This window comes from Polaromonas sp. YR568 (assembly GCF_943369675.1).
GTDB lineage: Bacteria > Pseudomonadota > Gammaproteobacteria > Burkholderiales > Burkholderiaceae_C > Polaromonas.
In genome coordinates this window covers 112,538-166,045 of record NZ_CALROB020000004.1, presented here as the reverse complement: position 1 = coordinate 166,045, position 53,508 = coordinate 112,538, and the positions used below count along the sequence as shown (strand labels likewise).

General features: G+C 65.9%; 58 protein-coding genes (1 of these 58 running past the window's edge). 34 read left to right on the top strand and 24 right to left on the bottom strand.

Going from position 1 to position 53,508, the window contains the following annotated elements; all coding sequences use genetic code 11:
* Positions 1-355: HAD-IB family phosphatase (locus ACLV8F_RS03555; protein ID WP_411882863.1), on the top strand; the 355-nt coding region annotated here is incomplete at its 5' end.
* 65 nt (positions 356-420) lie between these two features.
* Here ACLV8F_RS03555 and ACLV8F_RS03550 read toward each other — a convergent pair.
* Both ACLV8F_RS03550 and ACLV8F_RS03545 read right to left on the bottom strand, forming a co-directional pair.
* Positions 421-1,344 (bottom strand): N-carbamoyl-D-amino-acid hydrolase, encoded by a 924-nt coding sequence (locus ACLV8F_RS03550; protein ID WP_411882862.1) that lies wholly within the window; start codon positions 1,342-1,344, stop codon positions 421-423.
* Between the two features lie 15 nt (positions 1,345-1,359).
* Positions 1,360-1,752: a RidA family protein gene (locus tag ACLV8F_RS03545; RefSeq protein ID WP_411882861.1), complete on the bottom strand. Its 393-nt coding sequence runs from the start codon at positions 1,750-1,752 to the stop codon at positions 1,360-1,362.
* Between the two features lie 267 nt (positions 1,753-2,019).
* Here ACLV8F_RS03545 and ACLV8F_RS03540 point away from each other — a divergent pair, with 267 nt between their 5' ends.
* The 8 genes from ACLV8F_RS03540 (at position 2,020) to ACLV8F_RS03505 (ending at position 11,381) form a co-directional block, all read left to right on the top strand.
* Complete coding sequence (locus ACLV8F_RS03540) at positions 2,020-3,579, top strand: ABC transporter substrate-binding protein (RefSeq protein ID WP_411882860.1); 1,560 nt, start codon at positions 2,020-2,022, stop codon at positions 3,577-3,579.
* Between the two features lie 34 nt (positions 3,580-3,613).
* Entirely contained in the window at positions 3,614-4,555 is a 942-nt protein-coding gene (locus ACLV8F_RS03535) for an ABC transporter permease (RefSeq protein ID WP_411882859.1), read from the top strand.
* A gap of 2 nt (positions 4,556-4,557) precedes the next feature.
* Positions 4,558-5,397, top strand: a complete 840-nt coding sequence (locus ACLV8F_RS03530; RefSeq protein WP_411881047.1) for an ABC transporter permease — start codon at positions 4,558-4,560, stop codon at positions 5,395-5,397.
* A 166-nt stretch (positions 5,398-5,563) separates the two neighbouring features.
* The gene (locus ACLV8F_RS03525; RefSeq protein ID WP_411882858.1) at positions 5,564-6,628 is read left to right on the top strand and encodes an ABC transporter ATP-binding protein; all 1,065 of its coding nucleotides are present in this window, start codon (positions 5,564-5,566) and stop codon (positions 6,626-6,628) included.
* Complete coding sequence (locus ACLV8F_RS03520; RefSeq protein WP_411882857.1) at positions 6,625-7,617, top strand: ABC transporter ATP-binding protein; 993 nt, start codon at positions 6,625-6,627, stop codon at positions 7,615-7,617. The genes ACLV8F_RS03525 and ACLV8F_RS03520 overlap by 4 nt, the downstream gene beginning before the upstream one ends.
* Positions 7,618-7,644: 27 nt before the next feature.
* Positions 7,645-8,937, top strand: coding sequence for an amino acid deaminase (locus tag ACLV8F_RS03515; protein ID WP_411882856.1), 1,293 nt, complete (start codon positions 7,645-7,647; stop codon positions 8,935-8,937).
* A gap of 60 nt (positions 8,938-8,997) precedes the next feature.
* The gene (locus ACLV8F_RS03510; RefSeq protein WP_411882855.1) at positions 8,998-9,909 is read left to right on the top strand and encodes a MurR/RpiR family transcriptional regulator; all 912 of its coding nucleotides are present in this window, start codon (positions 8,998-9,000) and stop codon (positions 9,907-9,909) included.
* A complete protein-coding gene (locus ACLV8F_RS03505; RefSeq protein WP_411882854.1) occupies positions 9,906-11,381 on the top strand; it encodes an N-acyl-D-amino-acid deacylase family protein in 1,476 nt (491 codons plus the stop codon). Before ACLV8F_RS03510 ends, ACLV8F_RS03505 begins: the two co-directional genes overlap by 4 nt.
* Before the next feature lie 135 nt (positions 11,382-11,516).
* Here ACLV8F_RS03505 and ACLV8F_RS03500 read toward each other — a convergent pair whose 3' ends face one another.
* Positions 11,517-12,500: a LysR substrate-binding domain-containing protein gene (locus ACLV8F_RS03500; protein WP_411882853.1), complete on the bottom strand. Its 984-nt coding sequence runs from the start codon at positions 12,498-12,500 to the stop codon at positions 11,517-11,519.
* Between the two features lie 150 nt (positions 12,501-12,650).
* On the opposite strand from ACLV8F_RS03500, the gene ACLV8F_RS03495 reads away from it, so the two are divergent.
* Positions 12,651-13,286, top strand: coding sequence for a DUF2917 domain-containing protein (locus ACLV8F_RS03495; protein WP_411882852.1), 636 nt, complete (start codon positions 12,651-12,653; stop codon positions 13,284-13,286).
* Positions 13,287-13,375: 89 nt separating this feature from the next.
* Here ACLV8F_RS03495 and ACLV8F_RS03490 read toward each other — a convergent pair whose 3' ends face one another.
* Entirely contained in the window at positions 13,376-13,804 is a 429-nt protein-coding gene (locus ACLV8F_RS03490) for a TfoX/Sxy family protein (protein WP_411882851.1), read from the bottom strand.
* Positions 13,805-13,906: 102 nt separating this feature from the next.
* Here ACLV8F_RS03490 and ACLV8F_RS03485 point away from each other — a divergent pair, with 102 nt between their 5' ends.
* Positions 13,907-14,461, top strand: coding sequence for a gluconokinase (locus ACLV8F_RS03485; protein WP_411882850.1), 555 nt, complete (start codon positions 13,907-13,909; stop codon positions 14,459-14,461).
* 13 nt (positions 14,462-14,474) lie between these two features.
* Here ACLV8F_RS03485 and ACLV8F_RS03480 read toward each other — a convergent pair whose 3' ends face one another.
* Positions 14,475-15,377, bottom strand: coding sequence for a LysR family transcriptional regulator (locus ACLV8F_RS03480; protein ID WP_411882849.1), 903 nt, complete (start codon positions 15,375-15,377; stop codon positions 14,475-14,477).
* Positions 15,378-15,466: 89 nt separating this feature from the next.
* On the opposite strand from ACLV8F_RS03480, the gene ACLV8F_RS03475 reads away from it, so the two are divergent.
* The 4 genes from ACLV8F_RS03475 (at position 15,467) to ACLV8F_RS03460 (ending at position 19,347) form a co-directional block, all read left to right on the top strand.
* Positions 15,467-16,840 (top strand): acyclic terpene utilization AtuA family protein, encoded by a 1,374-nt coding sequence (locus tag ACLV8F_RS03475; protein WP_411882848.1) that lies wholly within the window; start codon positions 15,467-15,469, stop codon positions 16,838-16,840.
* Positions 16,837-17,214 (top strand): hypothetical protein, encoded by a 378-nt coding sequence (locus ACLV8F_RS03470; protein WP_411882847.1) that lies wholly within the window; start codon positions 16,837-16,839, stop codon positions 17,212-17,214. The genes ACLV8F_RS03475 and ACLV8F_RS03470 overlap by 4 nt, the downstream gene beginning before the upstream one ends.
* Before the next feature lie 25 nt (positions 17,215-17,239).
* Positions 17,240-18,235, top strand: a complete 996-nt coding sequence (locus ACLV8F_RS03465) for a Bug family tripartite tricarboxylate transporter substrate binding protein (protein ID WP_411882846.1) — start codon at positions 17,240-17,242, stop codon at positions 18,233-18,235.
* 122 nt (positions 18,236-18,357) lie between these two features.
* A complete protein-coding gene (locus tag ACLV8F_RS03460) occupies positions 18,358-19,347 on the top strand; it encodes an MBL fold metallo-hydrolase (RefSeq protein WP_411882845.1) in 990 nt (329 codons plus the stop codon).
* Between the two features lie 10 nt (positions 19,348-19,357).
* Here ACLV8F_RS03460 and ACLV8F_RS03455 read toward each other — a convergent pair whose 3' ends face one another.
* Positions 19,358-19,765, bottom strand: coding sequence for a BLUF domain-containing protein (locus ACLV8F_RS03455; RefSeq protein ID WP_411882844.1), 408 nt, complete (start codon positions 19,763-19,765; stop codon positions 19,358-19,360).
* A 77-nt stretch (positions 19,766-19,842) separates the two neighbouring features.
* On the opposite strand from ACLV8F_RS03455, the gene ACLV8F_RS03450 reads away from it, so the two are divergent.
* On the top strand, positions 19,843-20,601 hold the full coding sequence (locus ACLV8F_RS03450; RefSeq protein WP_411882843.1) for a Crp/Fnr family transcriptional regulator: 759 nt from the start codon (positions 19,843-19,845) through the stop codon (positions 20,599-20,601).
* Between the two features lie 164 nt (positions 20,602-20,765).
* Complete coding sequence (locus tag ACLV8F_RS03445) at positions 20,766-21,086, top strand: hypothetical protein (protein ID WP_411882842.1); 321 nt, start codon at positions 20,766-20,768, stop codon at positions 21,084-21,086.
* 22 nt (positions 21,087-21,108) lie between these two features.
* Here ACLV8F_RS03445 and ACLV8F_RS03440 read toward each other — a convergent pair whose 3' ends face one another.
* Positions 21,109-22,041: a DUF6279 family lipoprotein gene (locus tag ACLV8F_RS03440; RefSeq protein WP_411882841.1), complete on the bottom strand. Its 933-nt coding sequence runs from the start codon at positions 22,039-22,041 to the stop codon at positions 21,109-21,111.
* Between ACLV8F_RS03440 and glmU the strand changes: the two genes are divergently transcribed.
* Entirely contained in the window at positions 22,040-23,488 is a 1,449-nt protein-coding gene (gene glmU, locus ACLV8F_RS03435) for a bifunctional UDP-N-acetylglucosamine diphosphorylase/glucosamine-1-phosphate N-acetyltransferase GlmU (protein ID WP_411882840.1), read from the top strand. The two genes, ACLV8F_RS03440 and glmU, sit on opposite strands and share 2 nt — an antisense overlap.
* A 199-nt stretch (positions 23,489-23,687) precedes the next feature.
* Here glmU and ACLV8F_RS03430 read toward each other — a convergent pair whose 3' ends face one another.
* The 3 genes from ACLV8F_RS03430 to ACLV8F_RS03420 all read right to left on the bottom strand — a co-directional run bounded on the left by ACLV8F_RS03430 (position 23,688) and on the right by ACLV8F_RS03420 (position 26,202).
* Positions 23,688-24,650, bottom strand: a complete 963-nt coding sequence (locus ACLV8F_RS03430; RefSeq protein WP_411882839.1) for an ROK family protein — start codon at positions 24,648-24,650, stop codon at positions 23,688-23,690.
* Positions 24,651-24,664: 14 nt separating this feature from the next.
* Entirely contained in the window at positions 24,665-24,859 is a 195-nt protein-coding gene (locus ACLV8F_RS03425) for a DUF2905 domain-containing protein (protein ID WP_411881018.1), read from the bottom strand.
* Positions 24,860-25,095: 236 nt separating this feature from the next.
* The gene (locus ACLV8F_RS03420; RefSeq protein WP_411882868.1) at positions 25,096-26,202 is read right to left on the bottom strand and encodes a class I SAM-dependent methyltransferase; all 1,107 of its coding nucleotides are present in this window, start codon (positions 26,200-26,202) and stop codon (positions 25,096-25,098) included.
* A gap of 96 nt (positions 26,203-26,298) precedes the next feature.
* Between ACLV8F_RS03420 and ACLV8F_RS03415 the strand changes: the two genes are divergently transcribed.
* Genes ACLV8F_RS03415 through ACLV8F_RS03390 form a run of 6 tightly spaced genes read left to right on the top strand, consistent with a single transcriptional unit; the run spans position 26,299 to position 31,045 of the window.
* On the top strand, positions 26,299-27,069 hold the full coding sequence (locus ACLV8F_RS03415) for an SDR family oxidoreductase (RefSeq protein WP_411882838.1): 771 nt from the start codon (positions 26,299-26,301) through the stop codon (positions 27,067-27,069).
* Between the two features lie 53 nt (positions 27,070-27,122).
* The gene (locus ACLV8F_RS03410; RefSeq protein WP_411881021.1) at positions 27,123-27,494 is read left to right on the top strand and encodes a dihydroneopterin aldolase; all 372 of its coding nucleotides are present in this window, start codon (positions 27,123-27,125) and stop codon (positions 27,492-27,494) included.
* A gap of 20 nt (positions 27,495-27,514) precedes the next feature.
* The gene (ttcA, locus tag ACLV8F_RS03405) at positions 27,515-28,465 is read left to right on the top strand and encodes a tRNA 2-thiocytidine(32) synthetase TtcA (protein ID WP_411881022.1); all 951 of its coding nucleotides are present in this window, start codon (positions 27,515-27,517) and stop codon (positions 28,463-28,465) included.
* Between the two features lie 32 nt (positions 28,466-28,497).
* The gene (locus ACLV8F_RS03400; protein ID WP_411882837.1) at positions 28,498-29,121 is read left to right on the top strand and encodes a DUF4136 domain-containing protein; all 624 of its coding nucleotides are present in this window, start codon (positions 28,498-28,500) and stop codon (positions 29,119-29,121) included.
* A 2-nt stretch (positions 29,122-29,123) separates the two neighbouring features.
* Positions 29,124-29,819, top strand: coding sequence for a histidine phosphatase family protein (locus ACLV8F_RS03395; RefSeq protein WP_411882836.1), 696 nt, complete (start codon positions 29,124-29,126; stop codon positions 29,817-29,819).
* A gap of 26 nt (positions 29,820-29,845) precedes the next feature.
* Positions 29,846-31,045, top strand: a complete 1,200-nt coding sequence (locus tag ACLV8F_RS03390) for a DSD1 family PLP-dependent enzyme (RefSeq protein WP_411882835.1) — start codon at positions 29,846-29,848, stop codon at positions 31,043-31,045.
* A gap of 56 nt (positions 31,046-31,101) precedes the next feature.
* Here ACLV8F_RS03390 and ACLV8F_RS03385 read toward each other — a convergent pair whose 3' ends face one another.
* From ACLV8F_RS03385 to ruvA, 4 genes are read right to left on the bottom strand one after another with little or no spacing between them, the layout of a single operon-like run.
* A complete protein-coding gene (locus ACLV8F_RS03385) occupies positions 31,102-31,596 on the bottom strand; it encodes a TonB family protein (RefSeq protein WP_411882834.1) in 495 nt (164 codons plus the stop codon).
* The gene (locus ACLV8F_RS03380; protein WP_411882833.1) at positions 31,593-32,423 is read right to left on the bottom strand and encodes a hypothetical protein; all 831 of its coding nucleotides are present in this window, start codon (positions 32,421-32,423) and stop codon (positions 31,593-31,595) included. The genes ACLV8F_RS03385 and ACLV8F_RS03380 overlap by 4 nt, the downstream gene beginning before the upstream one ends.
* A 2-nt stretch (positions 32,424-32,425) precedes the next feature.
* Positions 32,426-33,493: a Holliday junction branch migration DNA helicase RuvB gene (ruvB, locus tag ACLV8F_RS03375; protein ID WP_411882832.1), complete on the bottom strand. Its 1,068-nt coding sequence runs from the start codon at positions 33,491-33,493 to the stop codon at positions 32,426-32,428.
* Positions 33,494-33,501: 8 nt separating this feature from the next.
* Complete coding sequence (gene ruvA / locus ACLV8F_RS03370; RefSeq protein ID WP_411882831.1) at positions 33,502-34,074, bottom strand: Holliday junction branch migration protein RuvA; 573 nt, start codon at positions 34,072-34,074, stop codon at positions 33,502-33,504.
* Positions 34,075-34,169: 95 nt separating this feature from the next.
* On the opposite strand from ruvA, the gene ACLV8F_RS03365 reads away from it, so the two are divergent.
* Both ACLV8F_RS03365 and ybeY read left to right on the top strand, forming a co-directional pair.
* Positions 34,170-35,177: a PhoH family protein gene (locus ACLV8F_RS03365; protein WP_411882830.1), complete on the top strand. Its 1,008-nt coding sequence runs from the start codon at positions 34,170-34,172 to the stop codon at positions 35,175-35,177.
* A complete protein-coding gene (gene ybeY / locus ACLV8F_RS03360) occupies positions 35,167-35,622 on the top strand; it encodes an rRNA maturation RNase YbeY (protein WP_411882829.1) in 456 nt (151 codons plus the stop codon). The genes ACLV8F_RS03365 and ybeY overlap by 11 nt, the downstream gene beginning before the upstream one ends.
* A gap of 10 nt (positions 35,623-35,632) precedes the next feature.
* On the opposite strand, the gene ACLV8F_RS03355 is transcribed toward ybeY, so the two are convergent.
* From ACLV8F_RS03355 to ACLV8F_RS03340, 4 genes are all read right to left on the bottom strand, one after another.
* Positions 35,633-36,313, bottom strand: coding sequence for a glycosyltransferase (locus ACLV8F_RS03355; RefSeq protein WP_411882828.1), 681 nt, complete (start codon positions 36,311-36,313; stop codon positions 35,633-35,635).
* An 89-nt stretch (positions 36,314-36,402) separates the two neighbouring features.
* A complete protein-coding gene (gene dtd, locus ACLV8F_RS03350) occupies positions 36,403-36,855 on the bottom strand; it encodes a D-aminoacyl-tRNA deacylase (RefSeq protein WP_411882827.1) in 453 nt (150 codons plus the stop codon).
* Positions 36,855-37,622, bottom strand: coding sequence for a substrate-binding domain-containing protein (locus ACLV8F_RS03345; protein ID WP_411882826.1), 768 nt, complete (start codon positions 37,620-37,622; stop codon positions 36,855-36,857). Before ACLV8F_RS03345 ends, dtd begins: the two co-directional genes overlap by 1 nt.
* A 69-nt stretch (positions 37,623-37,691) precedes the next feature.
* Positions 37,692-38,606 (bottom strand): cation diffusion facilitator family transporter, encoded by a 915-nt coding sequence (locus tag ACLV8F_RS03340; RefSeq protein ID WP_411882825.1) that lies wholly within the window; start codon positions 38,604-38,606, stop codon positions 37,692-37,694.
* A 148-nt stretch (positions 38,607-38,754) separates the two neighbouring features.
* On the opposite strand from ACLV8F_RS03340, the gene ACLV8F_RS03335 reads away from it, so the two are divergent.
* The 3 genes from ACLV8F_RS03335 to ACLV8F_RS03325 all read left to right on the top strand — a co-directional run bounded on the left by ACLV8F_RS03335 (position 38,755) and on the right by ACLV8F_RS03325 (position 40,385).
* Positions 38,755-39,156, top strand: coding sequence for a cupin domain-containing protein (locus tag ACLV8F_RS03335; protein ID WP_411882824.1), 402 nt, complete (start codon positions 38,755-38,757; stop codon positions 39,154-39,156).
* A gap of 87 nt (positions 39,157-39,243) precedes the next feature.
* Positions 39,244-39,774: a FecR domain-containing protein gene (locus tag ACLV8F_RS03330; RefSeq protein ID WP_411882823.1), complete on the top strand. Its 531-nt coding sequence runs from the start codon at positions 39,244-39,246 to the stop codon at positions 39,772-39,774.
* The gene (locus ACLV8F_RS03325; protein WP_411882822.1) at positions 39,771-40,385 is read left to right on the top strand and encodes an OmpA family protein; all 615 of its coding nucleotides are present in this window, start codon (positions 39,771-39,773) and stop codon (positions 40,383-40,385) included. The genes ACLV8F_RS03330 and ACLV8F_RS03325 overlap by 4 nt, the downstream gene beginning before the upstream one ends.
* Positions 40,386-40,415: 30 nt before the next feature.
* On the opposite strand, the gene tyrS is transcribed toward ACLV8F_RS03325, so the two are convergent.
* Positions 40,416-41,648: a tyrosine--tRNA ligase gene (gene tyrS / locus ACLV8F_RS03320; protein ID WP_411882821.1), complete on the bottom strand. Its 1,233-nt coding sequence runs from the start codon at positions 41,646-41,648 to the stop codon at positions 40,416-40,418.
* A 225-nt stretch (positions 41,649-41,873) separates the two neighbouring features.
* Between tyrS and ACLV8F_RS03315 the strand changes: the two genes are divergently transcribed.
* Both ACLV8F_RS03315 and ACLV8F_RS03310 read left to right on the top strand, forming a co-directional pair.
* Positions 41,874-43,238: a peptidoglycan DD-metalloendopeptidase family protein gene (locus tag ACLV8F_RS03315; protein ID WP_411882820.1), complete on the top strand. Its 1,365-nt coding sequence runs from the start codon at positions 41,874-41,876 to the stop codon at positions 43,236-43,238.
* A 105-nt stretch (positions 43,239-43,343) separates the two neighbouring features.
* Complete coding sequence (locus ACLV8F_RS03310) at positions 43,344-44,480, top strand: anhydro-N-acetylmuramic acid kinase (RefSeq protein ID WP_411882819.1); 1,137 nt, start codon at positions 43,344-43,346, stop codon at positions 44,478-44,480.
* Positions 44,481-44,489: 9 nt separating this feature from the next.
* On the opposite strand, the gene ACLV8F_RS03305 is transcribed toward ACLV8F_RS03310, so the two are convergent.
* Complete coding sequence (locus tag ACLV8F_RS03305; protein ID WP_411882867.1) at positions 44,490-46,604, bottom strand: transglycosylase SLT domain-containing protein; 2,115 nt, start codon at positions 46,602-46,604, stop codon at positions 44,490-44,492.
* A 10-nt stretch (positions 46,605-46,614) separates the two neighbouring features.
* On the opposite strand from ACLV8F_RS03305, the gene ACLV8F_RS03300 reads away from it, so the two are divergent.
* The gene (locus ACLV8F_RS03300; RefSeq protein WP_411881042.1) at positions 46,615-47,253 is read left to right on the top strand and encodes a 5-formyltetrahydrofolate cyclo-ligase; all 639 of its coding nucleotides are present in this window, start codon (positions 46,615-46,617) and stop codon (positions 47,251-47,253) included.
* A gap of 207 nt (positions 47,254-47,460) precedes the next feature.
* Here ACLV8F_RS03300 and ACLV8F_RS03295 read toward each other — a convergent pair whose 3' ends face one another.
* The 4 genes from ACLV8F_RS03295 to ACLV8F_RS03280 all read right to left on the bottom strand — a co-directional run bounded on the left by ACLV8F_RS03295 (position 47,461) and on the right by ACLV8F_RS03280 (position 50,997).
* Complete coding sequence (locus ACLV8F_RS03295; protein ID WP_411882818.1) at positions 47,461-48,234, bottom strand: hypothetical protein; 774 nt, start codon at positions 48,232-48,234, stop codon at positions 47,461-47,463.
* A gap of 65 nt (positions 48,235-48,299) precedes the next feature.
* Entirely contained in the window at positions 48,300-48,959 is a 660-nt protein-coding gene (locus tag ACLV8F_RS03290) for a TetR/AcrR family transcriptional regulator (RefSeq protein ID WP_411882817.1), read from the bottom strand.
* A gap of 119 nt (positions 48,960-49,078) precedes the next feature.
* Positions 49,079-50,362, bottom strand: a complete 1,284-nt coding sequence (locus tag ACLV8F_RS03285; protein ID WP_411882816.1) for a patatin-like phospholipase family protein — start codon at positions 50,360-50,362, stop codon at positions 49,079-49,081.
* A gap of 128 nt (positions 50,363-50,490) precedes the next feature.
* Positions 50,491-50,997: a phasin family protein gene (locus ACLV8F_RS03280; RefSeq protein ID WP_411882815.1), complete on the bottom strand. Its 507-nt coding sequence runs from the start codon at positions 50,995-50,997 to the stop codon at positions 50,491-50,493.
* A gap of 215 nt (positions 50,998-51,212) precedes the next feature.
* Here ACLV8F_RS03280 and ACLV8F_RS03275 point away from each other — a divergent pair, with 215 nt between their 5' ends.
* Both ACLV8F_RS03275 and rfbB read left to right on the top strand, forming a co-directional pair.
* Positions 51,213-53,198 carry an SDR family oxidoreductase gene (locus ACLV8F_RS03275; RefSeq protein ID WP_411882814.1) on the top strand — a complete coding sequence of 662 codons (1,986 nt, stop codon included), beginning with the start codon at positions 51,213-51,215 and terminating at the stop codon, positions 53,196-53,198.
* 146 nt (positions 53,199-53,344) lie between these two features.
* On the top strand, positions 53,345-53,508 hold the beginning of the coding sequence (rfbB, locus tag ACLV8F_RS03270; RefSeq protein ID WP_411882813.1) for a dTDP-glucose 4,6-dehydratase. Its footprint extends 901 nt past the window's final position; the window shows 164 of its 1,065 coding nt (coding positions 1-164); its start codon is at positions 53,345-53,347; the stop codon falls past the right edge of the window.

Here is a 53,508-nt window from a genome sequence, read left to right as displayed (position 1 = left end):
CATGGCGCGCCTGGCCTGGCACCGCGAAGCCGGGCATTGCTGTGTGATGGTGAGCGCCTCGCCCGACATCTACCTGCCGCAAGTGGCGCGGCAACTGGGCTTTGACGCGCTGATCTGCACCGAAATGGAAGTGGTGGGCGAGGGCGAGGCCGGGCGCCTCACGGGCACCATGCGCACGCCGAATTGCCACGGTGAGCAAAAGGTCGTCAGGTTGCGCACCTGGGCGGCTGGGCGGTTTGGCGCCGCCGGGCTGGAAGGGGTGACGCTGTATGCCTATGGGGATACTTCGGGTGACAAACCCATGCTGCGGTTGGCGCGGTATGCGTGGTATCGGGGAGAGCCTTGGACCGAATGACCGGGTCTTGCGCCGGCCAGCAAGCCCATGCAAAGGGCGAGGCGCGCCGCCGGCGCAAGACCAGGCTAAGAAGCCTCTACCAACAACCCATAAAACTCAGGCCGCCGATTAAGCGCCAAATCAAACTCCCCCCGTTTGCCGGGCGTACAAGCATCCAGATCGCAGTCGGCAACCGCCAGCTCATCCCCCAGTGTCCGCGTCCCGGCAACAATCTCACCGGTGGGCGCCACGATGCAGGTCCCCGCCATCATCTCGCAGCCTTCCTCGACACCGGCCTTGGCCACGCCCACCACCCAGCTGCTGTTCTGGTAGGCGCCGGCCTGCATGCACAGGTGGTTGTGGAAGCGCCGTTGCTCGGGGCTCTGGCCCGTGTCCTGGCCGGGGTTGTGCAGCGGCGTGTTGTAGCCCAGCGTGATCAGCTCGGCGCCTTGCAGCGCCAGCAGGCGGTAGGTCTCGGGCCAGCGCCTGTCGTTGCAGATGCACATGCCCAGCGTGCCGCCGAAAGCCTCGAACACCGGAAAGCCCAGGTCGCCGACTTCAAAGTACATTTTTTCGAGGTTCTGGAAGGGGTGCTCGGGATGGATTTCGGCGTAACCCGGCAAATGGATCTTGCGGTACTTGCCGATGATGCGGCCGTCCTTGCCGACCAGCACCGAGCTGTTGAAGTGGCGCGGCGTGTCCGCCGTGCCGGCCAGCTCCGCGTAGCCCAATGAAAAACCGATCTTCAGCCGCGCGGCTTCTTCAAACAGGCGCGTTACCGGCCCGTCGGGCATGGCTTTTTCGTAATAGCTTTCGAGTTCGGCCGGGTCAGTGACTTCCCAATGCGGGAAGAAGGTGGTCAGCGCCATCTCGGGGTAGACCACCAGGTCGCAGCCGTCCGCCGCGGCCTGGCGCAGCAGGGCGACCAGGCGGGTGACCACCTGTTCACGGTTTTCGGTGCGGGCGATAGGCCCCAGCTGGGCGGCGGCGACGCGGACGATTCGGGTCATGTGCCTGGGGTCCCCTCAGGCTTTGGGTTTGTAGGCCACCACGTCGATCTCCACCCGCGCGTCCACCATCAGGCGCGCTTCGGTCGTCGAGCGGGCCGGCTTGCCGTTCGCGAAGTAACTCATATAGACGCGGTTGAAGCTGCCGAAGTCGCGCGCGTCCTGCAGCCATACGGTGGTCTTGCAGACGTCGTCCAGCGTGCAGCCGGCCAGGGCCAGCGCGGCCTGGATGTTTTTCATGACCTGGCGCGTCTGCACCTCGATGCCGCCCTGCACGATCTCGCCTTTTTCGTCGCCGGGCACCTGGCCGGAGACATAAACGAAGTCGCCGGCGCGCACGGCGGGCGAAAACGGGCGGGGCTGGTGGTCGGAAGCGATGGGCGGGTTGCCCAGGTATTCAAGTGCGGACATTGCGAAGACTCCTTATTAGGTAAACAATGGACAGCTTGCCGGGCAGCGACCGGCAAGGCAGGGCAAACGGCCCCCGCACCCAAGCTGGTGCAAATGGCCGCGACATCAGGGGTGCAATGCCCCAAAGCCATGCAGCATAACCCCCTAAACTGAAATATATTTTCAGTTTAGGTGCTCAAAACCTAGGGTTTGTACCAATTTATAGGGTTTTTTGGGTGGCATATTCTTTGCAAGTTGAAAATTACTTTCACTTTTAAGGAGATCGGCATGCTGCAAAAATTCCTGCTCAACCGTCGCACGGCGGTTGCTTTGGCCCTGGTGGCGAGTGGTTCGGCGCTGTTGCCGATGGCCGCGCAAGCCCAGGCGCTTTCCAAATCGGCGCTCAACCTGGCGATGATCGCCGAGCCCGCCACGCTGGACCCGATGGCGACCACCGCCGACCTGACGGCCACCATCATGCAGCACGTGTACGAGCCGCTCTATACGTTTGATGCCAACTGGAAGATGGTCCCCATGCTGGCCGAAAGCCTGCCCAAGGTCTCGGCCGACGGCAAGCGCTACAGCATTCCCCTGCGCAAGGGCGTGATGCTGCACAACGGCCGCGAACTCAACTCCGAAGACGTGGTGCTCAGCCTGAAGCGCTGGATGGACGTCTCGCCGCGCGGCAAGGCGCTGGCCAAGGAAATCGACAGCCTGACGGCCAGCGGCGCCAACGGCATTGAAATCGTCCTCAAGGCCCCCTACGCCCCGCTGCTGCCGCAGCTGGCGCTGCCTTCCGGCATGGCCGCCATCATGGCCAAGGAATCGATTGCCACGCCGCTGAAAGAATTCATCGGCACCGGCCCTTACAAGTTCAAGGAGCGCCGCCCCGACCAATATGTGCTGCTCAGCAAGTTCGACCAGTACTCGGCCCGCAAGGAAGCCGCCAGCGGCTACGGCGGCAAGAAGGTCGCGATTGCCGAAGAGCTGCGCTTCATCCCCGTGCCCAACGCCAACACGCGCGTTGAAGGCTCGCTGGCCGGCCAGTACCACTTCGCCGACCTGCTGCCCACCGAAGCGCTCGGACGCCTGGAAAAATCCGGCGGCAAGACCGTGCCCATCCTCACGCCGTCCTTCGGCTTCCCGTACTTCGTGTTCAACACCAAGGAAGGCGTGATGGCCTCGCTGCCGCTGCGCAAGGCCGTGCAGACCAGCTTTGGCGAAGGTGAAATGCTGGCCGCCGGTTTCGGCGACACGCGCTTCTTCACGGCCGAGCCGAATCACTTCCCCAAGGGCACGCCGTTCTACTCGGCCGCCGGTTCGGCGCTGTACAACGAACGCGACGCCGCCAAGGCCAAGGGCCAGTCGGCCGCCGCCGGCTACAAGGGCGAGACCATCCGCATCCTGACCAGCCGCCAGTACGACTTCCACTACAACATGGCGCTGATCATGGCCGAGCAGCTCAAGCGCGCCGGCTTCAAGGCCGAGCTCAACGTCGTCGACTGGGCCACCCTGGTGCAGCGCCGCGGCGACTCCAAGCTGTGGGACATCTACATCACCCACTCGGGCCAGTTCCCCGAGCCCATGCTGTCGCCGCCGCAACTGGGCGACGGCGCGCCGGGCTGGTGGTCGTCACCGGCCAAGCAGTCCACGCTGGCCGCGCTGAACCAGGAAACCAACCCCGCCAAGCGCGGCGCCCTCTGGGGTGCGGTGCAGCAGGTGGTGTACGACGAAGTGCCTTACATCAACGTCGGCAAGTTCAACAGCCTGTCGGCCAAGTCGCCCGCGCTGCAGGGCTATGTGCCTTCCACCTGGCCGTTCTTCTGGAACGCAGGCCTGAAGAACTAAAACCGATTGTTGAGTTGAGCGAAGAAGGACAGGCATGACCCGTTATCTCTTGTCACGCGTCATGGGCATGCTGGTGGTGATGGCCATTGTGGCCGTCATCGTCTTTGTGCTCACGCGCGCCGCCTCGGGCGACCCGATCGCGGTGCTGCTGGGCGACCAGGCCACGGCCGAGGACATCGCCAGCGCGCAAAAGCTCTACGGGCTGGACAAGCCGCTGCCCGTGCAGTTCGGCTACTGGCTCAAGGAACTGTCCCACGGCAACCTGGGCCAGTCCATCTTTTTGCAGCGTCCGGTGACCCAGGCGCTGTGGGAGCGGGCCGAGCCCACGACTTTGCTGGCACTTCTGTCGGTTTTTATCGCGGCGCTGATCGGCGTGCCCTGCGGCATCGTCTCGGCGGTGTTTCGCGGCAAGTTCATCGACCAGCTCTTCACCGGTTTTGCCATGCTGGGCGCCAGCGTGCCCAGCTTCTGGTTCGGCCTGGTGCTGATGCAGATTTTTGCGGTCTCCATGGGCTGGTTCCCCGTCTCCGGTTACGGCGACCCGGGCGCCACGCTAATGGAGCGCGTGCACTATTTGATCCTGCCCTCGGTGGTGCTGGGCGTGCTCAATTCCGCGCTCATCATCCGTTTCACGCGCGCCTCCATGCTGGACGTGCTCGGTGAAGACTATGTGCGCACCGCGCGCGCCAAGGGCCTGTCTGAAAACGTGGTGGTGCTCAAGCACGCGCTGCGCAACGCGCTGGTGCCCATCGTCACCGTGCTGGGGCTGACGGTGGCGCTCATGATTGGCGGCGCCGTCGTCACGGAAACCGTGTTCGGCCTGCCCGGCGTCGGCAACCTGGTCGTCAGCGCGGTGCTGCGCCGCGACTACCCGGTGATCCAGGGCGCGCTGCTGGTGATCGCCATGATTTACGTGGTGATCAATTTCCTGACCGACCTGCTCTACATGCTTGTCGATCCCCGCGTGAAATATTAAGTATGAAAATCCCCCTCACGCTGAAAAAGCTGTTCCGCCGCCGCATCGTGCTGGCGGCCGGTATCTGCCTGCTGATCGTGGTCATCGTCGCGCTGCTGGCCAACGTCGTCAGCGGCTACGACCCCAACGACACGGCGGTGCGCGAGCGCCTCTCGGCGCCCACGGCCAAACACCTGCTGGGCACCGACGAGCTGGGCCGCGACCTGTTTGCGCGCATCGCTTTCGGCGCGCGTTATTCGCTGACCATCGCGGCGCTCACGGCCATTGGCTCCATCGTGCTGGGCACGCTGTTCGGCCTGGTCGCCGGTTTCTTCCGCCGGCTCGACGCGCCCATCATGCGCGTGGTCGACGCGATGATGTCCTTCCCCGACATCCTGCTGGCGATCGCGCTGGTCGCCATCCTCGGGCCGTCCATGCTCAACGTGGTGTTCGCGCTGGTGCTGGTCTACACGCCGCGCGTGGCGCGTGTGGTGCGCGCCTCCACACTCGTGGTGCGCGAGCTGCTGTTTGTCGAAGCCGCGCGCGCCGTGGGTGTGTCCACCGGGCGCATTTTGCTGCGCCACATCCTGCCCAATTTGATGTCGCCCATCCTGGTGCAGGCGTCTTTCATCTTTGCCTATGCCATCCTGGCCGAGGCCGCGCTGTCCTTCCTCGGCGTGGGCGTGCCGCCGGAAATCCCGACCTGGGGCACCATGGTCGCCGGCAGCCAGCAGTATGCGCATGAGGCGCTGTGGATCGTGCTGTTCCCGGGCCTGGCCATCATCCTGACGGCCTTGTCGCTGCAGCTGCTGGGCGACGGCGTGCGCGACCTGCTGGACCCGCGGCTCAAAAAATCCATGTGAGAAGGCATGAATAAATCTACTGCGCGCCACAATCCCGGCACTCCGGTCCTCACCGTACCTGTGTACGGCTCCGGCCCTCATGCCGGGCTTGAGGCGCTCGCTACGATTTCTTCACGCCTTCCCGGCACGTTTGAATCACGTGCGCCTTGATAAAAAACGACACCCCATGAATTCCCCCACACCCCTCCCAGCCGGCACACGCCTCGACGTGCGCCACCTGAGCACCTTCTTCGACACCGACGAAGGCCTGATCCGCTCGGTCGCCGACGTGAGCTTCAGCATCCGCCCCGGCAAGACCACCGCGCTGGTCGGCGAGTCCGGCTCCGGCAAGTCGGTGACCAGCCTCACGCTGATGCGCCTCTTGTCGCGCACGGCCTCCACGCAGGTCAGCGGCGAGGCGATGTTCACCAACCGCGCCGGCCAGACGCTGGATTTGCTGTCGCTGCCCGAGGCCGAGATGCGGCGCATACGCGGCAATGAAATCGCGATGATCTTCCAGGAGCCCATGACCAGCCTGAACCCGGTCTTCACCGTGGGCGAACAGATTGCCGAATCGGTGCGCCTGCACATGGGCCTGGACCGCAAGGCCGCGCTGGCCCACGCGCTGCGCATGCTGGAACTCGTGGAGATTCCGGCCGCCGCGCAACGCCTGCACGAATACCCGCACCAGCTCTCGGGCGGCATGCGCCAGCGCGTGATGATCGCGCTGGCCATGGCCTGCAACCCGACGCTGCTGATCGCCGACGAGCCGACCACCGCGCTGGACGTGACCATCCAGGCGCAAATTCTGGAGCTCATGCGCCGCCTGCAAGCCGAGACCGGCATGAGCATTTTGTTCATCACCCACAACCTCGGCGTGGTGGCACACCATGCGGACGACGTGGCCGTCATGTACGCCGGCCGCATCGTGGAAGCCGCACCGGTGCGTGAACTCTTTGCCCAGCCGCGCCACCCCTACACGCAAGGCCTGCTGGCCTGCCTGCCCGCACAGCAGCGCAAGCGCGAACTCGCCAGCGGCCAGACCGGCGCCAAACGCCGGCTCTACGCCATTCGCGGCCAGGTCTCCAGCCCGCTGTCGCCGCCGCCGGGCTGCGCGTTTGAGCCGCGCTGCGACCTGGCGATCCCGCCTTGCCGCGACGCCATGCCCGCCTTGCTGCCGGCAGGCCCGACCCGCAGCGCGCGCTGCATACGCGTGGAAGAAACAGCCACAGCTACGGTGGAGGCTGCATGAGCGCCCCTTTGATCGAAGTTAAAAATTTGCAGCGTTATTTCGGCGCGCCCGCCAAACCGGTGCGCGCGGTCGACGACGTCTCCTTCAGCATCCAGCCCGGCGAGACGCTGGGCCTGGTCGGCGAATCCGGCTCGGGCAAAAGCACCATAGGCCGCACCTTGCTGCGCCTGATCGAGGCCACCTCGGGCCAGGTGCTGTACCGCGGCGAAGACCTGGGCACGGCCTCCAGCGGCCGCATGCGCGCGTTGCGCAGCAAGCTGCAGATGATTTTCCAGGACCCGTACGCCAGCCTGAACCCCAAGATGCGGGTCAAAGACATCCTCGGCGAAGCGCTGCAGGTGCATGGCCTCGCCAAGGGCAAGGCGGCGCGCGAAGAGCGCATCGCCGAGCTGCTGGAACTGGTCGGCCTGCGCGCCGAGCACGCCAGCCGCTACCCGCACGAATTTTCCGGCGGCCAGCGCCAGCGCATCGGCGTGGCGCGGGCGCTCGCGGTCGAGCCCGAGTTCATCGTGGCCGACGAGCCGCTGTCGGCGCTGGACGTGTCCATCCAGGCGCAGGTGGTCAACCTGCTGTGCGACCTGCGCGACCGCCTGTCCCTGACCATGCTCTTCATCTCGCACGACCTCGACGTGGTCGAGTATTTGTGCGACCGCGTGGTCGTGCTGTATCTCGGCCGGGTGATGGAAGTCGCGCCCACGGCCGAGCTGTTCGCCGGGCCGCTGCACCCTTACACGCAGGCGCTGCTGGCCGCATCGCCCAAACCAGACCCCGAGCACAAAAGCGAGCGCATCGCGCTCAAGGGCGACATCCCCAGCCCGGTCAACCCGCCTTCGGGCTGCGTGTTCCGCACGCGCTGCCCGCATGCCATCGATGCCTGCGCCGTCACGCGCCCCGAGCTGCGCGACATGGGCAACGGCCGCTTCAAGGCCTGCATACGCGACGACATCCCCGGCGCCGTGCCCGCGGCGCCCGCGCTGATGGCCGCCTGACACGCCCGACAAATCAAGACACATCCCATGACCACATTGCAAGACCTCCTCGACCCGCAACTCGACCGCTCCTTCAAGGGCTTTCCCCACAACAGCGGGCCGGTGCGCCGCTCCGACATGGGCAAGCAGGGCTGGAACGTGCTCAAGGGCGACCTGCCGCTGCCGCTGGCCGTCGTCAAGCAGTCGGCGATGAAACACAACCTCGGCTGGATGCAGCGCTTTGCCAAAGGCCAGGGCGTGGACATGGCGCCGCACGGCAAGACCACGATGTCGCCGCAATTGCTCAAGCGCCAGCTGGACGAAGGCGCCTGGGGACTGACCTTCGCCACCGTTGCGCAGATGCGCGCCGGCATCACCGCCGGCGCCAGGAACCTTCTTATCGCCAACCAGGTGGTGAACGCCGTCGACCTGGCCGGCATCCAGGGCATGCTGCGCGAATACCCGGGCCTGCGCATCGTCTTCCTGGTGGATTCGCCGGCCCAGCTGGCGCTGATCGAAGCCTGGTCGCAGGCGAACGCCGCCGCCGTGGTGTCGCCGTTTGACGTGCTGCTGGAAATCGGCGTCATGGGCGCGCGCACCGGCGTGCGCAACGAAGCCCAGGCCATGACGCTGGCCGCCGCCATCCACGCCAGCCCGGCTTGCCGCCTGGTCGGCATAGAGACGTATGAAGGGCAGGGCGCCACGGGGGATTCGCTGGCGGACCAGGCTTATGCCGACACCCTGATGGAGCGCGTCTGCGACGTTGCCGTGGCCTGTGACCAGCAGGGTTTGTTCGACAGCCAGGAAGTGCTGATGACCGCCGGCGGCTCGGCCATCTTCGACCTGGTCAGCGGCTGGCTCAAGCCACTTCTCGCGCGGCCGGTGCGCGGCCTGCTGCGTTCGGGCTGCTACATCACGCACGACCACGGCAACTACAAGCGCCTGGTCGGCTCGGTCAATGCCCGCCTGCACGACAGCGACGGCCTGAAACCCGCCATCGAAGTCTGGGCCACGGTGCAGTCCTGCCCCGAGCCGGGCCTCGCCATCCTGGCCGTCGGCCGGCGCGACCTCTCCTACGACCTGGAAATGCCGATACCGCTGTCCTCGGTCAATGCGGCAGGCGGCACGCCCGTGGCCGTGCCCGCGGACTGGAAGATCAGCGCCCTCAACGACCAGCACGCCTATTTGCGCGGCGAAGGGCCTGAACATGCGGCGCTCAAGGTCGGCGACATGGTGGCCCTGGGCATCTCGCATCCCTGCACCACCTTCGACAAATGGCGATGGATGCCGGTTGTCGATGAGAATTACACGGTGTGCGACGCGCTCGTGACCTGCTTTTAAGCGCAACACGCATGCCCCCAGCCCTTACCTTTTACGCATGATTTATTTCATGACCTCTGCATGACGTCCCAAGTACTTGCCAGAATTGCCGACACCATGGCCAGCGCGCCCACTTCCAGGCGCAGCGTGCTGGCCCTGATCCTCGAGGATCCGCAGCGCGTGCTGGACGAAAGTTTTGAGCAGCTGGCGCAGCGCGCGGGCAGCTCCGTGCCCACCATCATGCGCACCTGCCGCGACCTGGGCTATCCGGGCCTGCGCGAATTCAAGCTTGCGCTGGCGCAGGAGATGGCCGTCAGCGGCTCGCCGTTGCACCGCCGCGTGCAATTGCACGACAGCACCGAAGAGGTGATCTCCAAGGTCATCAAGGGCGCGGCCACCTCGGTCAGCGGCGTGCAGTCGCAGCTGGGCGTGGAAGCGGCCGAAGCCGCGGCCGACGCCATCGTGCGCGCCACGCGCGTCGATTGCTACAGCGCGGGCAGCACCTCCAGCTTCATGGCGTCCGACGTGCAGGCCAGGCTGTTCCGCCTGGGCCTGGTGTCCAACGCCTACTTCGACACCCACCTGCAGCTGGTGTCCGCCGCCACCATCGGCAACAAGGGCGTGGTCTTCGCGATCTCGCACGTGGGCGGCATGCCTTCGCTGCTCGAAGCCGTTGAAGTCGCGCATTCGCAGGGCGCCACGGTGATCGCGCTGACGCAGCAGGGCACCGAGCTGGCCAAGCGCGCCGACATCGTGCTCGGCATCCACGTGCCCGACGATCCCGTCATGCACGTGGGCACCGAAGCCTACCTGGTCCACCTCACGGTGATTGAAATCCTCACGGTGCTGGTGGCCCAGCGCCTCGGCGACCTCGCCGTCAAACGCCTGGGCGGCGTGCGCGAAGTGCTCAGCACGCGCGGCGTCGATATGCGCCACTACCCGAAACTCGATTGGGACACGGTCACGGCCGTGAACGAAAGCAAAATTAAATGACGCGTGCGACGCTGCTGGAAAACGGCCTGGTGATTGATGGAACGGGCGCGGCCGGCTTTGCCGGCGACGTGCTGCTTGTGGGCGACCGCATCGCCGCCGTGGGTACGGGCCTCTGGGGCCAGCTACCCGAGGGCCTGGTGCAGGGGGACGTGAAACGCGTCGACTGCACCGGCATGGCGATCACGCCGGGTTTTGTCGACGTGCACACGCACGACGACGCCATCGTGCTCAACCATCCCGAGATGCTGCCCAAGGTCTCGCAGGGCATCACCACCGTGGTGACCGGCAACTGCGGCATTTCGCTGGCGCCCTTTGTGGTGCAAAAGCCCGAGCCGCCGCTGAACCTGTTGGGCGCCGACTCCTTCCGTTTTGATTCGGTCGACGCGTATGAGCGTGCCGTGGTCGCCGCGCAGCCGGCCGTCAACGTCGCGGTGCTCATAGGCCACACGACCTTGCGTTTTGCCTGCATGGACGACCTCGAGCGCGCCGCCACACCCGACGAAGTGGCGGCCATGTGCGCGCTGCTGGAAAAGTGCATGGAAGGCGGCGCCGCCGGCATGTCATCCGGCCTCTTTTACGAGCCGGCTTTTGCCGCGCCCGCCGATGAGGTGGTGGCCCTGGCCCGCGTGGTGTCGCGCTTCGGCGGCGTCTACAGCACGCACCTGCGCGATGAAATGGCGACCATCGTCGAAGCCCTGCACGAGGCCGGCGACACCGCCTTCAGCGCCGGCGTGCCGCTTATCGTTTCGCACCACAAATGCGCCGGCCCCGCCAACTGGGGCCGCACGAAGCAGACCCTGCCGCTGATCGAATCGCTGGCCGCGCGCCAGCCGGTGGCCATGGACGTCTATCCCTACGTCGCCGGCTCCACCGTGCTGCGCGAAGACCTGGTCGACGGCGTCATCGACATCCTCGTGAGCTGGTCCACCCCGCACCCCGAGATGACCGGCCGCACGCTGGCTTCCATCGCCGAGGAGTGGGGCGTGGACCAGAAAGCCGCCTGCCGCCGCCTGCAACCCGGCGGCGCCTGCTACTTCCAGATGCACGAGGACGACGTCAAACGTGTCATCGCGCATCCGCTGACCATGATCGGCTCCGACGGCCTGCCGCACGACCAGCACCCGCACCCACGCCTGTGGGGCGCCTTCCCGCGTGTGCTGGCGCGCTACTGGCGCGAGCAGAAGCTGTTCTCGCTGGAAACCGCCATCTACAAGATGACCGGCATGTCGGCCCGCAACTTCCGCCTGCACCAGCGCGGCCAGCTGCAGCCCGGCTGGCACGCCGACGTGGTGGTGCTGGACCCGGCCCGCGTGCGCGACGTGGCGACTTACGAAGACCCGATCGCACTCTCCGAGGGCATCGAGAAGGTGTTTGTGAACGGCGAGCTGGCCTATGTGGCCGGCACTGCCGATGCGGCGCATGCCAAGGTGCAGGCCAGGGCTGGTCGGCTGTTGAAACGCGGCGTGGCCTGATACCCGCTTCCAGTTCCCTCTCCCTCTGGGAGAGGGCTAGGGTGAGGGTGTCCCCGTTTTTGATGGGTCCTGCCTTTCATACGCCGCCAGCCCTCACCCCACCCTCTCCCAGGGGGAGAGGGTGTAAGACAGAGGCTAATCCAGCGAGTCGACCGTATCCGGATCAGGCACATCCCCAATCGCCTCGCGCGTCAGCGCCGCCTGGTTCTTGAGCCAGTCGCAAAACGCCAGCACCTCGGGCCTGGCCACATTACGCGGCCCAATGATCAGCCAGTAGCTCATGGGCGACTCCATGCGCGTCTGTGGCAGGGGCTCGACCAGGTCGCCTGAGGCCAGGCTTTCGGCGATCAGCGGCAAGCGGGCCAGCACCACGCCCTGGCCCGTCAGCGTCGCCTGCACCATCTGGTAGGCGTAATTGAAGTACAGCCAGCGCTTGGCCTCCAGCTTGGGGCTGGCGTGTTCGTCCAGCCAGCGCCGCCAGGTCAGCCATTCCAGGTGCGTCTGGTGGGCGTCGCCGGCCTCGATCAGCGTGAACTGCGCCAGGTCGTCGGGTTTTTTCAGGCGCGGCCCGCTTTTGAGCAACCAGGGGCTGATCACCGGCGTGATCTGCTCGCCGAAAAGGCGTATCGCGTTCGGCGGCATGTGGCTGGCCGGGGCGTAGCGCAAGGCCAGGTCCAGGTCCGAAATGTCCAGGTCCACCGCGACGTCCGACGCATCAATCCGGATGTCGATGTCGGGGTTGTCGCGCTGGAATCCCTCAAGCCGCGGAATCAGCCACATCGACGCGAAGGAGGCGAAGGTGGTGAGCGACACGCTCTTGCGCCCGGCCGTCTGGCGTATCTGCCGCACCGCGTTGTCGATGCGCTCCAGCGAGGGCGTGACGGCCCGCAGCAGGATGCCGCCGGCGGTGGTCAGCTCCACCGCGCGGGTATGGCGGTGAAAGAGGCTGACGCCCACGTCCTCCTCCAGGCCCTGGATCTGGCGGCTCACGGCCGACTGGGTCAGGGCCAGTTCTTCCGAGGCGGCGCGGAAGTTGAGGTGGCGCGCCACGGCCTCGAAGGCCCGCAGCTGGCCCGCCGATATCGGCCGGGAACGCAAATGGGTTTGTGAATGCAGCATGACAGTTCGAGGGTATTAGGGCAATTACAGCCTAATTGATTGATGCGAATATGGAATGAATAGCTTAACTCGATTTCATTGGACCGCGCAAGCCCGTGGCGAGATGATTCAACCCTCATCACTCACTTTGTGCCTTTTTTGGAGAACACCATGGACCACTCAGCTTCTCACGCAGGCGACCGCTTTTTGCAACAGGCTACCGATGCCACCACCGGCCAGGTTGACGGGTTGGCGGGCTTCTGGAAGCTGGGCGCGGGACGGGCGCTGACCCTGCACGCCGCCCAGGCCGGTGTATTGCGCATTGCGCATGGCCGGGTCTGGGCCACCTTCGACTTCGCCAGCCAGGACGCCGAAGTGCGCGCCGGCGACCATTTCCTGAGCCGGGGCGAAAGCCTGACGCTCAAGGCCGGTGAGTCGCTGGTGATGGAATCCTTCAGCACGGGTGTTGGCGCATCGGCCTATTTCAGCTGGGAGCCCGTCGCCGCGGGTGCCGCCGTCCGGCAGCCCGCCGCCGAGGAAGCCGGCTGGCGTGTCGGTGTGCTGCAGCCGCTTAGCGACCTGCGCGCCGCCTTCGGCCTGGCCGCCGGCGCCCTGGGCCGCTTGGCCCGCGGCCTGGTGCTGGGTGCGGCAGCCGCTGCGCAAGCGCTGCTGACCCCTTTTGCCATGATCTTCCTCACGGCCCGCGCCCGCCCCATGGCGGCCGGCCACGACTTTGATGTCTACAGGGACGACCAGCGCCGGCACCCGCACAACTACAACGTGCTGGCGATGTCCAACCTGGTTTAGTCAGTTCGCTCTCCGATTGATACCGTTCTAGTCAGTGGCTCCTTCCGCAAGGGAGCTTTGAACCCGCGGCTGCAAGGCTGCGGGTTTTTTTATGCGCGGCTTTTGGCTTTTTTGGCGGGCGGCGCTTTGGTTTTGACTTTCGGTTTCTTGACCGGCTTGGCCGCCCGCGCCTTGAGCGCGCAGTCCAGCGCCAGCCGCGCCCACGGCAGCATCAGGGCTGCTGATTCCATGGCCTCTTCAGGAGCACTGTAGTAGTTGAGGCTGTGCGCGGCGCGTTCGCCGTTGCGGGTGATCTCATAGGTGAAGCGCCCGCAGCCCTGGGCTTCAAACAGGCCGCGCGTGCCCTCATCGGCCTTGAGCCACAGGATCTCGCCGCCGCCCAGGTCGGCCACCAGCGCGAAGGTCAGGCCACTGGTGCTGATGCCAAAACCGCCGAACATGCGTTTGGCCGTGCAAGGGCCCACGCCCGACAGCAGCTCGCAGCAGTACATCGCAAAATCGTTCTTCGCAGAAGCCATGCCGCGACCATACCAAAGCACAAGCAGGCGCGCCAAGCCCCTCCTTTTCATCCCTCGCAAGGCTTTTGGGCGTAAGCCCCGGCGGGCCGCGATAATTTGCGCATGAGCGCCACACCCCAGACCCTTTCCCCTCCCGCCGCCACACCCCAAGCCGCGGTGCGCGTGGTGGTGATGGGCGTGGCCGGCTGCGGCAAGTCGGCGGTGGGGCGCCTGGTGGCCGGGCAACTGGGCCTGCCGCTGATCGAAGGCGACGACTTTCACCCGCCCGGCAACATCGCCAAAATGCAGCAGGGCATCGCCCTGGCCGACGAAGACCGCGCCGGCTGGCTGCGGCAACTGGGCGCCGAACTGGCGCGCCACCCCCAGGGCGTGGTGCTGACCTGCTCGGCCCTCAAGGCGGCTTACCGCAACAGTCTGCGCAGCGCGGCCCCCGGGCTGCAGTTTGTGCACCTGGCCATCAGCCCGGCCGAGTCGCTGCGCCGCGTGGGCCAGCGGGCCGGGCATTTTTACCCGCCCAGCCTGGTCGCCAGCCAGTTCGAGGCCTTGCAGGATCCGTCGGCGGAACCGGGTGTGCTGACCTTGGCCGGCGATGCGCCGCTGGAATCACTGGCGCAAAGCGCGGTGGACTGGCTCGCCGGCGCGGGCCGCCCGCGCTAGCGCTGCCCCGCCATCACGGCGTTCTGGCTTTCATGGATGCAACCACCAGGTCATGCAGGGCCTGCGCCGCTGCGGACAAGCTGCCCTCCTGCCGGCGCACCAGGAAAATCTTGCGTGTCAGGCTGCTCGCGGCCAGCGGCCGTGTCACCAAGGTCTTTCGCTGAAAGTGAAACAGCGTCAGCGCGGGCACCACGCTGATGCCCAGCCCGGCCTCGACCATGCCCGCGGCGGTGGCCAGCTGGTCGACTTCCAGCACGGTATTGGCCTGCAGCGGATGCAGCGCCGCTTCCAGCGCCTGCCGCACGCTGCTGTTGCGCGACATGTGGATAAACGGGTAGGGCGCCAGTTTTTTGAGCGTCGGCGAAGCCTCCGCCGCCAGCGGGTGGTCCTTGCGGCACACCAGGTAAAAGCGGTCGGTGCAGACCAGCCGGGTGCTCAGACCCGCATGGCTGGTGCCGGTGGAGGCCAGCGCGAAGTCGGCTTTGCCGCTGCGCACCAGGTCCACACAGGCGTCCGACAGCAGGTCGCTGAGGTTCAGTTCAATGCCCGGCCAGTTTTTCCTGAATTCGGCGAACACCGCGGGCAGCCAGCCCGCCGCCAGCGAAGGCAGGGCGGCGATGTGCACGCGGCCCTTGCGGCGCTCCACATGGTCGTTCAGGTCGCTGAGGGCCGCGCCGAAATCGCCGACCAGTCGGCGCGCCGAGTCCGCGAACAGGCGTCCCTCGGCCGTCAATTCCACGCTGCGCGTGTCGCGGTCGAAGAGGCGCGTGTTGAGCTCGCCCTCCAGCGTGCGGATCAGCGCACTGAAGGCCGGCTGCGAGAGGTGGCAGGTGGCGGCGGCCTGCGTGAAACTGCGCTGGTCGGCCAGGGCCAGAAAGGCGCGCAGTTGCCGCAGGGAAAGGTTGGGTTCGGCCATTTATTTGCCATTCAGCTTAATGGATAAGAATTTTCGATTTTACAAATAAATGCGCAAGGCCTAGATTCAGGGCTCCTCCATGCCCGCCCATGACTGAACCCACACCCGCTCCTCTTTTGATCGGCTGCGCCGCCGGATTTTCCGGCGACCGGGTGGATGCCGCCGGGCCTGTGGTGGACACGCTCATCGCGCGGGGCGGGCCGGCTTTCCTGATTTTTGAAACCCTGGCCGAGCGGACGCTGGCGCTCGCCCAGTTGCGCCGGCGCGCCAACCCGCAGGCCGGCTTTGAGCCTTTGCTGGACGACATGCTGCGGCCGGTGCTGGCGCGTTGCCTGGCGCACAACATCCGCATCGTGAGCAACTTCGGCGCCGCCAACCCGCTGGCGGCCGCGCGGCATATCCGGGCCATGGCCGAGGGCATGGGCCTGCCGGCGCCGCGCATCGCGGTGATCGGTGGCGACGACCTGTCTGGCGCCCGGCACGAAGCGCTGCTGCGCGCACAGCTGGGCGACGCCATGGACAGCATCCGCACGGTGAGCGCGAATGCCTACATAGGCGCCGAAGCCATCGCCGCCGCGCTCGATGCCGGCGCGCAGATCGTGGTCGCCGGGCGCGTGGCCGACCCGTCGCTGACGGTGGGCCCGGCGATGTCGCATTTCGGCTGGCGCGCCGACGACTGGGACCGGCTGGCGCGCGCGACCATGGCGGGCCATTTGCTGGAGTGCGGCGCCCAGGTGTGCGGCGGCTATTTCGCCGACCCGGGCTACAAGGACGTGCCGGACCTTCACGACGTCGGCTACCCCATCGCCGAAATCAGCAGCGACGGCCACTGCATCATCGGCAAGGCCGCGCACACCGGCGGCCTGGTCAGCCTGGCCGGCGTCAAGGAGCAGCTGCTGTATGAAGTCCACGACCCGGCCGCCTACCTGACGCCCGACGTGATCGCCGACATCAGCGCCGCGCAGCTCACGCCGGCCGGCCCCGGCCGGGTGGCCCTGACCGGCGTGCGCGGCCATGCGCGGCCGGCCAGCCTGAAAGTCAATGTCTGCCATGAGGGCGGCTGGCTGGCCGAAGGTGAAATCTCTTATGCCGGCCCCCGCGCCGAGGCGCGCGCGCGGCTGGCCGCCGACGTGCTGCGCCGGCGGCTGCCGGAGCTGGCGCTGCGCGTGGACCTCATCGGCGTGCTCAGCGTCATGGGCGACGACGCGGGCCGCCTGCTGGCGCAGGCCCCTGCGGGCGATGCGCGCGACGTGCGCCTGCGCGTCGCCGCGACCCACACCGACCGCGCGCAGGCCGAGCGCCTGCCGCGCGAGGTCACGGCGCTGTACTGCTGCGGCCCGGCCGGCGGCGGCGGCGTGCGCACCTCGCTGACGCCGCGCCTCAATACCTTGTCCTGCCTGGTGCCGCGTGATGCCGTGCCGCTGCGTTTCGACATGCTGGACTCGCTGCTGGAGGCCGCATGAACGAAGCTCACGTCACGGTTCCGCTGTACCGCGCCGCCCATGGCCGCACCGGCGACAAAGGCAACCGTTCCAACATCAGCGTGATCGCCTGGCATCCCGATCTTTACCCCGTGCTGCTGGCGCAGCTGACCGAGGCCGTGGTCGCGCGGCGTTTTGCGCAGCGCCGGCCCGCGCGCGTGCAGCGCTTTGAACTGCCGGGCCTGGCCGCGCTGAACTTTGTGCTGGACGAAGTGCTGGACGGCGGCGTCAACGACGCACTCAACCTGGACACCCACGGCAAGGCGCTGTCGTTCTGGCTGCTGGATGTGCCGATTGAAGTCCCGGCTTCGCTGGCGCCCTTGCTCGCGGGGCCGGCCCTGACAGACAGCGACTGATTTTTCAAACTAAAAAGGAGACACCATGACCCCCTCAAACCCGAACTCGACGATCCCCCGCATCCGGCCTCTACTGCTCGCCGCCGCCGCGCTGTGCGCGCTGGCGCCCGGGCTGGCGCAGGCGCAGGGCTTTCCGGACAAGCCCATCACCTTTGTCGTGCCCTTTGCCGCCGGCAGCGCCACCGACCAGCTGGCGCGCGCCATCGGCCAGGCGGTGACCAACGACAGCAAGGTCAGCGTCGTGGTGGACAACAAGCCCGGCGCCAACAGTTTTATAGGCGCCCAGGCGGCGGCCAAGGCCAAACCCGACGGCTACACCGTCTTCATCACCACCAACACCACGCAGTCCGCCAACGAGCACCTCTTCAAGAAGCTGCCCTACGACCCGGTCAAGGACTTCGCGCCGCTCACGGCGCTCGGGCGCGGCGGCCAGATCATGGTCGTCAACCCCGCGCTGCCCGTGAACAGCGTCGCCGACTTCATCAAGCTGGCCAAATCCAGGCCGGGCAGGCTGTCCTTCGGCAGCGGCAGTTCCTCCAGCCGCGTGGCGGGCGAGCAGTTCAAGCAGATGACGGGCACCTACATCCTGAACATTCCCTACAAGAGCAATCCGCCGGCCGTGACCGACCTGCTGGGCGGCCAGATCGACATGATGATCACCGACATGACCACCGGCCTGCCGCAGGTCAAGGCCGGCAAGCTCAAGGCGCTGGGCGTGTCCACGCGGCAACGCTCCCCCTTGGCGCCCGATGTGCCCACTATCGCCGAAGCGGGCGTGAAGGGCTATGAGATGACCTACTGGTTTGCCGCCTATGCGCCGGCCGGCACTCCCGCCCCCGTGGTGGCCAAACTCGCCGACATGCTGGCCCGCGCCGCGCGCAGCCCGTCGGCCGCGCCCTTCTACCAGACCAGCGGCACCGAAATCTTCACCAGCAACCCCGAGGAGCTGCGCAAATTCCAGGCGGAAGAGACCCTCAAGTGGGGAAAGATCATCAAGGCGGCCGGCATAGAACCCGAGTGAGCGGGCCTTTTTTTGGGAGGGGGTGGCCCCGGTGATTCACCTATTCGTAATGCATTACGTTTAAGTAAAATGCCTGTCATGCTGGCGGCCCTGCCCGCCGAGCCCATAACAGGAACAGCCCCATGTCCAAAGCTTTTGCCTCGCAGTCCGACCTGACGGACAAGACCATCACCTTTGAGCAGCTCAGCGCGCATTGCTGGGCCTACACCGCCGAGGGCGACCCCAATTCCGGCGTGATCATCGGCGACAAGTTCATCATGGTCAGCGACGCCACGGCCACGCCGGCGATGGCGCAGGACCTGATCGCGCGCATACGCGGCATCAGCGACAAACCCATCAAGTACGTGCTGCTCACGCACTACCACGCGGTGCGTGTGCTGGGCGCCAGCGCCTACGCGGCCGAGGGCGCGACGGAAATCATCGCCAGCCAGGGCACGTACGAACTCATCGTCGAGCGCGGCGCGCAGGACATGCAAAGCGAGATGGAGCGCTTCCCGCGGCTGTTCCGCAATGCCGAAAGCGTGCCCGGCCTGACCTGGCCGACGCTGGTGATTGACGGCGGCAACCCCGTCAAAGGGGAGGTACCCGGCAAGCTGGTGCTGGACCTGGGCGGCGTGAAGGTCCAGGTCTGGCATCCGGGCCCCGGCCACACGCGCGGCGACACGATTGCCTGGATTGAAGAAGAAAAAGTGCTGTTCTCAGGCGACCTGGTCGAATACGAAGCAGGTGTCTACACCGGCGACGCGCAGCTCGAAGAATGGCCGGCCACGCTGGAAGCCCTGCGCGCGCTCAAGGCCGAAGCCATCGTGCCGGGACGCGGCGAGGCCATGAAAGGCGCGGCCAACGTCAACAAGGCGCTCGACTACACCAAACGCTGGGTCGAAACGCTCTACAAGGCCGGCAAGGAAGCCGCCGCTGCCGGCATGGACCTCAAGGCCGCCATGGACCACACGCGCAAAAGCATGGACCCGGTCTTCGGTCATGTGTTTATTTACGAGCATTGCCTGCCCTTCGACGTGAGCCGCGCCTTCGACGAAGCCAGCGGCATCAAGAACCCGCGCATCTGGACGGCGCAACGCGACCAGGAAATGTGGGCCGCGCTACAGGGCTAGGCCGGCGGGTTCAGGACTCCAGGTCCAGCCTGGACAGCAAGCCCTCAAAGGCATCCAGCGCGGGCTGCCCGTCCATCTGCTCCATGCGTTCGAGCACGTCGTCCTCGTCGACCACACAGTAGCCCAGGCTGAAGCGCTTGAAGCGCCGCACGGCCAGTTCGCCGTGGTGCAGGATCTGCAGGTTGATGTGGCGGGTGTCCTGGCGAATGCGCTCCAGCAGCGCCAGCACCTGCTTCTGGCCGCCTTCCAGTTGCTGGCAAAAGCGCATGCCGTCAAAAATCAGCAAACCGGTGATGTCCCGGGCGGCGTTGGACAGCCTCGCCCTGACGGCGATATCCTTGACGACGCTCAGGGGCGCCTCGGGCGCCAGCGTGCTGACGTAAAGGACTTCATACAGCGTTGTGCTTATTTTTATCATTGCGGCAAATGTAGTGGTCCGTCCCACAGCGCACAATGTCAAAAGACACACGCATATGCGCCTAAGATACGTCTTTTATGAACGAGCCAACGCCAACATCAGCGATCTGCCCGCCGCGCTGCAATGCCTGCGGTCTGCGCAAGACCGGCGCCTTCATGCCGGTCAACACGGAGGAATTGCAATTCATCGAAGCCTTCCGCACCGGCACCACGGCCGTTCGGGCCGGCGGCACCATTCTTTATGAGCAAAAGCCCAACGGCAAACTCTTCACGCTGTATTCGGGCTGGGCGTTCCGTTATAAAACCCTGAGCGACGGCCGCCGGCAAATCCTCAACTTCCTGCTGCCGGGCGACTTCATCGGCCTGCAGCAAAAATTCGCCGACGGCGCCATGCACGGCATCGAAGCCGTCACCGACACCAGCCTCTGCGTGTTCCCGCGCGACGGGCTGTGGGAGCTGTTCCGCGGTTTTCCCAACCTGGGGTACGACATCACCTGGCTGGCGGCGCGCGAGGAAAGCATGGTCGACGACCACCTGCTGACCGCCGGGCGGCGCAATGCCACCGAGCGTGTGGCCATGCTGCTGATGCATTTGTTCCGCCGGCTGGAGCGCGTGGGCATGGCCGAGGGCGGCACCATCGACTTCCCCATCAACCAGCAGCACATCGCCGATGCGCTGGGCCTGTCGCTGGTGCACACCAACAAGACCTTGCGGCGCCTGCGCCAGCTGGGGCTGCATGAGATCCAGGACGGCAGGCTGCGGCTGCTCAACACCCGGGCGCTGGAGCGGATTGCCGACTACTACGACACGCCGCCGCCGCAGGTTCCCCTGCTCTGAATCGGCGGTGTAGGCGGCCGCTGACACCAAGGCCATTTGGCGGATGACAAACGCCGCTCGCTCCCGGTTTTAAGGTGTCCCTCTTGCCCGCGATTTGCCTTTCGTGCCCTCGTGCAAAAGGCACATCGCGGCGGCAGGCCAGACACACTCACCAGGAGACACACATGTTCCACGCATCCGCCCCAGGCGCGCGCCTGCAGCAGCAACCACGCCGTTTTTCGGACCGCCAGCAGCAGCAAAGCAGCGGCTCGCGCGAGTTCCAGCCGCGCCAGCAGTCGCAACCCGGCGACGGCCCGTCCGGCCAGATGGGCGAGGGCAGCTATGAAGGCACGCGCAAGTACCAGGACAACATCAAGTCCTACCTCAAGGACGCCGACGTCAAGTCCGACGCCGAAGCCGCCAAACCGGAATCCGCACAACAGGCGGAAGAACTGAAGAAGGCCGAGGAAGAAGGCCGTTCACACACCAAGGCGCCCGGCCAGTAAGACAAACAAGGCAACTTGCGGGTCAGGATGGCTGGGTGTTCAAGGCCCTGAAATCCTGCTCGTAGCGTTGCAGTGTTTCCACCGCGTTGTGGCGCTGCGCCGGCGTGGTGCTGTTGTGCAGCTCCGCCAGGGTGGCGCAACTGTCATGGGTCAGCTTGTCCATGTAGTCGCGGTAAGCGGCATCCGGAGAAGTGAAGGTGCGCTCCACCAACCCGCGCACCGCAGCCTGGGTTTTCTCCGGCGTGCCCTGGCCGGCCACCAGGGGCCGCAGCGTCTGCACGGCGTCCTGCTGGCGCCGCACTTTTTCCGCGAAGCTGCGCGGCGCGTCGAAGGGTGAGCTGTCTATGCGCCGCCCGATCACGGACAGCTGCTTGGCGTCCAGCCCGCCATAGAGCATCTCGGCGCGCTTCACGGCCTCTTTGTAGCGCTTGTCACGCTGCTTTCTGGGCGAGGCCTCCAGCACCTCTTCGCGGTATTCGTCATTGCCCTTTGTGAAGCGGCGCTCCAGATGTTTGAGCTGGCCCGGCTGCAGCGACACCACCATGGTCGCCAGCGGAGGCTCCGCCTGCCGCGACAGCGTCAGCAGCTTGCCGCGCACGTCGGTGTAAATCGCGCAGGCCGCCGCGGCGTCCATGTCGGCAGGCATCTGCTGCTGCAGCTTTTGCAGCGCGGTGATGTAGACGGGCAGCTGCGTCTGGCGGTGCCAGGCCTGCAGCCGGGCCAGGTCGCCCTTGACCTGCAGGCTTTGCGCGTCGGTGAAGTCGAAGTGGCTGTCCAGGTGCCAGTAGACCAGCTCGGGCGCCTGGTTGTAGGCGACTTTCATGAGGCTGCAGCTCTGCGTCAACCCGGCCAGCGCCAGGACGGCCAGCACACCGATAATCCGTGTGCAGCGTCCCGCGCCCGCCCCGGCGGCCCGGGAAGGCATCATCACCCCAAGATCCAGAGGAAATTTCATGGCAATCCCAATCGATGTCGTCATCATGGCCGCGGGCAAAGGCACGCGGATGAAGAGCAGCTTACCCAAAGTCTTGCACCGCCTGGGCGGGAAAGCTTTGCTGGCGCATGTCATCGAATGCGCCGCCTCCGTGTCGGCGCGCAAGGCGGTCGTCATCACAGGCCACGGCGCGGAGCAGGTCGAGGCCGCCTGTGCCCGCTTTACACAGGCCGGTTCAGGGCTGGGCCTCGAATTCGCGCGCCAGGAGCCGCAGCTGGGCACCGGCCACGCGGTGCAGCAGGCGCTGCCGCTGCTGGCCGACGACGGCGTCACGCTGGTGCTCTCGGGCGACGTGCCGCTGACCCAGGCCGCCACGCTGCAGGCCCTGATCGCCCAGTGCGACGGCCAGCGCCTGGCGCTGCTCACGCTCAGCATGGCCGACCCCACGGGTTACGGCCGCATCGTGCGCGTGCAAGCGCACGCCTCCGAGCCCTTGCGCGCCGGCACCGAGGCTTCGTCGCAGGTGCGCGCCATCGTCGAGCACAAGGACGCCAGCGCCGCCCAGCGCGAGATCCGCGAAATCTACAGCGGCATCATGGCCGTGCCCACGCGCCTCTTGCGCGCCTGGCTGGCCCGGCTCGACAACAAGAACGCCCAGGGCGAGTACTACCTCACCGACATCGTGAAGTTTGCGGTCGAAGGCGGCGTGGCCGTCGTGGCCCACCAGATCACCGACGCCGCCCAGGTGGCCGGCGTCAACAGCCCGGTGCAACTGGCCGAACTCGAACGCGTCCACCAAAGCCGCCTGGCCGTCGCCCTGATGGAGCAGGGCGTGCGCCTGGCCGACCCGGCGCGCCTGGACGTGCGCGGCACGCTGGCGTGCGGGCAGGACGTCGAGATCGACGTGAACTGCGTGTTTGAAGGCGCCGTCACCTTGGGCAATGGCGTGCGCATAGGCGCCAACTGCGTGATCGCCAACTGCAGCATCGCCGCCGGCGCCGTGATCCACCCCTTCACCCACATCGACGGCGAAAAACTCGGCGTGCAGGTCGGCGAAGGCGCCCTCATCGGCCCTTTCGCGCGCCTGCGCCCCGGCGCGCAGCTGGGCGCCGAAGTGCACATCGGCAATTTTGTCGAGGTCAAGAATTCCACAATGGCCAAAGGCGCCAAAGCCAACCACCTGGCCTACCTCGGCGACGCCACGGTCGGCGAACGCGTCAACTACGGCGCCGGCAGCATCACCGCGAATTACGACGGCGCCAACAAGCACCGGACCGTGATCGAGGCTGATGTGCACATCGGGAGCAACTGTGTCTTGGTGGCGCCTGTGACCATTGGCGCTGGTGGCACTGTGGGTGGGGGGTCCACCATTACCAAGAGTACGCCGGCTGGGGCGCTTAGCGTTGCGCGCGGCAAGCAGGTCAGTTTGCCTAACTGGTCGAGGCCGGTGAAGGTGGTGAAGGGATAGGTTTCCCTTCTTCCGTTCTTTCGTTCTTTGGTTCTTTCGTTCTTTCCCACCGTTCGGGCAGAGGTATCGAAGCCTCTTCGTCGTTTTGGAGGCTGAGGTGGTTTGAGTTCCGGGGCCGGGCAACCCCCGGCCAACCGCCCTCAGCAAAGAGCACAGAAGAGGAGCGCGCAAGCCGGCGCAAGACCCGGCAAAACCAAGCTCAACTCACTAACGCCAAAGCCCCAAAATCCCCAACCCTCTCCCCCAGGCCGGCAGCCACCAGCTCAAACTCATCCGTCAACGCGGGCAGCTTGCCGTGGATTTGTGCACTCAGGCGCGGCAGCAGGTAGTCGCGGTGGTTCCAGAACACGCCGCCGCCCATGCTGATGCGTTCCAGGTCCAGCGTGGCGACGAGGTTGTAGAGGCCGCGTCCCAGCACGCGGCACAGCTCGTCCACGATGGTGTTGGCGCTTGCATCGCCCGCTTGCGCGGCGGCGAACAGCGCGGAGGCGCCGGGGTAGCCCGCGCCGGCAAAGCGCCGGGCAATGGCGTTGCCGGCCACCACGCCTTCAAGGTCGCCCCTGTTGCCGCAGCCGCACAGCGCGTCGCTGCTGTCGCTGACAAAGGTGTGGCCCGCGTGGCCGGCGTTGCCGTGCTTGCCGCGCAGGATGCGGCCGTCCACGCACAGGCCGAAGCCTATGCCGGTGCTCCAGGTCACGTAGGCGCAGTGGCTGAAGCCCTGCAGCGCGCCCCAGCGGCGCTCGGCCTGCAGCGCGCCGACGCCGTCGTTTTCCAGGCGAAGTTTTTCGGCAAAGCGGCTGCGCAGCGGCGCCTCCAGCGGCACGCTGACCCAGTCGTTGGGCAGGCCGCGCGCCGGGCCGGCCATGCCGCCGCAAATATTGGGGTTGGAGATTTCGAGCATGCCGCCTACCGCGACAAAAGGGCCGCAGGACGAGACGCCGACGGCTTCGATGTCCTGCTCGCGGACGCCGGCGGCTTCGCACGCACTGGCCAGCATGCGCAGCACCTGGCGCGCCACGGTGTCGGGCTGGCCTTCTTTTTCAGTGGGTTCCACGTGCCGCGACTGCAAGGCCGACGTTGCCTGTTCCAGGCTGAGTTCCTGTCCGGTGGTGATCAGGCTGACCGCGATCTTGGTGCCTCCCAGGTCGACGCAGGCTTTCATGCGGGATTTCTTCCTTAAAGGAGTTTGGCGAGCAGGCTGGCGATAAAGCTCAGCAGGATGGTGGTGGTCAGCGGGATGAACCATTCGCGCCCGAACAGGCGAAAACGCAGGTCACCGGGCAGCTTGCCGAAGCCGAGCTTCTGCAAAAGCGGGCTGAACCAGCTGATAAGCATCAGGGCCAGGAAGATGACGATGAACCAGCGGATCATCGGGATAGTTTAGCCCCCACGCTCCCCCACTGCGTGTGGGTCGCCGCCCCCCGAGGGGGCCGCCCGCCTGCGGTCTGGCAAAGCCAGTCCCGCGGCTCATGCTGGCTTGAAGATTCAGGGCGTATGCAGTGGGGGGACTTCACCAGCGGGGGCCGAGGGTCCGGCTTCGCCGGCCCCAGGCGCCGCCCCTCGAGGGGTGAAGGCGCTATACGAAGTGAGCGTCCGACGGGGGGGGGCTACAACCTGTTCATACGGTCGCCCGCGGCAAAGCCGACAGGCTCCCACACCGGCTGGCCTTTCGCGCCAAAGGCGATCACCTTGAACAGCTCGCCCATCTCATGCTCGGCAATCAGTTTTTGCACCATGACGCGCTGCTCCAGCGGCGCGTCTTCCATGCCGTCGACCAGGCCGCAGTTGAGCAAAAAGCGCCCCTGGCTGGTGTAGCCCAGCACCTCCAGCCCGGCTTCCTGGCCGGCCAGCGCGATGCCGGTGAAGTTGACGTGCGCGGTGATGTCCTTGCTGCCCACGTCGGCCAAGGCATCGGCGTCGGCCAGGTGGCCGCGGTGGCACATCACGGTGCCCATGCTGCGTTGCGGGTGGTAGTACTCGTGCTCCGGGAAGCCGTAGTCGAGCAGGAAAACGGCGCCGGCCTCCAGCCGGTCGGCCAGCGTGGCGACAAAGCCTTCGGCCTGGGGATGGATTTCGGTCAGGTAGTCGTGCGTGCCTTCCACCTCAAAGGGCGGCCGCAGTTCCGTGCGCCGGTCGGCATACAGGAAACCGCCCTCGTGCAACACCACGCCGCGCTCATGCCAGACACCTTGCAGGCGATTCAGCAGCTTGACCGGCATGGCGTCCAGCACCTCGTTGCCCAGCACCACACCGCGCATGGTGGGCGGTAGCTCCGTCGCCCAGTGCACCTTGTCGCCGTAAGCGGCCAGCCGTTCGCGCTGGCGCGCCTGCAGGCTGCCCGACAAATCGACGATGGTGTAGCGCTCAAGTTGCGGGCCCAGCGCCTCCAGCACCTGCTGCGCCAGCGCGCCCGAGCCCGCGCCGAACTCCCAGATTTCGGCCGTGCCGGTGGCCTGCAGGGCCTGGGCCGCCTGGCGCGCCAGGGCCTGGCCGAAGCGCGGCGAAAGCTCGGGCGCGGTGACAAAATCGCTGCCCGTGCCCGGCATCAGGCCGAATTTTCGCGAATCGTTGGCGTAGTAGCCCAGGCCCGGCGTGTAGAGGGCGAGGGCCATGAACTGGTCGAAACCCAGCCAGCCGCCGGCAGCCTCAATGGCCTTGGCAATAGGGGCGGCGAGGGCGGTCGGTAAAATAGAGGTATTGGTCGTCGGGGTCATAGAGGTCACCACCGGCCATTGTCGGTGATCATCCCGGCGCCTTCACCCCACGCCCCGCCCTCCTTTTGCCCCCTTTTTGACGTCAAACGCCCGCCCATGAACCCAGCCCCGTCTTCTCCCCCTGTGGTCCTTGTGACCGGCGCCTCGCGGCGGCTGGGGCGCGAGATCGCGCTGGCGCTGGCGGCCGGCGGCTGGCAGGTGGCGGTGCATTACCGCGCTTCCGAGGCCGAGGCGATGGCCACCGTCGCGGACTGCGCCAGGCTGGCAGGTGTCTCGGCCGCCTTCCAGGCCGACCTGGGCGACGAGGCCGCGGTGCGCGCTTTGCTGCCCGCCGTGGCCGCACGCATGGGCCGGGTCGATGCGGTGGTCAACAACGCCTCCACCTTTGAAGAAGACAACGCCGCCAGCTTCGGCTTCACGGCGCTGGACAAACATATGCACAGCAACACCGGCGCCGCCGTGCTGCTGGCCCAGGCCCTGCATGCCCATGTCGCGGCGCGCAGCGGGGAGGGTGCGGTGGTCAACCTGCTGGACCAGAAGCTCTGGAACCAGAACCCCGATTTCTTCAGCTACACCCTCTCCAAGGCCGCGCTGGAAGCGGCCGGCACCATGCTGGCGCTGGCGCTGGCGCCCCAGGTGCGTGTGGTGGGTGTGGCGCCCGGCCTCACGCTGACCAGCCATTTGCTGAGCGACGAGCAGTTCCAGGCTAGGCACAAGCTGTCGCCGCTGGGCCGGTCCTCCACGCCCGCCGACGTCGCGGCCACCGTCAAGTTCGCACTGGAAAACCGCTCCATCACCGGCACCACGCTGCTGGTGGACGGCGGCCAGCACCTGATGAAGTTCGAGCGCGATTTTTCGCTGATGTGAACCCGCGGCAACGGCTGACACACCCCTTATTCCACCCATCACAAACTGGCGCCATGTACACACCCCGGGGCACCCAAATCCTGAACCTCACCGGCTTGCGCTTTGACGCCAACCTGGGGATCCTGGACCACGAAAAAACCGCGCCGCAGCCCATCCAGGTCGATGCCGAACTGAACCTGGGCACGCAGCCGCTGCTGCCGCATGACGACGACATCAACCACGTGCTGGACTACCGCAAGGTGCGCCAGATCATCATCAGCGAGTGCACGGCGGAGCACAGGAACCTGCTGGAGAGCCTGATCGGCAAGCTTGCGCACCGCCTGATGCAGCTGCCCGGCGTGCTGGGCGTGCGCGTGAAAATCGCGAAACTTGAAATTTTTGACGACTGCGAAGTGGCCATTCGCGTCGAGACGGGACAGTGGTGAGCAATATGGGAGCAAGTGATATGAGCGCAGTCTGGGAAGAAGCCGTGGCGGAGTACGAACAGCAGGAAAGCTCCGCGCGCGTGCAGAACAGCATGAAGATAGAGCGCGAGGACCACAAACTCGAAAAGCGCCTGTGCCGCGAAGTCGGCCGCGCCATCGTCGACTTCAACATGATTGAAGAGGGCGACAAGGTCATGGTCTGCGTCTCGGGCGGCAAAGACAGCTACGCCATGCTCGACATCCTGCTCAAGCTGCAAAAGCGCGCGCCCATCAACTTCGAGCTGGTGGCCGTCAACCTCGACCAGAAGCAGCCCGGCTTTCCCGAGCACATCCTGCCCGAGTACCTGGGCAAGCTGGGCGTGCCCTTCCACATCGAAAACCAGGACACCTACAGCATCGTCAAGCGCGTGATCCCCGAGGGCAAGACGCTGTGCTCGCTGTGCTCGCGCCTGCGCCGCGGCATTTTGTACCGCGTGGCCGGCGAGCTCGGCTGCACCAAGGTCGCGCTGGGCCACCACCGCGACGACATGCTGCAGACCTTTTTCCTCAACATGTTTTTCGCGGCCAAGCTCAAGGGCATGCCGCCCAAGCTGGTCAGTGACGACGGCAAGAACGTGGTGATACGCCCCATGGCCTACGTCACCGAAAAAGACCTGACGCGCTGGGCCCAGGTGCGCGAATTTCCCATCATTCCGTGCACGCTGTGCGGCAGCCAGGAAAACCTGCAGCGCAAGCAGGTCGGCAACATGCTGCGCGAGTGGGAGAAAAAATTCCCCGGCCGGCTCGAGAACATGTTCGCCTCGCTGCAGAACATCGTGCCCTCGCACCTGATGGACAACAAGCGCCACGACTTCAAGGGCATCAAGGCCACCGGCGTGGCCGACGCCGACGGCGACAAGGCCTTTGACGCCGAGGAGTTCCAGGAGGCGCGCCTGCCCGGCGCTTCCGTCATCGGCATTCAATCCCGCTGATTTTTCCTGATGCTTTTCACCATGGAGGTTTTATGAAGCGCGCATTTACCACCATTTTTTCCATCGCAGCCCTGGCGCTTTTCATGGGCGGCTGCTCCACGGTGCGTGTGGTCGACAGCGACGTCACGGCCTTTTCCAACTGGAACGGCCCGCCCCCCGCGCCGGGCACGCCTTATCGCTTTGAGCGCCTGCCCTCCCAGCAGCTTGTGGGCTCGCCCCAGGATGCCATCGAAGGTATCGCGCGCACCGCCCTGGCCAAGGTGGGGATGGAACTGAATCCGCCGGCCGCGCGCTACAGCGTGCAGATCGTCGCCAACACCCAGATTGTCGAACGCTGGCCCTATGACTACAGCCCCTACGGCGGCTTCGGGTTTGGCAGCGGTGTGTTTGTGGGCGGCGGGAGCCGCGGCGCCTCGGTCGGCCTGTCCTTCCCGATAGGCGGCGGCATTGCCGAGCCGCCTTACTTCAAGCGCGACCTGAGCCTCGTGATGCGCGACCTGCGCACCAACCAGGTCGCTTTTGAAACAAGGGCGCTGCACGACGGCGTCTGGGGCGACACCCTGGCCGTGTTGCCCGCCATGCTGGATTCGGCTTTGCGCGGCTTTCCGCAGCCGCCGCCAGGCACCCGCCGCATCAACATTGAAATACCAAGGTGAGCATGGAGCCTACGCGCATCATCGCTATAAGACATGGTGAAACCACCTGGAACGTCGACACCCGCATCCAGGGCCACCTGGACATCCCGCTCAATGAAACCGGCCGCAAGCAGGCCGAGCGCATGGCGCTGGCGCTGGCCGACGAGCCCATCAGCGCCATTTACGCGAGCGACCTGACCCGCGCCTGGGAAACCGCGCAGTACCTGGCATGCATCCAGGGCATGGAAGTCACGCGCGAGGAAGGCCTGCGCGAGCGGGGCTTCGGCGATTTTGAGGGCAAGACTTTCGCGGAAATCGCGGCGCTGTTGCCCGAGCAGTCCATGCGCTGGCGCAAGCGCGACCCGGAATTCGCGCCCAAGGGCGGCGAATCGCTGATTGCCCTGCGCAGCCGCGTGGTCGCCACGGCCGAGCGCCTGGCGGCCGCCCACCCGGGCCAGCTGATCGCGCTGGTCGGCCACGGCGGCGTGATGGACGTGCTTTACCGCGCCGCCACGCGGCTGGACATCCAGGCGCCGCGCACCTGGCAACTCGGCAATGCGGCCATCAACCGCCTCCTTTGGACCCCCGAAGGCTTTACGCTCGTCGGCTGGGCCGACACCCAGCACCTGGACGGTGGCACACTGGACGACAGCGCAATTTCCGGCGCACCTGGCGCACTTCCCGGCGGCGCCGCCCGCGACCCGCTGAGCGCAGAATAAATAACACAAGAGATGCAACGGATCCCATGAGCACTTCGCCTTCCCGCCTGACCGACTTGATCGGCAAGCCGGTCAACGACATCGACACACCCGCCCTGGTCATCGACATGGATGCGATGAAACGCAACATGGCGCGCATGTCCGAGTTCGCCAAAAAGCACAACATCCGCTGGCGCCCGCACGCCAAGCTGCATAAAAGCGTCACGCTGGCCAAGATGCAGATACGCGCCGGCGCGGTCGGCGTGTGCGTGCAGAAAACCTCCGAAGCCGAAATCATGGCGGCCGGCGGCGTCTTCAACATCTACATCAGCAATGAAGTCATCGCCCCTTCCAAGCTGGCGCGCGTGGCCTCGCTCGCGCAAAAGCTCGCGGCCCAGGACGGCCAGCTGGCCATCGCGGTGGACAGCACCGAAGGCGTGATCCGCCTGGCGCAGGCCATGACCGAGGCGCGCACCAGCAACAAGGACAAGGCCGGCCCCGCCGTCGCCACCGTGATCGACGTCTTCGTCGAAATCGACGTCGGCCAGGGCCGCTGCGGTGTCGAGCCCGGCGCCGCCGCCGTCACGCTGGTGCTGGAGATCCGCAAACACCCGGCCCTGCGTTTTGCCGGCCTGCAGGCCTACCACGGCAAGGCGCAGCACATGCGCAGCTCACAGGAAAGGCGCGAGGCCATCGCCAAGGCCGTCGAGGACGTGGTGCTGACGAAGAAGCTCATCGAGGCCCAGGGCGTCACGGTCGACCTGGTCACCGGCGCCGGCACCGGCAGCCTGATGCTGGAGGCCTTCAGCGGCGTCTACGGCGAGCTGCAGGCGGGCTCATTCATGTTCATGGACGCCGACTACGCGAAAAACGAGCGCGACCCGGCCCAGCCGCAGTTCGAGCACGCGCTCTTCGTCAAGACCCAGGTCGTCAGCACGCACGGCGGCCATGCCGTGTGCGACGCCGGCCATAAAAGCCACGCCATCGATTCGGGCCTGCCGCTGGTGCACGCCTTCGACACCGAAAGCGAGCTGGAGTATTTCAACGGTGGCGACGAGCACGGCATATTGCGGCCCGCCGGCGACAGCAAACGCCTGCCCGGCCTGGGCCGCATGCTGTGGCTGATCCCGGGCCATTGCGACCCGACCGTGAACCTGCACGACGTGATGATTGGTGTGACCGGCGGGCTGCGCAGCGGCACCGTGCAGCGCATCTTCCAGGTCGATGCGCGGGGCGCGCTGACCTGAGGGGTTCTGCCGTCTCCACCCTGGAGCCGGCCCCCTGGAGCCGGCCCCCTGGATCCCTAGAAGTTCACGCCGTAGACCGCATACATGGGGGCGGCTTTGCCGTTGACACGCCCGCCGCGGTACTCGGCTTCGCGCGCCGACTGCAGCACCGCTTCATTGAGATCGGGATGCGTGGACGACAGCACACGCGCATCGAGCAGCTTGCCCTCGGCATCCAGCAGCGAAATCACCACCACGCGGCCGTGCACCCCTTGCGCGCGCCAGGCCTGCAGCGCATCCAGCGCCCCGGGTTTGCGCACGCGCGCGATGGAGATCTTCTGCCCCATGCCGTCGCCTTCCTGCATCGCGGGGGCTTGCGGGTGGTCGGCGTAGAGCTTGCTCATCTGCTTGAACAGCTCCGGGAACTCCGGCAGGCTGGAGATGGCCGCCAGCGGCACGGCCGGGTTGGGTGTGCGCGCTGTGGGCGGGTTGCCGGTGGCCGCGCAGCCTGCCAGCCAGCAGGCCAGCCCCAGGGCGGCGGCGCCCGCCGCGAAACCAAAACGCGGCGTCATGATCGTACGACCATGGCCCGGGCATCAGCGGTCTGAATGACAAGGGACATGGAGATCATGAGCACCCCATAGGCCAGGCAGGCAAGCGCTCCCAGCCAGGACAAAAAATTCCAGGCGTTGTAGCGGCCCGGGTTGGTTTTCAATTCCCTGGCATAGTCCGCCGACGCGCCGGGCAGGCCGCGTGCAGCGCTGTAGTCAAGCGCGGCATCGCCCAGAAAATAAAACCCCGCGATGCAGGCTGCCGCACCGAGGAAAAAAATAAACACCCGCGGCCGCTCGACGGCTTTGAGGAAAAAAAATGCAAGCGCCAGGGCCGCGCCGCCCGCGAAAAAAAGCTTTCCCGTCACCTTGTCCGAGCCCAGCGGCGCCAGTTCACGCCATACCCAGGGCAAAGGCGCAAACAGCCATTCGGACGCGGGCGACAGTCCGTTCCATCGCAGCCTGGAGAGGGGACCGCCGGCCAGTTCAGCAAGGGCGACGAGGCACACGCAGGTGGCCACGGCGATGTAGCAGATGTAGCGAAACGTCGTGCAGGTGGCCGGCGAGGCGCCCGACCAGTGGCGCTGCACCAGGTGGGTGGCCCATCCCAACGCCAGTGCGATGGTCCCGGCCGAGCCAACCCATGCGGCTGTTCCCTGCAGCATGGCGAAGCCCTCCAGCACAAACACAGGCAGGTAGCCGAACACCGCGCCGCTCAGGGCATAGGCCAGCAAGAAGGCCACCGTCATGCCCAGCCCCGTTGAATTGAAGAAGCGCTGCTCGGCGGGGGATTTCGTCCAGGCCGCCTGGGGGTCCGCCGCCGCCGACAAGGCCACCCACCGCCCCATGGTCAGGCGTTAAACATGTCGTTGCCGCTGGCCGGCGGCGCGACGCCCAGGTGGCGGTAGGCGGCCAAGGTGGCGATGCGCCCGCGCGGCGTGCGCTGCAGATAACCCTGCTGGATCAGGTAGGGTTCGATCACGTCCTCGATCGTGTCGCGCTCCTCGCCGATGCTGGCGGCGATGTTGTCCAGGCCCACCGGGCCGCCGTCGAAGCGGTGGATCACGGCTTCAAGCAGTTTTCTGTCCATCACGTCGAAGCCTTGCGGGTCCACGTCCAGCATGGCCAAGGCCTTGTTGGCGATGTCCAGCGAGATGTGGCCGCTGCCCTTGACGTCGGCATAGTCGCGCACGCGGCGCAGCAGGCGGTTGGCGATGCGCGGCGTGCCGCGTGAGCGGCGGGCGATCTCAAAACCGCCTTCTTCGTCCATGGGCGCGTTGAGCAGCTTGGCGCTGCGCCTGACGATGCGCGCCAGTTCGTCGGGTGTGTAGAACTCCAGCCGGGCGACGATGCCGAAGCGGTCGCGCAGCGGGTTGGTCAGCATGCCGGCGCGCGTGGTGGCGCCCACCAGCGTGAAGGGCTGCAGGTCCAGCTTGATGCTGCGCGCCGCCGGGCCTTCGCCGATCATGATGTCGATCTGGTAGTCCTCGAGCGCGGGGTAGAGGATTTCCTCCACCACGGGGCTCAGCCGGTGGATTTCGTCGATGAACAGGACGTCGTTCTTTTCCAGGTTGGTCAGCAGCGCCGCCAGGTCCTTGGGCTTTTCGAGCACGGGGCCCGAGGTCTGCCGCAGGTTCACGCCCAGTTCGTGCGCAATGATGTGGGACAGCGTGGTCTTGCCCAGGCCGGGCGGGCCGAACAGCAGCACGTGGTCCAGCGCCTCTTTGCGCTTTTTGGCCGCGCCTATGAAAATCTCGAGTTGGTCGCGCACCTTGGTCTGGCCCACGTATTCGTCGAACAGCTTGGGGCGCAGCGCGCGCTCAATAGCCTCCTCGCCGGGTGAGGCCGGCGCGGCCGACATCACGCGCTTGGCGGGCGGGAAGTCGCCGGGGGAGAAGTCGTCCGTTTGAATGCTCATGTCGGGGGTTATTTCGCCAGTGCCTTCAATGCCAGCTTGATACCGTCGCTCACGCCTATGTCCTTGGGCAGGGCCTTGAGCGCCAGCGCGGCGTCCCGGTCGCTGTAGCCCAGCGCCACCAGGGCCTGCAGGATGTCGGACTGGGCATCGTTGGTGACGCTGACGTGCACGCCGATGTCGGCGCCCAGCTTGCCTTTTAATTCCAGCAGCAGGCGTTCGGCGGTTTTTTTGCCGATGCCGGGCACCTTGATGATGCGGCCGGCTTCCTGCTGGGTCACGGCCTGCGAGAGTTCCTCGACGCTCATGCCGCTGAGCACGCTGAGCGCGGTGCGCGGGCCCACGCCGGAGATCTTGATGAGCTGGCGGAAGGCGGCCCGCTCGGTGGCGCTGCCGAAGCCGTAGAGGATCTGCGCGTCTTCGCGCACGACAAAATGCGTCAGCAGGCTGACTTTTTCACCCAGGCCGGGCAGGTTGTAGAAGGTGCTCATGGGCACCAGCACTTCATAGCCGACGCCGTTGCAGTCCACCAGGATTTCCGGGGGATTTTTTTCGGCCAGCTGGCCTGAGAGTCTTCCAATCATGGGCAAATCTTATCAGTCGGGCGCTGGCCACTGTTTGGGCGGACAATTGTGTTTTAGACCCGTCACCCGCCTTCTTTTTCAGGAAGTCCACCGCCTTGATTCTTCGCTACACCTTCACGCCGCCCAACAACACCCGCATGGGCCACCTGTGCGGCCCCATGGACAGCCACATCCGCACCATCGAAGCGGCGCTGGACGTCACGATCGCGCACCGCTTTGAGCAGTTCAAGATCGACGGCACCAAGGTCAAGGCCACGCAGGCGCTGGAGGTGCTGCAGGCGCTGTACGAAATCGCCCAGCGGCCCATAGAGCCCGAAACCGTGCAGCTGATGCTGGCCGGCGACACCGCGCTCAGCATCGCGCCCGACGGCAACGCGGCGCTGTCCACGCGACGCGCCGACCTGCGCGCCCGCACCACCAACCAGGGCACCTACCTCGAAAACATCGCCACGCACGACATCACCTTCGGCATAGGCCCGGCCGGCACCGGCAAGACCTACCTGGCCGTGGCCTGCGCGGTTGACGCGCTGGAGCGCAGCACGGTACAGCGCATCGTGCTGACGCGCCCGGCCGTCGAGGCCGGCGAACGCCTGGGCTTTTTGCCGGGCGACCTGAGCCAGAAGGTCGACCCTTACCTGCGCCCGCTGTATGACGCGCTGCACGAGCTGATGGGCTTTGAGCGGGTGCAGAAGGCCTTTGAGCGCCAGCAGATCGAGATCGCGCCGCTGGCCTTCATGCGCGGCCGCACGCTGAACCACGCGTTTGTCATCCTTGACGAAGCGCAGAACACCACGCCCGAGCAGATGAAGATGTTCCTGACGCGTATCGGCTTCGGCAGCAAGGCGGTGGTGACGGGCGACGTGAGCCAGGTGGATTTGCCGCGCACCCAGCTCAGCGGCCTGGTGGACGCCGAGCGCGTGCTCAAGCGCGTCAAGGGCATCGCGATTACCCGCCTGACCAGCGCCGACGTGGTGCGCCACCCGCTGGTGGCGCGCATTGTTGACGCGTACGACAAATCCCCGGGTGTCGCACCCGTGGAGGAGGGCGCCGAACCCGCCGCACCGGCGCGCCGCGCCAGCGCCCGGAGTCGCAATGGCTCTTAAGCAACTGAGCCTGTCGCTGCAGTTCGGCGAGCTGAAAAACGCCGCGCGCCACCGTGCCGCCCTGCCGCGCCATAGCGTGGCCCGCTGGATACGCCACGCGCTCGCGCACGACGGCGAGATCACCGTGCGCATCGTGGACGCCGAAGAAGGCCAGGCGCTGAACCGCGACTACCGCCAGCGCGACTACGCCACCAATGTGCTGACCTTCGACTACACGCAGGAACCGGTGGTCACCGCCGACCTGGTGCTGTGCGCGCCCGTGGTGGCGCAGGAAGCGAAAGACAACAAAAAAACGCTGCAGGCCCACTACGCGCACCTGCTGGTGCACGGCACGCTGCACGCCCAGGGCTGGGACCACGAAACCGGCGAGGAAGACGCCGAGGCCATGGAGGCGGAAGAGATCCGCATCCTGGCGGGGCTGGGTTTTAAGAACCCTTATCGCTGAAGCCCCGTCCTCAGGACTTCCACTTGTCCAGGTAAGCCGCATAACCGGCGCTCCAGGACGGGCCGCCGAAGCCGCCGCCGCTTTCGTGGACCACCGAAATCGGCCAGGTGCCCATGCTGAGCCCCAGCCGTTCGGCCTCGCGGCAAAAGTCGAGGTCGTAAAAATGAAAATCAAAGCGCTCGTCAAAGCGCAGGTTTTTGTCGATCATCAACTGGCTGTCGCAGGCCAGCAGCAAGCCGTCCAGCAGCTTGACCGGCACGCCCGAGGGGCCGAAGACACTCAGGTTGGAGGAGGGAAAGCCATTGCCGTGGGCCACCACGCCGCTCAGGTTTTCCTTGTCATCCCAGGTGAATTTTTCGTCCACAAAGGCCCAGCCCGGCTGGCGCGGCACGCGGCGCTGGTTGCCGGCCAGGCCGATGATGTCGTATTTCGCGAGCCCTTCCCGCAAGCGGTCGCCCCAGAAAAAATCGCACAGGTGCAAGTCGTCGTGGCAGAAGACCAGCAAGGCCGGTTTCTCCCGTGATTCTTCGATGGCCTGGTTGTAGACCGACGGCAGCCCTGCCGTGTTGCTCTCAAACACCCGTACCTGAACACCGCCCAGGGGGTAGTACAGGGCCAATGACCGGCCCAGCGCCGTTCCGGTAAAAAAAACCTTGAAGCTGGACCGCGTGGCGACGACGAAACGAATCATGGGTGACCTGGAGGTTTTGTGGTTTTGGGGAGGGCCGCAAGAAGTCGCTTGCCGGCCCGTTCATCTGCGGGTTTATACCCCAGCGGCCTTCATGGCGTTGCCGGCTCGATCCGCAGTGGAATCGTCACCGGCCCGTCGTTGACCAGGTGCACTTGCATGTCGGCGGCAAAGCGCCCCGTTTCCACCTGCGGGTGCTGCGCACGGGCCTGGGCCACGAAGTAGTCGTAGAGCCGGCGGCCGTCTTCGGGCGCTGCCGCGCTGGTAAAGCTGGGCCGGTTGCCGCCCGAGGCGTCGGCGGCCAGCGTGAACTGGCTGACGACGAGCAGGCCGCCTTTGACGTCCTGCACGCTGAGGTTCATCTTGCCGGCTTCGTCGGAGAAGATGCGCAGTTTGAGGATTTTGGCCAGCAGCTTGTCAGCCTGCGCTTCGGTATCGCCGCGTTCGGCGCAGACCAGCACCAGCAGCCCGCCGCCAATCCGGCCGACGGTCTCGCCGGCAACCACCACGCGGGCTTCCGCCACGCGCTGCAGCAGCGCCTTCATCAGTCTGTCACGCCGGCCGCGACGAACAGCGGCTTGCCCACCGGGCCCGACAGGAAGCTGACGAATTCCTGGGCCAGCGCCTGCTGCTTGCCGGATGCCAGCGGCGCGGCGGTGTAGGAGGTGTAGTTCTGCACTTCGGCCGGCACCGGGCCGACGAACTTCAGGCCCTTGCCCTGGTAAAGCAATATTTCCGTCATCGCGCCGAAGCCGATCTCGTTGCCTTTGCCCTTGATGACGTGCTCCATCACGGCGGCGCCGTCGGGGTAGCGCGTGGTCTTGCCCTCGACCTGCGTGTAGACGTCCATCTTCTTGAGCAGGCCTTCGAGGTAGAGGCCGGTGGACGCGCGGTTGAACACCAGCGAGTCGGCGGCCAGCACCGAGCGCTTGAGCCCTTCGGCATTGGAGATGTCCGGCGCCGGTGCGCCATCGCGCACCGCCACGCCCATGCCGACGCGGCCGACGTTGGCGCGTGTTTCGGCCAGCTTGCCGGCCGCCGCGAATTCGCCGATCACGGCCGGCGGCGCGATCACCACGTCAAACGCCGGGTTGGTGTCCATGCGTTTTTTGAGTTCGGGCGCGGTATTGAAGGTGATCTTCACGCCGTGGCCGTTCTGCTTTTCAAAGGCGGCGGCCGCGGCCTTCAGGCCCGGCTCGATGGCGCCGGCGCTGAGCACGGCGAGGTGGGCGTCGTGCGCGGCGGCGCTGCCTGCCGTGGCCGCGATCAGGGAGCAGGCAAAGGCCTGGGCGAGAAGCGAGATGCGTTTCATGAAAAACTCCTGGGCAAAGGGCTGGGCAAAAAGGGCTGGGAAATTATCGGGCGGGAAGAAACAGGAATGTCAGATCAGGTCGGACTCATCGCCAAAATGCGCTTCCACGTCGCTGGGCAACAACTGGATGGTGGCGCGCAGGCCGGGCACGGCACTCATCAGGGCCTGCTCGACGCTGGCCCGCACGGCAGCAGCCCGCCCCAGCGACCAGTCGGCCGGCATGTGCATGTGCAGGTCCACAAAACGCCGCCGGCCTGCGCGGCGTGTGCTGAGGTGGTCGAAGCGGATGGTGTGGTGCGCAAAGCCGTCCAGCGCCTTCTGGATTTCGGCCATCACTTCGGGCTCCACGGCCTCGTCCATCAGGCCCTGCGAGGAGCGCCACACCAGTTGCCCGCCTTCCCGCAGGATGTTGATTGCCACGCCTATGGCCACCACCGCGTCCAGCCACAGCCAGCCCGTCAGCATCACGGCGCCTATGCCAATGACAACGCCCACCGAAGTCCAGACGTCGGTTACCAGGTGTTTGGCATCGGCCTCCAGCGCGATGGAGCGGTGCGTCCTGGCCGCGCGGAACATCACCCAGGCCAGCAGGCCGTTGAGGCCCGTGCTGAGCACCGACAGCACCAGGCCCCAGCCTATTTGCGCCAGCGGCTGGGGGTTCAGGATGCGCTCGGTCGCCGCCCAGATGATGGCCGCCGCCGCGCCTATGATCAGCGCGCCTTCAAAGCCGGAGGAAAAGTATTCGGCCTTGTGGTGGCCGTAGGGATGGTCGTCGTCGGCGGGCCGCTGCGCGATGGTGACCATGGCCAGGCCGAACAGCGCGCTGGCCAGGTTGACGAAGGACTCCATCGCGTCGGACAGCAGCCCCACCGAGCCGGTGACGTACCAGGCCGAGGTCTTGAGGAGGATGGTGAGCACCGCCACGGCCACGGAGGCCAGCAGCATGCGCTGCGGCGTCAGGGCCTGGAGGTTGATCGCGCTCATGGGGCTATTGTGTACGAGGGGATGGCGCAAGGGTTGTTCCCAAGGCCGGCATCCGGCGCGGCCGCTAGCATGGGTTCGCGCCGCAGTCTCGGCGCGCGATCGACACCCGCAACCCTTGAACACCCTTGAACAAACCTGAGGAATCACCATGAAAATCCCACAACGCAGCGTGACCCTGGTACTGGGCGCCGTGCTGGCCGTCTCGGCCGGCGCCTTGTTCGCGCAGGCTTCGGGCCTCACGCGCACCCTGGTCGGCAAGGCCGACGTCTCCGTGCCCGGCCGTGAGGCCGTGGTGGCCCGCGTTGACGTGGCGCCGGGCGCCAAGGCCGGCCGCCACACCCATCCGGGCGACGAGATCAGCTATGTGCTCGAAGGCGAGGCCACCTTGCTGATCGACGGCCAGCCGCCGCGCCAGGTCAAGGCCGGCGAGTCCTTTGTCGTCCCGGCCGGCGTGGTGCACGACGCCCACAACAATGCCGCCGTGCCGATCAAGCTGGTGGGCGTATACGTCGTGGAAAAAGGCAAGCCGCTGGCGACGCCAGCACCCTGATCCCGGGCGGGCAGAGGCGCCGGTCAGGCGCTGCAAATTCCGGTCGCCAGTGCGACAATGGCCGCCGGAGTAATAACAATGAACTACATGCATTTGATCGCAGCCACCGCCTTGGCGATGGTTGCGGCCGGCGCGCACGCGCAGGCCCCCTCGGCCGCCACGGCGGCGGCCATCCCCGAAGCAACAAGCGCCGCAGCCCCGGCGGCCCCGGCCCCTCTTGAAGTGGTGACCCGGCAGGCCGGCTTTGTCAAAACCCTGAAAGGCAGCGTTCAGCTGCAGGAAGCCGCTGGCGGCGCGGCGCGCCCGGCCCAGGCCGGCGACGCGTTGCTGCCCGGCGGGCGCATCACGACAGGCCCCGACTCCGCCGCCAGCATCGTGCTGCGCGACGGCACCACGCTGGTGGTCGGGCCGTTGTCGCAGATGGAACTCAAGGCCTTCAGCTTCGACGCGACCACCCATGAGGGCAATTTGCTGGCCGCGCTGCTCAAGGGCTCGCTGCGCATGGTCACCGGCCTGCTCGGCAAGGCGCACCCGGAAGCGGTGCGCATCGAAACCCAGTTCGCCTTCGTTGGTGTTCGCGGGACGGATTTCATCGTGCAGGCGGACGAACAGCCATGAGCCGCCGTCATTCCCTTTTTGTGCCCGTCGCGCTCGCACTTGCGCTGCTGCTGGCGGCCTGCTCCACGCCAGGCACCCGGGTGGTGCTGCTGCCGCAGGAAGGCGGCGCGCCGTCCGCCGTGGTGGTGCGCGCCAAGGCCGGCGCCGAGGTGGTCGTGTCCCAGCCTTACCAGCGCGCCACGGCGGCTGCGGGTGCCGGGAGCGCCCCCAAATTGGACCAGGCCGACCCGGCCAAGGTGCACGCCGAAAACCGGTCGCTGTTCGAGATGCTGCCGCCCAGGCCGCAGCGCTACACCTTGTATTTCGACGCGGGCGGCACGGTGCTCACGGCCGAATCGCAAACGGTGCTGGAAGAAGTGCTGGCCGCGGCGCTGGCCCGCAGCGGCGGCGACATGGTGATCACCGGCCACACCGACACCGTCGGTTCGGGCGCGGCGAACGACGCCCTGTCAGCCCAGCGCGCGCAGCAGGTGCGGCAGATGCTGGCGGAGCGCCAGTTCCCGGCGGCGCGCATCGAAGCGGCCGGCCGGGGCGAACGCGACCTCGCTGTGCCGACCGCCGACGAAGTCGACGAGCCGCGCAACCGGCGCGTCACCATCGAGGTTCGTTAATTAATTAGTCGGGCGCCGGGCGGCGCGGGCTCAGCCCAGCGTCACGCGCGCGAACTTGCGCTTGCCGACCTGCAGCACATAGGTACCGGCCGCCAGCTTGAGCGCCTTGTCGCTGACCACGCTGGAATCCACGCGCACGCCGCCGCCGTCGATCAGGCGCGTGGCTTCGCTGCCCGAGGGCGCCAGGCCCGCAGCCTTGAGCAGCGCGCCTATGCCCATGGGCGCGCCCGTCAGCGACACCTCGGGAATCTCGTCGGGCACACCGCCCTTGCTGCGGTTGATGAAGTCCTGCTCGGCGGCGTCGGCCGCGGCGGCTGAGTGAAAGCGCGCCGTGATTTCTTTCGCCAGCGCCACCTTGGCGTCCTTGGGGTTGCGCCCGCCTTCCACCTCGGCCTTCAGGGCCGCGATGTCGGCCTCGCTCTTGAAGGACAGCAGGGTGTACCACTTCCACATCAGCACGTCGGAGATCGACAGCACCTTGGCGAACATGGTGTTGGCGTCTTCGCTGATGCCGATGTAGTTGTTCTTGCTCTTGGACATCTTGTCGATGCCGTCCAGGCCTTCAAGCAGCGGCATGGTCAGGATGCACTGCGGCTCCTGGCCGTATTCCTGCTGCAGGTGTCGGCCCATCAAGAGGTTGAACTTCTGGTCGGTGCCGCCGAGTTCCAGGTCGCTCTTCAGGGCCACCGAGTCGTAGCCCTGCATCAGCGGGTACAAAAACTCATGCACGCTGATGGGCGTGCCGGCCTTGAAGCGGTCGTTGAAGTCGTTGCGCTCCATCATGCGGGCCACGGTATAGCGCGAGGCCAGCTGGATCATGCCGGTGGCGCCCAGCGGCTCGCTCCACTCGCTGTTGTAGCGCAGCTCGGTCCTGGAGGGGTCCAGGATCTTGTCGGCCTGCGCGCGGTAGGTCTCGGCGTTGACCTTGATCTGCTCGGGCGTGAGCGGCGGGCGCGTGCTGTTGCGGCCCGAGGGGTCGCCGATCAGGCTGGTGAAATCGCCTATAAGAAAAATGACTGTATGGCCCAGATCCTGGAGCTGACGCATTTTGTTCAGCACCACGGTGTGCCCGACATGAATGTCAGGCGCGGTCGGGTCCAGGCCCAGTTTGATGCGCAGCGGAACGCCGGTGGCCTCGGATTTGGCCAGTTTTTGTATCCAATCGTTTTCCGGGATCAGCTCTTCGCAGCCCCGCAGGGTGACCGCGAGGGCCATCTTTACACGGTCGGTGACGGGGTATTTTGTAACAAGCGCTTGATTCATAAGGGTTTTTCACATGTCGGGGTGTTGTCCGACAGATATACTGGCGGCTCTCCTGCATCCAGCGGGCCATTTTAGTTGGCCTGCAAATTGCTGATCAGGAACCACATCGTCTGGATGGCTCCGGCCCCACCCCTGCATCAGGGCCGGCCACCAAAGCTCTCCATGTTTTATACAGCAGTCCGGTGCTTACGCAGCGCCCGATGCATTTTTGTTGGGAATTTTGCTTTGCAACTGCCATCCTCCTCCCAGGTACTGCTTCCCCTCGCCGCCGCCCTTCGCCGCCATCCCAAACGGGTCACCGCCAGCCTCGCAGCGCTGCTGCTGGGTACCGGTGTCACCGCTTTCGGCGTCGCGCCCATGGCACCCGACGCCGCCGACCTGCCGGTGCGCCAGGTGCTCGAAGCGGTGCAAGCCCTGCCCACGCAGGCCCAGACCGATTCACTGAGCGACTTCCGCTTCAAGCTGTTCCGCACCGAAAGCACGCGCAGCAGCGACACCGCCGACTCCCTGCTCAAGCGCCTGAACATCGACGACAGCGCGGCCGCCGCCTTTTTGCGCAGCGACGCGAATGCACGCAACATCCTCGCGGGCCGCGCCGGCAAGAACGTGACCGTCGAAGCCAGCGACAGCCAGCAGCTGCTCAAGCTCAGCATGCGCTGGCCCACCGACGACGAAACGATGTTCAAGCGCCTGGTGGTCGAACGCGGCGCCGCGGGCTTTACGTCGCGCATTGAAACCGCGCCTTATGTGGCCGCCGCGCGGCTGTCCAGCGGCAGCATCCAGACCTCGCTGTTCGCCGCCACCGACGACGCCCGCATCCCCGACGGCGTGGCCGTGCAGATCGCCGAAATTTTCTCCAGCGACATCGATTTCCGCCGCGCGCTGCGCAAGGGCGACCGCTTCAACGTGGTCTATGAAAGCCTGGAAGCCGACGGCGAGCCGCTGCGCACCGGCCGCGTGCTGTCGGCCGAATTCGTCAATGCCGGCAAGCCCTTCCAGGCCATGTGGTTCCAGCCCCCGGGCACGGACGCCGCCGGCGCCGCCAACAAGGGCGGCTATTACACCCTCGACGGCCAGAGCCTGCGCCGCGCCTACCTGAGCTCGCCGGTCGAGTTCTCGCGCATCAGCAGCGGCTTTTCGATGCGCTTTCACCCCATCCTGCAAAAGTGGCGCGCCCACCTGGGCACCGACTTCGCGGCCACCACCGGCACGCCAGCACGCACCGTCGGCGACGGCGTGGTCGAGTTTTCCGGCGTGCAGAACGGCTACGGCAACGTGGTTTTCGTCAAGCACCGCAACGGCCATGAAACCGTCTACGCCCACCTGAGCAAACTGCTGGTGCAAAAAGGCCAGAACGTGAGCCAGGGCCAGACCATTGGCCTGGTCGGCAGCACCGGCTGGGCCACCGGCCCGCACCTGCATTTCGAATTCCGCGTCAACGGCACGCAGCAAGACCCGATGACCATCGCCAAGCAGAGCGAAACCATTCCGGTGTCCACGGCTGCCATGCCGGCGTTCAAGGAACTCGCGGCGGGTGTGAAGACGCAATTGCTCGCGGCATCGACGATCACCCAAACCCGCGCTGAATAAGTACCCGTTCGCCCTGAGCTTGTCGAAGGGCTGCCAGGGCAAACAAAGGGCTTCGACAAGCTCAGCCCGAACGGTCAACTCCCCTCATTGGGACAAAATAGGCTGATGCTGGATATCTACATTGGCCTGATGTCAGGCACTTCACTCGACGGCGCCGACGGCGTGCTGGTGGTGTTTGACGGCGACAAGCCGCGTGTCCTGGCCGCCGCGACTGAACCCTTCAGCGACGCTTTCCACGCCGAACTGCTGGCGCTGAATACACCCACCCACAACGAACTGCACCGCGCCGCGCTCGCCGGCAACCAGGTCGCCGCTGTCTATGCCAAGGTCGTCACCGCGCTGCTGGCCCAGGCCGCCACGCAAGGCGTCTCGCCGCTGGACATCAAGGCCATAGGTGCGCACGGCCAGACGGTGCGCCACCAGCCGCAAAGAACGTCCAACGATCCCGCGGGTGCGGGCTACACGCTGCAGCTCAACAACCCGGCCCTGCTGGCTGAACTCACGGGCATCACGGTGGGGGCTGATTTCCGCAGCCGCGACGTGGCCGCGGGAGGGCAGGGCGCGCCGCTGGTGCCGGCTTTTCACCAGGGTGTTTTCGGCCGCGAGGACGCCGCGGTGTGCGTGCTGAACCTGGGCGGTATTTCCAACCTCAGCGTGTTGCCGAAATCGGCAGGCTCGCCGGTGCTGGGCTTCGACTGTGGCCCGGGCAATGCGCTGATGGATGCCTGGTGCCGGCAGCACACCGGCCAGCCTTATGACGCCGGCGGCGCGTGGGCGGCCAGCGGCAAGCTGCTGCCCGCGCTGCTGGCCAGCCTGCTCGACGAGCCGTATTTTTCGCAAGCCATTCCCAAGAGCACGGGCCGCGACCTGTTCAGCCTGGACTGGCTGGCGGGCAAGCTGCAGCCGTTTGCGGCTGAGCGGCCCGAGGACATCCAGAACACCTTGACTGAATTCACCGCCACGGCCTGCATCCTGGGCGTCGAGGCTTACGGCAAAGGCAGTGAGTCCTTGATCGTCTGCGGCGGCGGCGCCTTCAACACCCACTTGCTGGCGCGCCTGCAGGCCGGCTTGCCCTCATTGCGCGTCAGCACGTCCGACCTGCACGGCCTGCCGCCTTTGCAGGTGGAGGCGGCGGCCTTTGCGTGGCTGGCGCGGCAACTGGTGCGGGGCCGCCCCGGCAACCTGCCCAGCGTGACGGGCGCGCGCGGGCTGCGTGTGCTCGGCGCGGTCTATCCCGCCTGAAGACTCCGGTTAAGGGAGATCCTTGTAAGGCTCCGGCTGCGCCGCATCGCGCGGCCCCACCGTTCCCAGCCTGGCCTTCAGCGACTGCGGCTGCCCCGTCAGAATGGCCGCGTAGTTGGTGGTGTTGGACAGCACTTTCTTCACGTAATCGCGCGTCTCGCTGAAGGGAATGCTCTCGGCCCAGATGGCCGCGTCCAGCACCGGGCCGTTGCGCCAGGTGCGCGGCCGGCCGGGGCCGGCGTTGTAGGCGGCCGCGGCCATGGGCATGGAGCCGTTCAGGTCGTCCAGTGCGAGCTTGAGGTAGGCCGTGCCGATCGCGATGTTGGTGTCGCGGTCGTTGAGCTGGTCTTGCGTGAAGCCTTCCATGCCGATTTTTTTGGCGGTCCAGCGCGCCGTGGCGGGCATGACCTGCATCAGGCCCGAGGCGCCCACGCCGGAGCGCGCATCCATGATGAATCGGCTTTCCTGGCGTATCAGGCCGTAGACGTAAGCCGGGTCCAGGCTGATGGACTGCGCGCGTTTGGTCACCGTTTCGCGGAAGGGCATCGGGAAGCGCTGCTCGAAATCGATCTCGCCCTTGGTGCGCTCGCTGGTGTTGATGCAGCGGTCCCAGATCTGGCGGTCGCAGGCGAACTGGGCGGCGGCCAGCAGTTCGCGGTCGCCCATGCCGCCGCGCTTGTGCAGGTTGGTGCTGTAGTTCCACTCGCGCGTGCCCTCGGAGCGCAGGCCGAGGGCGATGGCGTAAGCGGCGCGGTTCAGGCCCGGGTTGAGGCGCGCGGCTTCTTTTTCCTCAGGCAACAGCGGCGCAGGTTTGGCCGGCACCGTGATCTTCTGGCCGGTTTCCTCAAGTGCCAGCTGTTCGTAGAAACCGCGCACCGACGCGAAGGACTGCAGCAGGGCCAGGGCCTCGGCGCGCTGCGGCGAAATCGTGATGCCGGTCGGGATGGTCTGCACCACGCCGGGCGTGGTGGCCACCACGACGGGCTTTGGCGCCGCATCGGGCGGCGCGGTGGCCAGCAGCGCGCGCGCCTTCCAGTAGCTCCAGGTCGGGTCCTTGCGCGCGTCCTCGCTCATGGCGTTGACGGCGGCCAGCACCAGCGGCCAGTTGGGCTGGTTGCCGGCGCGCAGCGCGGCCCGCACCTTCCAGCCCAGCATGTCGTCGCTGAGGTCGGTGTCCTTGGTGACTTTGGCGAAATACTGCAGCGCGTCGCCGGCCGGCGCCGTGCCCAGGCGCGTGGCAGCCTGCCGGCCAATCACGCCCCAGACCCAGTTGCGCTCTTCGGTGTTCAGCTGCATGCCCCATTTGTTTTCCACCTGGAAGGCCGCGCCGTCGACGTCACTGGCCGCCAGCTTGATCAGCGCCAGCGTGATGATTTCGCGGCGTGCCTTGCTCAGCGCGACGTGCTTGCCGGCCAGGAACTTGATGGGGCTGGCGTTCAGGTCGTTGAGCATGCCGCCGGCATCGGGCGCGACGATCTGCACCGCGGCCGCCGCCGCACGCGGGCGGTTGGCTTCGGTGGCCAGGCGTGCCTTGATCCAGACGTCCTGCGGCGTGAGGTTTTTGGTGCCCACCAGCCGCTCGGCGGCCGAGGTGCAGCCGTCGTCGGCCTCGCGCTGCGCGTACCAGTTTTTCTTCACCTCGTCGGCCAGGCGCGCATCGGCCACCGGGTTCTTCAGGTTTTCGACCAGCAGCGCGTAGCAGCGCACTTCCTTGTCGTCGTTCATGCGGTAGTTCGGGTACTCGGCCGCAAAGCCGGCCCAGTCGCGGCGCTGGCCCAGCAGCAGCAGCCAGTCGTTGCGCAGGCGGTCTTCCTGGTAGGTACCGGCGTAGCGGCTGAAGAAGTCTTGCAGCTCCTGCGGGCCGGCCTCGCCCAGGCGCAGCTTGAGTTCCCAGTAGGCGGCCCACGGCTCCAGCGCATGGCCCCTGGCCTGCGGCAGCAGCTGCGCCAGCCGGCCCCTGTCGCCGCGCTTGAAGGCCTTGTTCATCTCGACGATCACGGTGTCGCCCGCCGTGGAAGGTGCCTGAGCCGCGGCCGGGGTGGGTAGCGCAAGGCAGGCCATCGCGCCCAAAATGGGCGCCAGGGCCGCTGCCCGCAGGGGACTGGTAAGAAAGTTGTATAGCATCTGGGACATTATGGACAAATTAAGCACCCGTAAGGCGCTGGTTGAAGCGCGATTGAACATGCCGGACCGCCTGGAGCGCGCCGACCTGCTACAGCGTGTGATGCGCATCTGGCTGGTCGGTTCCACCCATGAGGTGATTGGCGCCTATTGGCCTATCAAAGGGGAGTTTGATCCGCTTCCCGCGCTGTACCGATGGCAGGAAGACGCGATCCTGAGTCAGGATTCTTCGTCAAACCCGGCGCTGGCCGAGGTGGAGACCGCCCAGCTCGCCACCGAAAGCATCGCCGCCCGCTCGCCGCGCAAGATCGGCCTGCCGGTGGTCAACAAGCTGCACAAAACCCTGACTTTCCACGCCTGGTATCCCGGCTGCCCGATGGAAGAAGACGCCTACGGCATCCCCAAACCCAAGGACACCGAGGTGATTGTTCCCACCCTGCTCTTCGTGCCCTGCGTGGGCTATGGCCCAGGCGGCTACCGGCTGGGTTACGGCGGCGGTTTTTACGACCGCACGCTGGCGACCTTGCAGCCGCGGCCGTTTACGGTGGGGCTGGGGTATACGCACGGCTGGCTGCCCGACATGGAGCCCGAGCCGCATGACATTCCGCTCGATGCCATCCTCAATGACAAAGGGGTGGTTTGGCCGGTTTGATTTGCCGGGTCTTGCGCCGGCGGCGCGCCCCCGCCCCCTTCTAAGACCTGCTGGCCGGGGTCGCCCGGCGTGCGACTCACTTTTCTTTGGTGACTTTCTTTTGGCGAAGCAAAAGAAAGTTACTGGCCGCCGGGCCACTCCCGGCCAGCAAGCCTATGCAAAGGCCACAGGCGCGCAAAGCCGGCGCAAGACCCGGCCAAGAGCAACTTAGTCTTCGAGCTCAGCCTTGGCCATCTCCACATCCAGCCTCTCCGTCGCATCCAGCGCCTTGCCGGCCGCAGCCTGCTCATACAGCTTGGTGGCTTCCTTCATCTTCTTGTCGCCTTCGAGCATGACCATGCCGTTGGCGTACTCGATCATGCCGATGGCGGAGCCTGGGTGCAGCTTCAGGGCTTCCTTGTAGAGCGACAGGCCCACGTCTTTTTTGGCGCCGTAGGTCATGCCGCCTATCAGCGAGCCGACCTTGTCGATCACCTCGGCATGGAAGGCCGCCAGCGCGATGTGGGCGTCGGCGTGTTTGGGCGAGAGCTTGATGGCCTGTTCGAGCGCGGTCTTGACCTTGGTGCCAAGGCCCTGCGCCAGGGCCTTGGCCACGCTGATGCCCTGGCTATAGCGGCCCAGCGCATAAGCCTGCCAGTACCAGGCGTTGGCGTTTTTCGGGTCGTCCTTTTGCTGGGCCTCGGCGCGGGCGGCGACTTCCATGAAGAGGTCGAGCTTGGTTTTTTCCTTGGTTTCCAGGTAGGTGGCGTACATGCTGGCCGCCTTGTTGGCCACCGTGATGCCGTCGCCGCCCGCCTTGAGGCCGGCGTCAAAGGCTTTCTGGAATTCGCCGTTGTGGAACAGCACCCAGGCTTGCAGCACGGCAGTGTCTTTGGGCAGCGGTTCGCAGTCGCCCAGGTGCAGGCGGGCCCAGCTCTTTTTCAGGCTGGCGGCATCGAATGCGTAGTCGCCGGCATGGGGAAAGGCAGTCCATTTGGCCATGTGTCTTGTCTCCTAGATAAAAATTATTGTGTTGTGAATGTGATGGACGGGCGACCCGACGGAACTCAAGCGGGGTTGCTGTACGCGCCGACCAGGGCCTGCAGGTGCGCACGCTGGCTTTGCTCGAGGTAGGGAATCAGCAAATTGAGCACGTGGTGCGCGCCGCGCAGTAGTGCGGCCTGGGCATTGGCCGGCTCCAGTGCGTTGCGCGGGTCGCGCACGTACTCGAAGCTGAGCCAGTAAGTCAGCACCACCACCATGCTGGTTGCCGTGGCCTCGACTTCGCGCGAATCAATCGTCACGGCGCCGGCGCGGCTCATGCCGTCCAGCAGGCCCTTGATGGCGCGCGTCTTGTTCTTGAGCACCCACTGGAAATGGGTTTCCAGCCGGCGGTTCTTGCTCAGCAGGTCGTTGAGGTCGCGGTAGAGAAAGCGGTACTGCCAGATCAGCTCGAACAGCGTGTGCATGAAAAACCAGGCGTCCTCCACGTCGCGCACGCCGTCGCTGGCATTGAGCAGCTCGCCAAGGGATTTTTCGTAACGGTCGAACAGCGAGTTGATGAGCTCATCTTTGGCAGGATAGTGGTAGTAGAGATTGCCGGGGCTGATGTTGAGCTCGGCGGAGATCAAGGTGGTCGACACATTGGGCTCGCCAAAGCGGTTGAAGAGGTCCAGGGTGACCTCCAGGATCCGCTCTGCTGTACGGCGCGGCGCTTTTTTCGCCATAAGTTGTCTACCTCGTATTGTTTTTTAACTCTAACCCAGCGTGTCCCGCCGCGAAACTAGGGAAGTCCAGCAAGCCCGCCGACATCCGCCTCCCGTGACCTTCCCGGAGAACCTTTGGGTTACGCCGGCAGCGCCCGGCGGGACGCGGGCCGCAGCGCGTGGCTCAAATCCTCCATCACATCCTCCAGCGAGGCGATGGCGCGGCCCACGCGGGTGGCGGCCGGCCTGGCGGCCACCAGGTGGCGCTTGGGGTCTTCCAGCGCCTCCAGGTTCAGGCTCACGCCGTGCCGCGCGAGCTTGGCCGATAGCGTGGTCTTGCGCGAGCGCAGCATCTGCCGGGTCTTCTGGTAGGCGTGCTCGGCCAGTTCGCGGCGCTGCCGGTAGCTGAAAGTGTTGGCCAGGAACATCTCGGCGTCGCGGTGGTCGGGCTCCAGCAGCACGATGTCGGTGTCGGGGTAGGCGTGCTCGTAGTGCTTCATGCCCAGCTCCAGCCGCGAATGGATCATGGAGCGGAAGGTCTGGCTCATCACGGCGGGCAGGCCACCGCTCACGATGCGCGGGATGGCCTGTTTCCCGGCCGGCAGGCCGCGGCGCATGACGCGCTGGTCCATGGCCAGGTCGGGCGCGCGCGTTGAATTGAAAGGCACCAGCGGGTTCAGGCAGAACATCAGGTCTATGCCCTCGTCCATGGCCACGCCGGCGTGCATGGTCTTCTTGAGGGCGCCGTCCACGTAGTAGTGCTTGTCGATTTCCACCGGCGGGAACAGGCCCGGCAGGGCCGAGCTGGCCTGGACCGCTTTGGAAATGGGCACGTGGTCCCAGCCGGGCCGGCCGAAGGGCGCGGCGTCGCCGCTGTCCAGGTTGGTCGCCACCAGCGTCAGGCGCGTGCCGAGCTTGCGGAAGTCGTTGGTGCGCCCGGGTTTGGAGAACAGCTTCTCCAGTTGCGTGTCGACTTCGTCGTTGGAGAAGATGCCCGTGGGCAGGGCCGGCCCCAGGGCCTCCAGCGCATGGAGCAAAGACTTGCGCCCGAAGGTCGCGCGCCATGCGGCCGATGCGAGCAGGCCGGGCAGCGTGATGCCGCGCCGCAGGAATTCGCCATAGGCCGGCACCATCAGCCAGGCCGGGTCGAACACCTCCGAGGCCTGGTCGTCGTTTTCGATAAAGGCCGCGCAGAGTTCGCGCGGCGTCATGCCGTTGGCCAGGCCCGCCGCGATAAAACCGCCGGCGGAGACGCCGACGTAGTGATGCAGCCTGGTGAATGAGATGCCCTGCAGGGATTCGTCCAGGGCGCAGAGCGCGCCTATCTCGTAGATGGCTCCCAATGGTCCGCCGCCGGCCAGGGCCAATGCAATGCGCGGCGAGCTGGTGGAGTGCTTGATTTTTGAACGCTTGGCAGAGGTCATGGAAAGAAAGTGTAGACGGCGGCCTCGTGAATATTTGCTGCTTTGCAGCAAAGCGGCGCGGGTGAAGAGATGCGCGCAGGCGAAAAAAAAGGGACGGCATGTCCCTTTTTTTCAGAAGCCAGCCGTGCTTAGGCGGACTTGCGCGCTGCCGGGCGCTTGGCCGGCGCCTTCCTGGCGGCAGGCTTTGCGGCGGTCTTGGCAGGCGCTTTGGCGGCTGGGGCCTTGCCGCTCATTTTCTGCACGTTGCGGTTGAGTTCGTCGATGCGCGCGATCAGCGCGTCCACGTCCTTGGCCGAAGGCACGCCGAGCTTGTTCAGGGCCTTGGCGACGCGGTCTTCAAAAATGTTTTCCAGCTTGTCCCACTGGTGGCCGGCCTTGGACTGGATGTCGGTGGCCATGGTGGCCATCTTGTTGGTGGCTTCGGAAATCTTTTCTTCCGCGACGGCCTGGGTTTTGCGCTGGATGGACAGGCCTTCCTTGACCAGGGTCTCAAACACTTTGCCGCCTTCTTCCTGCGCCTTGGAGAAGGCGCCCAGGCCGGCCAGCCAGATTTGCTGTGCGGACTCTTTGACGGCGCCCGAGAGTTGGGGGCCTGTTTTTTTGTCGGCGCTCATTTTTTGCAGTTTCTTGACCATGATGGACTCCAGACGGTTATGGTTGTGGAAGGTTGCGCGGACAGTATGCCGCACAGACCTGAAAATATAAGCTTTCCACGCGGCGGCGTTTAGGTGCCCCGCTCTATGGAAAAGCACGCCCCAAGCCGCTGAGCGCGGGTTTCTGCTGAATAGAGAGTCATGCGCTTTAAGCAAGAATCGCTTTTTGATCGACAGTTCAGCGGAGAACACACAACATGCATTATTTCGTCACGGGGGCCACAGGCTTCATCGGCAAGCGCCTGGTCAAAAAACTTCTGGAACGAAAAGGCACGACCGTACATTTCCTGATCCGCAAGGAGAGCGCCGGCAAGGTGGCGGCGCTGAGGGAATACTGGGGCGTCAGCGCCTCGCGGGCCGTCGCGGTGCACGGCGACCTCACCAGCAAGAAGCTGGGTGTCAGCAGCGAGGACGTGAAAAAGCTCAAGGGCCAGGTCGGGCATTTTTACCACCTGGCCGCCGTCTATGACCTGGGCGCCGACGAGGAAAGCCAGGTTGCCGTCAACATCGAAGGCACGCGCAGCGCGGTCGAGTTCGCCAAGGTCATTGACGCCGGGCACTTCCATCACGTGAGCTCGATCGCCGCGGCCGGCCTTTATGAAGGCGTGTTCCGCGAAGACATGTTCGAGGAGGCCGAGAACTACGAGCACCCCTACTTCATGACCAAACACGAGAGCGAAAAAATCGTGCGCAAGGAATGCAAGGTGCCCTGGACGGTATTCCGCCCCGCGATGGTGGTCGGCGACAGCACCACCGGCGAGATGGACAAGATCGACGGCCCTTACTACTTCTTCAAGCTGATCCAGCGCATGCGCCAGCTGCTGCCGCCCTGGATGCCGGCCGTGGGCCTGGAAGGCGGGCGCATCAACATCGTGCCCGTCGACTTCGTCGTCGACGCGCTGGACCACATCAGCCACAAGACCGGCATCGCCAAGAAGTGCTTCCACCTGGTGGACCCGGTGGGTTACCGCGTCGGCGATGTGCTGGACATCTTCAGCCGCGCCGCCCATGCGCCCAAGATGAACCTGTTCGTGAACGCCGCCTTGCTGGGCTTTATCCCGCGCGGCGTCAAAAAGAGCCTGATGGCGCTGGCGCCGGTGCGGCGCGTGCGCAATGCCATCATGGCCGACCTGGGCCTGCCCGAGGACATGCTGACCTTCGTCAACTACCCGACCCGCTTTGACTGCCGCGAAACCGTGGGCGCGCTCAAGGGGACGAGCATCGAGTGCCCCAACCTCAAGGACTACGCCTGGCGCCTGTGGGACTACTGGGAGCGCCACCTGGACCCCGACCTGCACATTGACCGTTCCTTGCGCGGCACGGTGGGCGGCAAAGTGGTACTGGTCACCGGCGGCTCTTCCGGCATAGGCCTGGCCGCGGCGCACAAGTTCGCCGAAGCCGGCGCGATCACCGTCATCTGCGGGCGCGACCAGGACAAGCTCGACGAAGCCTGCAAGGAAGCCAAGGCCAAGGGCTATCAGTTCGTGGCCTACCCGGCCGACATCGCCGACATGGCCGACTGCGACCGCTTTCTGAAGCTGCTGATCGCCAACCACGGCGGCGTCGACTTCCTGATCAACAACGCCGGCCGCTCCATACGCCGAGCGATCGAGGCAAGCTACGACCGCTTCCACGACTACGAGCGCACCATGCAGCTCAACTACTTCGGCTGCCTGCGCGTGACCATGGGGCTGCTGCCCGGCATGGCGGCAAAACGCAAGGGCCACGTGGTCAACATCAGCTCCATCGGCGTGCTGACCAACGCGCCGCGCTTTTCAGCCTATGTCGCCTCCAAGGCCGCGCTGGACGCATGGACGCGCTGTGCTTCCAGCGAATTCGCCGACGTCGGCATCAGCTTCACGACCATCAACATGCCGCTGGTGCGCACGCCCATGATCGCGCCTACCAACCTCTACAACAACGTGCCGACGCTGTCGCCCGAAGAGGCGGCCGACATGATCGCGCAGGCCTGCATCTTCAAGCCGGTGCGCGTCGCCACACGCCTGGGCATCACCGGCCAGCTGATGCACGCGCTGGTGCCGCGCATCGCGCAGATCGCCATGAACACCAGCTTTCGCATGTTCCCCGATTCCTCGGCCGCCAAGGGCGACAAGGGCGCCAAACCGCATCTCTCCGCTGAGGCCGTGGCCATGCAGCAGATGATGCGCGGAATTCACTTCTGACCGGCGCGGGAAACGCCCTTGCGGGGCTTGCTCCGTAAGGGCGGTCATGGCTGATTCCGCCCGTTTTCTTCATGGCCGCCTTCCCAGGGCCAAGGGCATAATGCAAGCCGGTGCCGCGCTGCGCCGGTACATGGAAGGTTCAATTCATGATTTTGGTTACAGGGGGAGCCGGGTTTATCGGCGCCAATTTTGTTCTTGACTGGCTGGCAGGCACCGACGAGCCGGTTGTCAACCTGGACAAGCTCACCTACGCTGGCAATATGGAAACCCTGGCGCCCCTGAAGGGCGACCCGCGGCATATTTTTGTCAA

Excerpts from the sequence above, each read along its gene's own strand:
- ACLV8F_RS03535 (WP_411882859.1), top strand. The coding sequence starts at position 3,614 with ATGACCCGTTATCTCTTGTCACGCGTCATGGGCATGCTGGTGGTGATG.
- ACLV8F_RS03515 (WP_411882856.1), top strand. The coding sequence starts at position 7,645 with ATGACCACATTGCAAGACCTCCTCGACCCGCAACTCGACCGCTCCTTC.
- ACLV8F_RS03470 (WP_411882847.1), top strand. The coding sequence starts at position 16,837 with ATGAACGAAGCTCACGTCACGGTTCCGCTGTACCGCGCCGCCCATGGC.
- ACLV8F_RS03525 (WP_411882858.1), top strand. The coding sequence starts at position 5,564 with ATGAATTCCCCCACACCCCTCCCAGCCGGCACACGCCTCGACGTGCGC.
- ACLV8F_RS03500 (WP_411882853.1), bottom strand. The coding sequence starts at position 12,500 with ATGCTGCATTCACAAACCCATTTGCGTTCCCGGCCGATATCGGCGGGC.
- ACLV8F_RS03475 (WP_411882848.1), top strand. The coding sequence starts at position 15,467 with ATGACTGAACCCACACCCGCTCCTCTTTTGATCGGCTGCGCCGCCGGA.
- ACLV8F_RS03380 (WP_411882833.1), bottom strand. The coding sequence starts at position 32,423 with ATGGGGCGGTGGGTGGCCTTGTCGGCGGCGGCGGACCCCCAGGCGGCC.
- ybeY (WP_411882829.1), top strand. The coding sequence starts at position 35,167 with ATGGCTCTTAAGCAACTGAGCCTGTCGCTGCAGTTCGGCGAGCTGAAA.
- ACLV8F_RS03410 (WP_411881021.1), top strand. The coding sequence starts at position 27,123 with ATGTACACACCCCGGGGCACCCAAATCCTGAACCTCACCGGCTTGCGC.
- ACLV8F_RS03340 (WP_411882825.1), bottom strand. The coding sequence starts at position 38,606 with ATGAGCGCGATCAACCTCCAGGCCCTGACGCCGCAGCGCATGCTGCTG.
- ruvB (WP_411882832.1), bottom strand. The coding sequence starts at position 33,493 with ATGAGCATTCAAACGGACGACTTCTCCCCCGGCGACTTCCCGCCCGCC.
- ACLV8F_RS03335 (WP_411882824.1), top strand. The coding sequence starts at position 38,755 with ATGAAAATCCCACAACGCAGCGTGACCCTGGTACTGGGCGCCGTGCTG.
- ACLV8F_RS03330 (WP_411882823.1), top strand. The coding sequence starts at position 39,244 with ATGCATTTGATCGCAGCCACCGCCTTGGCGATGGTTGCGGCCGGCGCG.
- ACLV8F_RS03485 (WP_411882850.1), top strand. The coding sequence starts at position 13,907 with ATGAGCGCCACACCCCAGACCCTTTCCCCTCCCGCCGCCACACCCCAA.
- ACLV8F_RS03530 (WP_411881047.1), top strand. The coding sequence starts at position 4,558 with ATGAAAATCCCCCTCACGCTGAAAAAGCTGTTCCGCCGCCGCATCGTG.
- ACLV8F_RS03445 (WP_411882842.1), top strand. The coding sequence starts at position 20,766 with ATGTTCCACGCATCCGCCCCAGGCGCGCGCCTGCAGCAGCAACCACGC.
- ACLV8F_RS03295 (WP_411882818.1), bottom strand. The coding sequence starts at position 48,234 with ATGGCCAAATGGACTGCCTTTCCCCATGCCGGCGACTACGCATTCGAT.
- ACLV8F_RS03505 (WP_411882854.1), top strand. The coding sequence starts at position 9,906 with ATGACGCGTGCGACGCTGCTGGAAAACGGCCTGGTGATTGATGGAACG.
- ACLV8F_RS03355 (WP_411882828.1), bottom strand. The coding sequence starts at position 36,313 with ATGATTCGTTTCGTCGTCGCCACGCGGTCCAGCTTCAAGGTTTTTTTT.
- ACLV8F_RS03305 (WP_411882867.1), bottom strand. The coding sequence starts at position 46,604 with ATGCTATACAACTTTCTTACCAGTCCCCTGCGGGCAGCGGCCCTGGCG.
- ACLV8F_RS03385 (WP_411882834.1), bottom strand. The coding sequence starts at position 31,596 with ATGACGCCGCGTTTTGGTTTCGCGGCGGGCGCCGCCGCCCTGGGGCTG.
- ACLV8F_RS03400 (WP_411882837.1), top strand. The coding sequence starts at position 28,498 with ATGAAGCGCGCATTTACCACCATTTTTTCCATCGCAGCCCTGGCGCTT.
- ACLV8F_RS03430 (WP_411882839.1), bottom strand. The coding sequence starts at position 24,650 with ATGAAAGCCTGCGTCGACCTGGGAGGCACCAAGATCGCGGTCAGCCTG.
- ACLV8F_RS03275 (WP_411882814.1), top strand. The coding sequence starts at position 51,213 with ATGCATTATTTCGTCACGGGGGCCACAGGCTTCATCGGCAAGCGCCTG.
- ACLV8F_RS03390 (WP_411882835.1), top strand. The coding sequence starts at position 29,846 with ATGAGCACTTCGCCTTCCCGCCTGACCGACTTGATCGGCAAGCCGGTC.
- ACLV8F_RS03465 (WP_411882846.1), top strand. The coding sequence starts at position 17,240 with ATGACCCCCTCAAACCCGAACTCGACGATCCCCCGCATCCGGCCTCTA.
- ACLV8F_RS03415 (WP_411882838.1), top strand. The coding sequence starts at position 26,299 with ATGAACCCAGCCCCGTCTTCTCCCCCTGTGGTCCTTGTGACCGGCGCC.
- ttcA (WP_411881022.1), top strand. The coding sequence starts at position 27,515 with ATGAGCGCAGTCTGGGAAGAAGCCGTGGCGGAGTACGAACAGCAGGAA.
- ACLV8F_RS03420 (WP_411882868.1), bottom strand. The coding sequence starts at position 26,202 with ATGACCCCGACGACCAATACCTCTATTTTACCGACCGCCCTCGCCGCC.
- ACLV8F_RS03545 (WP_411882861.1), bottom strand. The coding sequence starts at position 1,752 with ATGTCCGCACTTGAATACCTGGGCAACCCGCCCATCGCTTCCGACCAC.
- ACLV8F_RS03520 (WP_411882857.1), top strand. The coding sequence starts at position 6,625 with ATGAGCGCCCCTTTGATCGAAGTTAAAAATTTGCAGCGTTATTTCGGC.
- tyrS (WP_411882821.1), bottom strand. The coding sequence starts at position 41,648 with ATGAATCAAGCGCTTGTTACAAAATACCCCGTCACCGACCGTGTAAAG.
- ACLV8F_RS03325 (WP_411882822.1), top strand. The coding sequence starts at position 39,771 with ATGAGCCGCCGTCATTCCCTTTTTGTGCCCGTCGCGCTCGCACTTGCG.
- ACLV8F_RS03345 (WP_411882826.1), bottom strand. The coding sequence starts at position 37,622 with ATGAAACGCATCTCGCTTCTCGCCCAGGCCTTTGCCTGCTCCCTGATC.
- ACLV8F_RS03450 (WP_411882843.1), top strand. The coding sequence starts at position 19,843 with ATGAACGAGCCAACGCCAACATCAGCGATCTGCCCGCCGCGCTGCAAT.
- ACLV8F_RS03285 (WP_411882816.1), bottom strand. The coding sequence starts at position 50,362 with ATGACCTCTGCCAAGCGTTCAAAAATCAAGCACTCCACCAGCTCGCCG.
- ACLV8F_RS03440 (WP_411882841.1), bottom strand. The coding sequence starts at position 22,041 with ATGAAATTTCCTCTGGATCTTGGGGTGATGATGCCTTCCCGGGCCGCC.
- ACLV8F_RS03510 (WP_411882855.1), top strand. The coding sequence starts at position 8,998 with ATGACGTCCCAAGTACTTGCCAGAATTGCCGACACCATGGCCAGCGCG.
- ACLV8F_RS03480 (WP_411882849.1), bottom strand. The coding sequence starts at position 15,377 with ATGGCCGAACCCAACCTTTCCCTGCGGCAACTGCGCGCCTTTCTGGCC.
- ACLV8F_RS03290 (WP_411882817.1), bottom strand. The coding sequence starts at position 48,959 with ATGGCGAAAAAAGCGCCGCGCCGTACAGCAGAGCGGATCCTGGAGGTC.
- ACLV8F_RS03490 (WP_411882851.1), bottom strand. The coding sequence starts at position 13,804 with ATGGCTTCTGCGAAGAACGATTTTGCGATGTACTGCTGCGAGCTGCTG.
- ACLV8F_RS03310 (WP_411882819.1), top strand. The coding sequence starts at position 43,344 with ATGCTGGATATCTACATTGGCCTGATGTCAGGCACTTCACTCGACGGC.
- dtd (WP_411882827.1), bottom strand. The coding sequence starts at position 36,855 with ATGAAGGCGCTGCTGCAGCGCGTGGCGGAAGCCCGCGTGGTGGTTGCC.
- ACLV8F_RS03425 (WP_411881018.1), bottom strand. The coding sequence starts at position 24,859 with ATGATCCGCTGGTTCATCGTCATCTTCCTGGCCCTGATGCTTATCAGC.
- glmU (WP_411882840.1), top strand. The coding sequence starts at position 22,040 with ATGGCAATCCCAATCGATGTCGTCATCATGGCCGCGGGCAAAGGCACG.
- ACLV8F_RS03280 (WP_411882815.1), bottom strand. The coding sequence starts at position 50,997 with ATGGTCAAGAAACTGCAAAAAATGAGCGCCGACAAAAAAACAGGCCCC.
- ACLV8F_RS03495 (WP_411882852.1), top strand. The coding sequence starts at position 12,651 with ATGGACCACTCAGCTTCTCACGCAGGCGACCGCTTTTTGCAACAGGCT.
- ACLV8F_RS03460 (WP_411882845.1), top strand. The coding sequence starts at position 18,358 with ATGTCCAAAGCTTTTGCCTCGCAGTCCGACCTGACGGACAAGACCATC.
- ACLV8F_RS03550 (WP_411882862.1), bottom strand. The coding sequence starts at position 1,344 with ATGACCCGAATCGTCCGCGTCGCCGCCGCCCAGCTGGGGCCTATCGCC.
- ACLV8F_RS03540 (WP_411882860.1), top strand. The coding sequence starts at position 2,020 with ATGCTGCAAAAATTCCTGCTCAACCGTCGCACGGCGGTTGCTTTGGCC.
- ACLV8F_RS03395 (WP_411882836.1), top strand. The coding sequence starts at position 29,124 with ATGGAGCCTACGCGCATCATCGCTATAAGACATGGTGAAACCACCTGG.
- ACLV8F_RS03300 (WP_411881042.1), top strand. The coding sequence starts at position 46,615 with ATGGACAAATTAAGCACCCGTAAGGCGCTGGTTGAAGCGCGATTGAAC.
- ACLV8F_RS03455 (WP_411882844.1), bottom strand. The coding sequence starts at position 19,765 with ATGATAAAAATAAGCACAACGCTGTATGAAGTCCTTTACGTCAGCACG.
- ruvA (WP_411882831.1), bottom strand. The coding sequence starts at position 34,074 with ATGATTGGAAGACTCTCAGGCCAGCTGGCCGAAAAAAATCCCCCGGAA.